We start from the raw sequence: 57,671 nt of genomic DNA on the forward strand, positions 1-57,671 counted from the left end.
GGGAGATGGGGAGATGGGGAGATGGGGAGATGGGGAGATGGGGAGATGGGGAGATGGGGAGATGGGGAGATGGGGAGGTGGGGAGATTTTGGATTTGTAGCGTGGGTTAGGCGGTCAGGGTTAGGGCGATCGCCAGGTCCCTTAAGCTTCGCCGTAACTCACGGGGGAGAGAGGGAGAGGTGGAAATGGCGTAGGGGCAGAAGATGGGGCCATAGGATTTCCTTGTCATGGCAAAACATTGGTGTGAAATTTTAATCAATTTAACTGAGTTAGCTGATCCTGATAATTGGGTCAGTAGGTTCAGGTAAAACGCCCACCACCTAGGGAATAATTCCTAAAGGTAGCGATCGCACGCCGCCGCCCCATTGTCGGAATCGCTTGTCATCAGGGCGATCCCCGGGTATAGGCAGGCTAGACAAAGATCGGCTAAAATGGCTGTCTGCCCACTGTGGTAGGTTTCCCTGTGCGATGACCTCTGTTTGTGCGATCACCCCCGTGTATGGTTCAACTCAATAACGGCATCACCCTTTTTCTCAGCCTGCTGGTTGAAGCCATGCCCTTTCTATTGCTGGGTGTGATTTTCTCCAGTGTGCTGCTGCTGTTTGTAGATGAGCGCAGACTGTTAAGTATACTGCCCCGCAACGTGGTGTTAGCGTCTCTGTCCGGCAGTATGATTGGGTTCATGTTTCCGGTTTGCGAGTGTGGTAATGTGCCTGTCGCTCGCCGCCTGTTGATGAAAGGGGCGCCGACGGCAGTGGCCATGGGATATTTGCTGGCTGCTCCCACTGTCAACCCGATTGTGTTCTGGGCCACCTGGATGGCCTTTCGCGACCAGCCTGAAATTGTCTTTCTTCGGGTCGGCTTTACGATGATTATCGCCACCATCATCAGCCTGATCTTCAGCCGACAGAAAGATATGCGCCCCTTTCTGCAGGACAACCTGACTCGGCTAATGGGGGAGCCGGTGGATACCTCCAGCAGGAACGGTAATGGTCAGAACGGTAATGGCCCTCAGGGCAACTCAGGGGTAACCTGCCCCGCCCCGGCTGCTAGTGCCGCCGCCACCTCCCCTCTATTACAGTCCGGGACGTTTCTCATGCAGGCTCCGGGGCAGGTACTGCAATTAAATGCTCCCCCAGCCCAGGTCATGGACCAGTTAGCGCCATCGCTGCCCCCCCTCAAGGATCGGCTGCGGATGATGGGGGACAATATGGTGCTGGAGCTGCGGGAACTGGGGTCAGTGCTGATTATCGGTAGTGCCATTGCCGCCTTTGTGCAGGTGGCCATTCCCCGAGAAGTCATTCTCAGTTTGGGACAGGGGCCAATTACGTCAATTCTGGCGATGATGACCCTGGCCTGGGTGGTCTCTATCTGCTCAACGGTTGACTCCTTCTTTGCCCTATCTTTTGCATCGGTGTTTACCAGCGGGTCGCTGCTGGCATTTCTCGTATTTGGCCCCATGGTTGATTTGAAAAATATCAGCCTGTTGCTGACGGTGTTTAAAGGACGCACTATTATTTATCTGTTTGTGCTGGTGGCCCAGCTCACCTTTTTGCTGACCTTGATCATGAATCTGTATGGCGGGTAATGACCCCATGGCCATCCCCCCCGAATGATCCACGTTTGCTGTATTGATCTGTCAGGCTAGGCGGTACCCATGACCTCTCCTTCTTTGCCCCGTCGCCGGCGGCGATTGCCCAAATCCCAACGGCTGCCCTGGCAGGCCATCGTCGATAGTTTGGTGATGCTGCTGTGGGGGCTGATGTTTCTCCGGTTTGCGGTGACGGGTCAGCTGTATTTGTTACTGCACCCCGACTTTATGTGGCTGGCGCACCTGGCCATGGTGATTCTGCTGGTTTTGGGCCTAGCCCGCTTGGTCCAGGTTTGGAACATGGTTCGCCAAACGCAACCGCAAGAGACCATCCGCAGTCAGGAGCACTTTGCCCTGTTACCCCGCCGACTCAGCTGTGGGTTGCTCCTGGCGGTGGCCATGTTTGGCATGGTGTATACTCCCCGGCCTTTCATGAGTGAAACAGCCTTTCAACGGGGGATTACTGATGTGCTCGGGCAAACGCGATCGCGTCCGGAACGGTTTGTGCTCAGTGGGTCTCCCGAAGATCGCTCCATCGTCGACTGGATTCGCACCCTCAATGTTTATCCAGAACCCGATGCCTATACTGGACAGGGGGTGAAGGTCAGCGGATTTGTCACCCACATGCCCGACTGGCCCAGCAATATGTTTATGATTACTCGGTTTGTGCTCACTTGTTGTGCCGCCGATGCTTATCCCGTGGGGTTACCGGTGGAACTGCCGGAGGGGACATCCCGTCCAGAACCTGACACCTGGTTAGAGGTGGAGGGAACCATGCAAACCGACACCCTGGATGACACTCGCCAATTGGTCATTGGCTCACCCACCCTGACTGAAATCTCTCAACCCCGTAACCCCTTCGAGTATTAGCTATGGTCCGTCGTTCCCGTCGTCGTTTGCAACGTTCGCCCGCCCAGCGCCAGCCGCTGGACCGGGTCGCCATCGTGGTCATAGCCGGGCTAGCCCTAGCCATTGGTTTACTGGTGTTTTCTGGGGATCATGCCATTGCCCGGGTGCGAGAGTTTACCTGGCAAGACCGCCAGGTGGGGGCTGAAGATCGAGCCTTTGTGATCACCTTTAGTCGACCAATGGATTCAGTCAGTGTGGAGGAAAACCTGACTATTGATCCCCCTTTGCCGGGCCGAGTAAGTTGGGCTGGTCGTCGGATGGCCTACACGTTTGACCACCCGATCCCCTACGGCCAGTCCTTTAAGGTCAGTCTGCAGGATGCCCGCGATCGCTTTTCCGCCGATCTTGAGCAACCCATCAGTCGTTTTGCCCCCTTCGAGGCCAACTTTCAAACCCGCGATCGCGCCTTTCTCTACATCGGGGTTGAAGGGGACGAAGCCAATCGCCTGGTGCTGGCCGACTTACAACGGCAAGAACGCACGATTCTCACCCCCCGCCATCTATCGGTCATCCACTTTATTCCCTATCCGCTGGGGGATAAGGTATTGTTTTCTGCCAGTGACACCAGCAATGGGGGCGGGCTGCTCAGCCAAAAGCTCTATACCGTCACGACGGGTATTCACCCCCACCCCCCCGACGACTTAATGACCGGTGGTCCCTCCCTGTGGGAGCGGCTCTGGTCTCGGCCCTCGGTTGCCGCTGAGTCAGGGGAATTGGAGTTGGTTCTAGATGACAAGGACTACCAAAACCTCAAGTTTGACCTGTCCCCCGACGGCCAAACCATCGTGGTCCAGCGGGTTAATCAACAAAATCCGGCTGACTTTGGCCCCTGGGTGATTCGCCAAGGGCAGGCTCCTCGGCCCCTGGACACCGACCCCGGCGGTGACTTTTTAATTGCGCCTGACAGTCAGTCTTTGGTACTGCTGCAAGGGGAGGGCACCGCCATCATCGACCTAGAGCAACAGACACAAACTGGCCCCAGTCAGCCCCTAGATTTTCTGCCCGACTATGGTCGGGTCTTTGACCTGGCCCCCGACGGCTCAGCGGCGGCGATGGTTAATTACAACCAAAACGATCCGGAACGCCGCTTTATGGAATCCCTCTTTTTGGTCACCAATGTGGGCCAAGAAGAAGAATTGCTGCAAGTCAGCGGCGCCATTCTCGATGCCCAGTTTGACAGCGCCAAACAGTTTCTCTATGTGCTGGCTAGCGAAGTCACGGTCGACACGGACAACCGGGATGCCATCGCCAGTGAGTCCTACACTGAGCAGCCGATGCTATTGGCGATTAACCTCGAAGCGATGGCCATGACAAAGTTACTGCTGTTGCCCCAACAACAGCGAATTCACATGAGCCTTGCTCCTGACGGGTTGTCGTTGCTGCTAGACCTGGACGGTCAGGTGCATGCTGATACCCTGGAGCCTTCAGAATCAGAAAATGGCGATCGCGCCTCCATCTGGCACATTCCCCTGTTTACTGATTCAGAGGAGCGGGACACCAGTACCCCTACTGTAATTGACCCAGAGCCGTTTCCCTTCCATGGTTTGCAGGCCAGTTGGTTGCCCTAACGGCTGACAATCCCCGACCACTGCACCTGTTTTTTCCCTGTGCGCCGGTACGAAAAGAAGCGCTCCGGTTCTTGAAAGGTGCAGTGGGGGGCGATCGCCACTTGATCGGCGCTAATCCCTAATTGCTGCAACTGCCACCAGTTGACCTGGCGGACATCCAGTCGGGCTTTACCAGGTTCAGGATCCGCCAAAATTGGGGTTCCCCCTAGGTCCTGAAGGCTGTCCACGACAGTTTGATCTGGAACCTCTTCATTGGCCTGAATGTCAGCCAACGCTGCGATTGTCCGCCCGACCTGGGCCGCAACGGCCACGGAAACTTGATACACGTCTCCCGCAATGGCTGGGCCAATGGCAATGACCAGGTCCTCTAAACGACTACCCTGGGCCTGCATCTGACGTACCGTTAGCGGCAGAATTCCCTGGGCGGTGCCCCGCCACCCCGCATGGATGGCCGCCGTTTTACCCGTGGCGCGATCGCCGATCAAGACCGGATTGCAGTCTGCCGTACAGACCCATAGGGCTTGACCTGGGGCATCGCTCGTTAAGCCATCGGCTTCTGGACGGGGGCCATGGGTCACCGTCTGGGCTTGGTTAGCCGTTAAGACCTGATGCCCATGTACCTGTTTAACCCGATGAACCGAGGCCTGGTCATCCAAAATATCCGTTAAGGACTCTGGAATCTGAGGCCACCCATGGCGGGTAAAAAAGCCATGGGGCCAGGGACGTAGCAGATCGCAGACCAACGTCGGTTGGTCTTGCACCACCTGCCACTGCCAAAGTTCCGTCACAGCACTGCCTCCTATACCTGATAACTTAGGCTTGATAGCTTAAGCCTAATAGTTTAAAGACTCGCAAGGTCATAAAATCCCAGCCTCAAATCCTAACCTCATTCCGGCGCAGGCGGAAATCGATCATGGGGTAACGGCTCTCGCAGGGACTGTATTGTGAGGCGTATCGCTTAGGTCATTATGGAGCAGAGGTTAAGACACCCTTGTTCTCTATCAAGTTCTCTTAGACTTCGCCCTTCAGAGGCGACTGTCCCAACTCAGGAATGATACGGTGGACTCACACATACATGATCTTATTGATTTAATCTCACCTACGCCCGCTTATCATTCGATTTAGTATTTCGGTAGCTGCGGCTACCGAAATACCTCGGGTAGGGCTTAGGCACTATCTAAACTCCTATATCTGGAATCGCTATCGGGTGAATTTAGAACAGCTGTACCATGAGCTTGCTCGACCACCCAAAACCTTAGGGGTTTTACCCCTGTTTTGGGCCGTACGTCCGCAGTTTAGGCTGCACTGGGTTGAACAGGTGGATTCCACCAACCGTGTCCTTGGCGACCTCATGGTCGCTGGGGCAACTGCCGGTACGGTGGTCTTAGCCAAAACCCAGCGGTTGGGGCGGGGGCAGTGGGGTCGCCAGTGGCAGTCTCCAGCTGGAGGGATCTACCTCTCCCTGGGGCTAAAGCCGGAGATTCCGGTGCAGCGAAGTCTTTACCTAACCCTGGCCAGTGCCTGGGGAGTGGCTACCAGCCTTAGCAATCTTGGTCTGCCCGTGCAGGTCAAATGGCCCAATGACCTAGTGGTCAGGGGTAAAAAGCTAGGAGGGGTACTGGCTGAAACCCGTGTAGTGGGCTCTCAGATCAATGATGTGGTGGTTGGACTGGGGCTAAATGGCTTTAATCCAGTTCCGGCAACTGGTGTAACGATTCAGCAGCTCATTCAACCGGAACACCATGCCACCCCGTTGAATAGCTTGGAGGGACTAGCCGCCGTTGCCCTCTATGGCCTGATGCAAGGGTATCTGTATTGGCAAAGTCAAGGGGATGAAGCCTTTTTAGAGGTCTATCAAACCCAGATGAGCCACCTAGGACAGAGGGTTACCGTTGGCAGCGATCCAGTCCAAGTAACGGGCATAGCCCCATCCGGCAACTTGCGGGTTTGCCCCGTTGATGCCAACGCTCTGGGGGATACTCCCCTAGAAATCGAACCAGGAAAAGTGACTTTAGGCTACAATGCGTAGCGATTGATATGGTGGATAACAACAACACGAAAAGTCAGCGACAAGAGCAGCACCGTCTAGCCAAAATGTCTATCCAATGGGCCAGATCAGTGGCTTTGCTGGGCAGTCTAGGGTTAACCAGTAGTGGGTTAGCCATTGCCGACACCCGTCGGCCTAACGAGGTTAATGAGCCCTTTGAAACCTCGGCAGACTATCTAGCCCCTACCGAAAGTAGGTCCCACCACCAGTCAAACCCTAGTGTGGTCCCTCACCTAGACCCGGCTAAAGCCTCCTCAAATCAGCCTAATTTTTCGCCGTTGAGATCGTCCCCGTCAGTCCCTCTGACGTCTCCTTCTGCAGAAAACAATCTGATGCAACCCCAGGTTCCCCCTCCGGCTTCTCCGCCAGCTATTGTGGCCCCTGCGCCAGCGTCGGCTCCTACCATGGCAGAAAGCTTGCTTAAGCCGACCCCCTCGCCCACTGCAGATGCCGCTGAATCATCTACGGAACGCACGGTGCCCGCCGAAATTGCCGCTGATGAGTCAGTGCCTCAAGGCTATAACAGCGTCTTTATTGATTCCACTGACTACAGTGTGGGGGCAACCCAAGTTCCTAACGTTGTCTTTTCAGATCGCTCCAGTGGCTGCGAAATTAAAGTATCTGGCGGCCAGGTTAACCCTGGTGCCTGCAACGGTAACGCCACCAATGCTACCCGGGAAACAGCCTCTGCGTCCCAGGGGGGAAATGGGGTGCAAGTAGGGCCTGTTACGGTTGATTCTAGAGGAGTCAGCCTGGGTAACACCACGATTGTTAGCCGCGAGGCCCTGAATGAGCGGTTGCGTCCGCTCAATATCCTGCGCCGGGGCAATGAAGAATATGTGTTTCCCCTATCAACCCCGGCCCCTATCAGCTCGCTGTTTGGCTGGCGCATGCACCCCATTCAACAAACCTGGCGGTTTCATGCTGGGGTTGATTTAGCTGCGCCCACTGGTACTCCCGTGTTAGCCACCCGGTCTGGGCGGGTCGCCGTATCAGACTATTTGGGGGGCTATGGCCTCACTGTTATTCTGCGCCATGGTGACGGCGATCTAGAGTCACGCTATGCCCACTTATCTCAGTTAGCGGTCAAGCCTGGGGAGTGGGTGGAACAGGGAGAAGTGATTGGCCTAGTAGGTAGTACTGGTAATTCCACGGGGCCGCACTTACACTTTGAAGTGCGCCAACTCACTAGCCAAGGCTGGGTTGCGGTTGATCCGATCGAAGTCGTAGAACATGGCTTAGCTAACTTGATCGAATTGCTCGACAATCCAAGGCTAGCGTTAGGTCGGTCTACCCCCAATGCCGAACCAGCCGACGATGCTCTGCCGGTAGATTACCCCTTCCGTCCGGCCCAGCCCAATGCCAGCTAGGCCTAACCATTTGTCCCCACTCCTCCAGTCGGAGGGTTAAGGGCCTATGGCGTTTGGCATAGACCACACAGTGCGCTTCCATGAAACTGATGGGGCTGGAGTTGTTTATTTCGCCAATGGCCTGGTGATGTGTCACATTGCCTACGAGGCGTCCCTAGAAGCGGCTGGAGTAGACCTGGGTGACTTTTTTAGGGCCACTACTGTGGCTTATCCAGTGGTGCATGCCCAGATGGATTACCGCCGCCCCATGTACTGCGGTGATCGGGTACATGTGAAATTGACCCCAACCCGCTTGGATCAGAAAACGTTTGAGGTCACCTATCAGCTGACGGCGATCGCCCAGCCGGAAACCCTCCTGGCCCAGGCCGTCACCCGCCATGTCTGTATTGATGTTCAGACCCGCCGCCCTTGCCCCTTGCCCTCGCCAATGGAGCACTGGATTCAGCAATGGGGAATCCATGGAAGATAGATGGCAAGAATGGTTGTTTGTCGCCACCTATGTGACGTTCCTGGCGGCGATCGCCTGGCTGGTCGTCAGGCCTGGCCGTAAGGACTAATGGTCTGTTTTTTTGGCTCAAGCCTTGACCCTGCGCTCTTGGTTCAAGTCTCTTCATCGGGTTGACCGTAGGCAGCAGGATCTAGCCACCCGGCTTGCCGCATCAGCCGGGGCCAGAGCACCAGAAAGAACCCCATCCATACCGTGATCGGCACAGCCACGATCGCCGTCAACCACCAGCGATGGCCCAAGAGCCAACTGGCGGCAATTAACCCTAGCCCTGTCAGGGCAATGGACCAGGGCTGACACCACCAGGGCTTGAGCTGCCAGGGGCTAGTCAGAGGGGAGGATTTTTCCATGGAGCGCTGGGGTGATAAGAAGCGTCAACGTCAAGAAAGTGGCCTTAGCAGCGATCGCACACTCCATGGACCGTCACTTCATAACCTTCAACTTTCCACTTTGTGCTCAGGCTATGGACGTCAACATCTGATAGGGCGTCCCAGGGAATATCTGCGATCGCGCCACAGCAGCGACAACGAAAATGATGGTGGGGCTCCACATTGGCATCGTAGCGGCAGACCCCCTCTTCCAATAGCACCTCGCGCACCAGGCTGACATCTCGCAGCGCCTGCAGAGAGCTATACACCGTCGCCTGGGATGAGGTAGGAGCCGTTTGATTTAAGTCCATCAAAATATCGTCAGCGGTGGGGTGATCAGAACGCTCCAGTAAGTTGGCATACACAGCAAACCGCTGGGGCGTCACCCGCAATCCCTTTGACTTTAGCGTCTGAACAATGTGATTAGCTTGCTGCTGCATCGTGACTGACTCCTGCTAGTCGGCTCAGAACTCCTTATAGTCCTAGTTTTCATAGCCCTAGTTCTTTAGCTCTGGCTTAGCCGTGGTGGCTGAGTAAACTGCTCATAACATGGTAACACTCTAACTTGAGGGTAAACATTATTTAAGATATGCTACGAAAGATAAGTAATTTTACTTATTGATTAATTCTTAACTCGGAATTATTCTGAGTTAAGTAGCAACTGAAACGCAGTTAAGTTGTTTAATTAATTCGAGAGGTAATCTATGGCTGTTATCAAGCGCGTTCCCGACGTCACCTTCAAAACTCGTGTGCGGGATGAGTCCATCGGTGGCCCCAACCCCTATCGTTGGGAAGATCAGACCACCCAGGACATTTTTGGTGGCAAGAAGGTTGTTGTGTTCTCTTTGCCGGGTGCTTTTACCCCTACCTGCTCTTCCAACCACCTGCCCCGCTACGAAGAGCTCTATGACGAGTTCAAGGCCCAAGGTGTTGACGAGATCATCTGTGTGTCTGTGAATGACGCCTTCGTGATGTTCCAATGGGGCAAGCAAATTGGCGCTAAGAACGTCTTCCTGCTGCCCGATGGCAACGGTGAATTCACTCGCAAGATGGGGATGCTGGTTGACAAGTCGAACCTGGGCTTTGGCATGCGCTCCTGGCGTTATTCCATGCTGGTGAATGACGGCGCCATCGAGAAAATCTTTGTCGAGCCCGACTACGCTGACAACTGCCCCACCGACCCCTTTGAGGTGTCTGACGCTGACACCATGCTGGCGTACTTGAAAGGGGCTGAGCCCGCTGGTGTCTCTGAGCCTCGTCTGGCTTTCGTCGGCTAAGGTTCCTAGCATCTCTATCTGAGCCGTTCTGGTTCACCTTGCCAGGGGCAGCTCAACGCTGCCCCTGGTGTGCTTGATAGGTGTCGCCGGGGTGTTGCCTTCATGATTATATGCCTATATAATTGTTTGGTGATTAAATGTGCTGGCGTTGAGAGCTGCCATGGTTAGAGTGCCAACGGTTTCTAGTGGTTTTGTTTCCTGGGGCGATCGCCGCCAACGCCTTTAGAGATCAGTTACTGCGGTCACTATTCGTCTTGTTACTTCACGCTGTCTTTATCTATGAAACTCTCCAGTAAAAACCTCGATACTCGTCTTGATCAGGTCTATGACGCCATTGTGGTTGGCGGCGGCATGGGTGGGTTGTCAGCCGCCATTTATCTGGCCCGCTATGGACTGAACTGTTTGGTGATTGAAAAGGGCAAAGGGCGATCGGTGTGGATGCAAGATTTACGAAACTTTGTAGGCTTTGACCCTGATACCCCTGGTCGCGACATCCTAAACCACGGCATGAAACAGGCGATTGCCTGGGGAGCTGACTATCTGCGGGGCTATGTAGAAAACGTTGTAGACGAAGGGGAGCACCTGGCCGTACAGGTTAAAGTGGGCAAGAAAGACAGTATTTACCCCGTCTTTCGCACCAAATATTTGGTGGCGGCCTCCGGGGTGATTGATCGGCTACCCCAGCTTGATGACATGCAAAACGTCTATGATTACGCCGGTTATACCCTACATGTTTGTATGATCTGCGACGGCTACGACATGTGGGATCAAAAAGCTGTCCTGATTGCTGGCTCAGAATCCCAAATCAACGCGGCATTTGTGCTCAATTGGTTTACCCCCTACATTTCAGTGTTAACCCACGGGCTCTTCGCCGTCGGCGACGACATGAAGGCGAAGTTAGCGGATCACGGCTACCCCCTGTACGAAGCCCCCATCGCCAAGTTTTTGGGCCAAGACCACCAGCTTAGGGGAGTAAAACTGACTGACGGCACCGTGGTCGAAGCCACTACCGGCCTGGTCAGTATGGGGTCTACCTATCACAACCACTACCTGAAGGGGGTCCAGGGCCTAGAGTGGAGTGGCGAAAACCTGGTCACCAATACCATGGCCCAAACGACCCACGATCGCATTTTTGCCCTGGGCGACCTGAAGCAGGGCCTCAACCAAGTGTCCATTGCCGTAGCCGATGGCACCCTGGCCGCCACCCAAATTTGGCGCAACACCCGCCGGGCCAGCCCGCCTCGTAAATGGGAAGAGAATTTGGCTCAGGCGCTGGTGTCTTAGCACGGTTAGCGGTACATGGTTAGCGGTACACGGTTCGTGGTACGCGGCATCCGTACAGTCTGGGGGTTACCGTGCGCCTGATACCTTGCACCATGAACCTGACACCGTATACCGTGAACCTGCTCCCTTGCACCGCACCCTAATCAAACCCCAAATCATCGCTGCGCCCAGCATGGGCTAACGCCAGCTGATGGTATTTTTGAGCGTGCTCCAATAATTCCAGGGTTTGGTGCTCAGATACCTGACGCACCACTTTGCCGGGCACCCCCATCACCAGCGACTGGGGCGGTACATCTTTGGTCACCACCGCCCCAGCTCCAATGATGCTGCCTCGGCCAACCCGCACCCCATCCAGTACGATCGCACCAATGCCAATCAGGCTTCCCCGCTCAATATGGGCACTGTGGATAACGGCTCGGTGCCCGACGGTGACATAGTCTTCTAGGATGGTCGGGCGACCCGGATCCCCATGCAGAATGGCCCCATCCTGTACATTGGTATAAGCACCAATGGCAATACTTTCAATGTCTCCTCGTAATATGGCTCCATACCAAATGCTGCAACCTGCCGCTAGGGTAACGTGGCCCATCAGCGTAGCATTTGGGGCGACGAAAGCCGCTTTTGTGTCATCGGGTTGGGGCCAAACCGATCGGGCAGAGTAAACCATGGTAACTAGGGTCTCAAAAAAATCTCAGGATTGGGCCAATGGTGTATGTTGACTACCAAGTCAGCTGGGTTCCCAACGTATAATACGGGTACAGGTAATACGGGTATAGGAACAAATTCATTGTCCCTGGTTTTCCCCCATAGTTCACTCACCTGCTTACGCACCTACTGAGGACGCAACTGGTTTCAGCCCAATGGTTAATTCCGCTTTGCAGTATCCCATCTACGGCCCAGAAATCCAATGTCCTCATTGTCGTCAGACCATTCCGGCCTTGACCTTGACGGATACTTATCTGTGTTCGCGCCACGGGGCTTTTGAAGCTGACCCCGAGTCTAAGGAACTCGTTCACCTACAGTCGGGTCGCCACTGGCGCCAATGGGATGGCGAATGGTATCGCCAGCATACCCATCCCGACGGCATTCGTTTTGAAATTCATGAGGCCCTCGACCGACTTTATACCCAAGGATATCGAGCCACCCGGGTGATTATTGCTGAGCGTTATCAAGAGCTGGTGAATGCTTACTTAGAACGCAATTCTCCCTGGCGGGGCTCAGGAGAAGGGACCTCCTCACCCAAGCTGTATGGGCTGCCGGTAGAATTTAGCCCTCCCCCCGAACAGGATCCCCAGTGGGCCGTAATTAACTTTAACCTGGAGAAAGAGCCCGGTGTTCCGGTACGCTATCCCTATTTTCGATTGTTCGAGTAGTTTGTCTGAATGCTCCATCACGCTTCCATTCGTACCCAGGATATTCACCGGGCCATTGACTTTTACGAACACCTTGGCTTTGTAGTACACGAGCGGTTTACCGCAGGCATTACCCTAGCGTGTTGGATGGAAGGACTGGGGGGACGCATCGAATTGATTCAGGTGCCAGAACCCCGCCCTGCTGCTGATGCCTTTGGGGATGAGCATTACAGCGGTTACTATCACCTATCTTTTGATTTGACTGAGCTCACCCCCAACCTGCCTGATTGGGTCAACCAGCTGCGATCCCAAATGGCGGGCATTAAGGTGCTGCTAGAGCCCCAACAGCAAATCATTGGCGATCGCGTCTACGAGGTCGCCTTTATCGCCGACGCCGATGGGTTGCCCCTGGAGTTTATTCGGGTGCTAGGCCATGTCCAACCCTAATGGAGTGGCCCCCTTTGCCGATAACTGGGCCTACCTAAAAACTGAGCTGTCTTGGTTGGATCGGCTGCTGATGGTGGCCGTCTCCCGGCAAAAGCGGGAGATTCAAGACTTAGACGACTTTGCCCTGTCTAGCGAAGATCGGGTCACCAGCCACTGGTGGAAAGGGATTATTTACCTGAGTGGCCAACCCGGCTACGATCATGCCCGCCCGCCTAAAGCCAGTCGCAAAACTGGCAGCGGCTATGTTCAACAGCTGGAAGCTCGGATTCAGGCTAGTCAGAGTCAAGGGATTGTGCTGGCTCTGCCTGCCCTGCGGGATCAGCTCAAACTTAGCCCCTTTGAAAAAAACGTTATCCTCCTGGCCCTGGCCCCAGAAATTAACCAGCGGTTTGGTCGCCTCTATAGTTATTTGCAGTACCAGCATGACGAGTCCGACTGGGACTTGCCCACGGTTGATCTCTGTCTGCGGTTGCTCTGCCGTAATGACCAAGAGTGGCGGCGATCGCGCCCTCAAATCGCCCCTGATAGCCGTCTGGTCCACCTAGGTCTGGTGGAATGGGTGAATGCCGATGACACCACCCTACTCAGCCGTCATCTGCGTCTTCACGAAGATCTCACCACCTACCTGCTGGCCGAGTCCCCCAATCTTGCCACCATTCAGACTTGGGCCACCCCGGCCGCCAGTGACCCGGAACCTCCCGCCATCCCCACTGACCCATGGGAAAGTCTGGTACTGCCAAATTCTTTGATCAGCCAGCTGAGAACTGTTATTGCAGCTGCCAAATTCCAGGAGACACCGAGTCCAATGGTGCTGCTAACTGGGGCCGAGGGAACCGGTAAAACCTTAGCGGCACGAGTACTAGCCGCAGATTTAGGCTGGCCCCTGATCACCATCGACTTAAGCACCCTAGGCCCGAATGATGACCGTGATCCACCCGACCTAGCGGATTGGGTGACCCTACCCCCCTGTGTCTTGCACCTGACATCAGCCCCCAGCTGGTTTGGTCGCTGCCCTACGCTTGATCCAGCCCTGGTGCAGTCGTGGGTGATCCGGCGGCGACGTCAACCCGGACTGACCCTACTCAGTAGCCCTTACCTGCAATCAGTGAAACCGTCCTGGCGACAAGCGATGACTGGTGTGCTGGAATTTCCCCGTCCCGATCGGGCCACCCGGGAGGTGCTATGGCAACGGGCTATGCCTGCTGCGATCGCCCTAGAACCAGCGCTCAGTTGGTCCCATTTGGCTCAGCATCTTGCCCTCACGGGGGGCGAAATCAATACCCTAGCTCAAACAGCCAGGGCTCTGCTTCAGCCCACGGACCCTCCTGTGCTTACCCTAGGGGTTCTCCGTCAGGCGCTGGCCCTACATCATCCTGAAATGAAGCTACCGAAGCCCAAAGCTCCCCGTGCCCAGTCATCAAAATCTAAGCCTACGTGAGCCCTAAGGAGACCACCATGGATCTGACGTCAGTGACCATTACCCTACCAGAGGGAAGTAACTTAATTTTGGGACAAGCTCATTTCATCAAGACCGTCGAAGACCTTTACGAGATTATGGTGGGTACCTCAGCCCAAGCCAAATTTGGTCTGGCCTTTTGCGAAGCCTCTGGCCCTTGCTTGATTCGGGCGGCAGGTAACGATGACACCCTAAAAGCGGCCGCCATCCAAAATGCCCAGGCCATTGGTGCCGGTCACAGCTTCCTGATTTTGATCCAAGCGGCCTATCCCATCAATGTGCTAAATGCCATTAAGCAATGCCCCGAAGTATGCCGCATCTACTGCGCCACAGCCAATCCTGTCGAGGCGATCGTGGTCGAAACCGATCAGGGCAGAGGTATTTTAGGCGTGGTGGATGGCTTTTCACCCAAGGGCGTAGAAACCGCCGAAGATGTTAAAGCCCGCCATGCCCTGTTGCGTACCATTGGTTATAAACAATGACAACCCATTACACCTAGTGGTCAGTCAATCTGACACTGATGGGATCTGCGGCCTGGGGTTCACGGTTTACGGTCTGCGGTTAAAGGGTAGCCGTAGCCCTGACACCGTAAACCCTGTCAGCCCGCCACTGTTAACTTGACAGGTCACTAGGTGGCCATGGCACTGGTTGACTTCGGATCTGGCAGTTGGGTGGTAATCAAGGCCGCCACCAACACAAACAAACTAGACACCCACAGGCAACCCACCAGGCCATACCATTGGTAAAACAACCCTGAGGTAATCGTCCCTAGCAGGCGCCCCCCAGAGTTAGCCATATAGTAGAACCCCACATTCAGAGCTACATCCTTGTCTTCGGTGTAAGCCAGCACCAAGTATGAATGCACCGCCGAGTTAAAGGCAAACACAATCCCAAATACCACTAGCCCCCCCGTCACCGCGATATCTCCTCGTACGCCTGACATCAGGGTAAGGGCAATCAAAGCCGGAATGGCCGTCAAAATCGAGGTCCAAAACAGAATGGTCTTGGCCCGGGGTACCACCCTGCCGCTGCTATCTTTACGCAGTAGCTGGGGGGCCAGAAACTGCACCATGCCATAGCCGATCACCCAGATGGCCATGTAAGAGCCCACCTGCATGAAAGTCCAACCCAGCACCTCGTACAGGAAAACTGGCAGGGCCACCACGAACCACACATCCCGAGAGCCAAACAAAAAGAAGCGGGCCGCCGAAAGAACATTGATTTCTTTGCTTTTAGAAAACAGCTGACGAAAGCGCACCTTTTCGCCAATCTTGCCCATATCGGCCGGCAAAAACCAGCCCGACAGCAAAATCACAAACAGCACCGCCGCCTGAATTAGCAGCGCCTGCCGGAAGCCAACCCCTTGTAGCAGGGCAGCACCGACAAAAAACCCCACCCCCTTCAAGGCATTCTTAGATCCTGTTAGGACCGCTACCCACTTAAATAATCGCGATGCGGCTTCCTTGGGCACCACCAGGCGAATGGCACTCTTGGAGCTCATCTTAGTCAAGTCTTTGGCAATGCCAGAAAAAGCCTGGGCCGCCATCACATAGCCCACCTGTACCGGCACGACCCAGTCAGGATTCAGAAAGGCCAGCATCACCAGGGCAAAGACCTGTAAGCCAATACCCCCATATAGCGTCAGCCGCAGCCCCACCTGAGAGCCAATCCAGCCACCCAGGAAATTGGTCACCACGCCAAAAATCTCATAAAAGAGAAACAGCATGGCAATTTCAAAGGGGGTGTAGCCCAACACATGGAAGTGCAACAGCACCATCATCCGTAGGGCGCCATCAGTGATGGTGAAGCCCCAGTAGGCAGCCGTGATGATGGCGTAGTTGCGCAGGCTGGCGGGTTTGAAGGTGGAGGAGGACATGGTGGGGAGTGATGGGGTGGTGGGGGAGTGGATGGGTGGATGGGCGCTGCCCTGAGCTTGCCGAAGGGTGGATGGGTGGATGGGGTGGCGTAGGGGCGGACCCGTGTGTCCGCCCTAGCGGGGGAATGGGGAAGGAGGGAGAATTTTGGATTTTGGATTTTGGATTTTGGATTCGTAGCGTGGGTTAGGCGGCCAGGGACAGGGCGATCGCAGGTCACCCAGATCACCGCCGTACCCCACGACTGGGGGATTTGAAGTTGGAGGGGAGTAGGGGCTAGCAGGTCAGAGGCTTTGGGCCACTTTGCGGGCCAGATCTGCCATCCGGCAAGAGTAGCCCCACTCGTTGTCGTACCAGGCCAGAATCTTCACTTGGGTGCCATCCACTACCATGGTGGATAGGGCATCAATGATCGACGATCGCGGGTCGTCTTTATAATCCACAGATACCAGCGGGCGCTCTTCATAGCCCAGGATGCCGTGCAGAGGTCCATCGGCGGCCTGCTTCAGCAATTGGTTGACCTCATCCACGGTGGTGGGGCGGTCCACTTCAAAGACGCAGTCTGTCAGCGAGGCGTTGAGCAAAGGCACCCGCACAGCCAGACCGTTGAGTTTGCCTTTCAACTCTGGGTAAATTAATGTAATTGCCGTCGCTGAGCCAGTGGTGGTGGGAATCAGCGACATACCCGTGGCCCGGGCGCGGCGCAGGTCTTTGTGGGGAGCATCCACAATAGTTTGGGTGTTGGTATGGTCATGGACTGTAGTGATCACCCCGTGACGAATCCCTAGACCTTCGTGAATCACCTTCACCACTGGGGCCAGACAATTTGTGGTGCAAGAGGCGGCTGTTAGCAGGTGGTGTTCGGCTGGGTCATAGAGGTGATCATTAATGCCGTAGACCACATTTAAGGCCCCCTCTTTCACTGGCGCGGCGACGATAACTTTTCGAACCCCCGCCTTGAAGTAAGGATCAAGCAGCGCTGAGGTGCGAAACTTCCCGGAGCACTCTAGCACCAGATCTACTCCAAAGTCTGACCAAGGAATGTCACCGGGGGAGGAGCCGTCACTAAAGCCTAGAGGGGTGCCATCGATGGTGATTTTTTCGTCCCCAACAGCAACTACATCCGGTTCCCAACGACCATGGACCGAGTCAAATTTCAGCAGGTGGGCGGCAGCGGCAGTCCCGCCTTTGACGTCATTAATGTGGACAAACTCCAACTCTGGATAGGCCCAACCTGCCCGCAACACTAACCGGCCAATGCGGCCAAAGCCATTGACAGCAACTCTCACCATAGCGATTGGATCCTACTGATTAATACAATGGCCGCCAAATCTCATTGGTTTAGCCCACTAAGCCGTTGTAGACTCATCATTTCAAGAAGAATTGATTTGTCTGTAGACTCATCATTTCAAAAAAAATTGATTTGTCAAGTTATCCAGATCACAAAGAAACCCCCAGGCCAGCAGAATGGCCTGGGGGTTTGGGGTATTGGGGGCAGGTGCTGGGTACGGGTATCGGGTGACGGGTATCGGGTGGCGGGTATCGGGTGGCGGGTATCGGATGCAGGCATCGATATCCCCTCCTGGGAGGCCTGTACTGAGTATGTCGAAGTAGGCAGGGGTGGGTAACACGGTTCACGGTTCACGGCTCACGACTTGCCGTACACCTTGTACCGTGAACCGCAAACCTAACACCTGATACCTCAATCTAATGTCCCGACGGGGGATCTCCACTAAACGGTTGCACCCCAGTGGCGGGATAGTCATCGTGGGTGGGACCAAATAGCTCCAGAATGGCTTCCACCAGATCGCCCAAAAAGCCTTTCTGTTCTTTGATCACTGGCAAAGCCTGGCGCACATGGTCGGGGGAAAAGTCGTAGCCTTTCGCTTCTCCTAAGTTAATTAACTCACGTTGATCGTCGATGGCCTGCACCTGACTCTTGAGATCAGGATCTTGAGCGGCCTGCTGTAGAAATGAGAGTGCATTTTCCTTAGACATGATTATGACTCCGAGTAACTGGGCCTGGGTGAGGTGGGATAGGCTGCGCATTGACCATTTCTTGCCAAGGTCAAATTTACCTCTAGTGCCACCCCTAGTGTCGCCCTAGAGATGCCGAACGGGGATCAGACTCAACAGAACCTTGCATTTCTTGAAACATCGCAACTCCACTGTGGCTTTAGATCCCCGTTTTTACTCCCCCCGAGCGTCTCAGATGGCTAGAGGGTGGCCTAGCATTTGCCGCAAAGCAGGATAGCAAGATAGAATAGGTTAAGGAATGTTAATACTTTTCTGAGAAAAAATTAACATTCTATCTTCTTTGACGCCTACCTCAAGCTAGGGTTTTAGTCTCAACCGATTAAACCGTAGTGGGGGGTGAGGTTCTCCCCACTGCTGAGTACAAGTGTTTCCTCGTAAAGTATTAATAAGCTGATTGTTGTTCTAACCCTATTTTTCTTCATTAACCACTTTTTTCTCCTCAGCCCACTAGCGGATCACTAACTACCATGTTTGAACATTTCACCAACACGGCGATCGCGGTCATTATGAAGGCCCAAGAAGAAGCCCGGCGCTTACGTCACAACTTTGTAGGCACTGAGCAGCTGCTGCTGGGCTTGATTAAGGAAGAGTCCACCGTATCTGCCAAGGTGTTAGGGGAATTTGGCATCAATCTAAATGATGCTCGCGCCGAAGTAGAAGCCATCATTGGTCGGGGTAGCGGTAGTGTACCCCCCGAAATTCCGTTTACGCCGAAGGTGAAGCAAGTTTTTGAGCAGGCTTTTCAAGAGGCGCGGCGCATGGATGCTGCCTACATTGAGCCTGAGCACCTATTGCTGAGCCTGACCCAAAGCACCGAGAGTGTGGCCTATCGGGTGATGACCAACCTGGGGGTTGAGCCCGCCAAGGTTCGTACCCGAATTATTCAAGACATGGGCGAAGCGGCGGCGGTACCAGCTGGTGGCCGTGAAAGTCGCGAGGGGGGCCGCAAGACGGGCAAAATTTTGTCTGAGTTTGGCACTGACCTGACCGCCCTGGCTGCCACAGGCAAGATCGACCCAGTCATTGGTCGAGCTCAGGAAATTGAGCGGGTGGTGCAAATTTTGGGTCGCCGCACTAAGAATAACCCCATTTTGGTAGGGGAACCTGGGGTGGGTAAGACCGCGATCGCTGAAGGACTAGCCCAACGGATTGCTAACCAAGATGTCCCTGAAGCTTTAATCACCAAGCGGGTAATTAGTCTGGATATGGGGTCTTTGGTCTCGGGCACCCGGTTTCGGGGTGACTTCGAAGAACGCTTAACCCAGCTAGTACAAGAAGTGCGGGAAGATCCCGATGTAGTGTTGGTGATCGATGAAATTCACACCTTGATTGGGGCTGGCTCCTTAGAGGGGGGCATGGACGCCGCCAATATGTTGAAACCAGCCCTGGCCCGGGGAGAAATGCAGTGTATCGGGGCCACGACCCTGGATGAATTTCGTAAGTACATCGAGCGGGATGCTGCGCTAGAACGGCGCTTTCAGCCGGTAACCATCAATCCCCCCTCGGTGCAGGAAACCATCGAAATTTTGCAAGGGGTGCGCAGCCGCTACGAGCAATTCCACCAGGTCACCTTTACCGATGAAGCTTTAGAGGCCGCCGCTAAGCTGTCCGATCGCTACATCAGCGATCGCTACTTGCCCGACAAAGCAATCGATTTAATTGATGAATCCGGTTCCCAGGTAAAACTGCGGTTTATGCCCAAGTACCCCTCCAAGGAACTGAAGCAGCAACTGCGTCAGGTCAATAAAGACACCGATGAAGCGATTCAAATGCAGGACTTTGGCCGCGCCAAAACTCTGAAGGATGAGCGTCAGGCTCTCCTACAACAGCTACAAGCGGATATTCCTGAGTATGGGGAAGCGGCCGCAGGTACCCTGCCCCCTCAACCCGTGGTTGACGAAGAGAATATCGCTGATATCGTTGCCAGTTGGACCGGTATTCCCGTCAACCGGATGACGGAAACCGAAGCCGCTCGTCTGATGCACTTAGAAGATATTCTGCACGAGCGAGTGATTGGTCAGCACGAGGCTGTAATGGCCGCCTCAAAGGCTATCCGTCGAGCCAGATCGGGGATTTCCAGTGCCGATCGCCCCATCGCTAGCCTAGTATTTTCTGGCCCCACTGGGGTGGGTAAAACTGAGTTATCCAAGGCGTTAGCGATGGCTTTGTTTGGCTCAGAAGACGCGATGATTCGGTTGGACATGTCTGAATTCATGGAAGGCCATACCGTATCCAAGCTGATTGGTTCCCCGCCAGGGTTCGTGGGCTATGACGAAGGGGGCCAACTAACTGAGGCCGTGCGTCGCAAGCCCTATGCCGTCATTTTGATGGATGAGATTGAGAAGGCCCACCCCGAGGTGTTTAACCTGCTGCTGCAAGTGTTAGAAGATGGCCGATTAACCGATGCCAAAGGGCGTGTGGTCAGCTTTAAAAATGTGCTGATTATCATGACCTCGAACATTGGTTCCCAGGTGATTGAGAAAGGCGGCAACGGTCTAGGCTTTGATCTGGCCACCACTGACGCTGCCACCAGCCAGTACAACAACATCCGTAACCTGGTAAATGAAGAGATGAAGCAGTATTTCCGCCCAGAACTGCTGAATCGCCTGGATGAAATCATTGTTTTCCGTCAGCTGACCCAGGCTGAGGTAAATCAGGTGGCTGACCTGATGCTGGATCAGGTTAACCAGCGCCTGGTTGATCGCCAGATCCAAGTCACCCTATCGGATGCGTTTCGGGCCAAGCTTGCTACTGAGGGGTACGACCAACGCTATGGGGCTCGTCCCATGCGGCGGGCGATCGCCCGATTGGTCGAAGATTCCCTGGCTGAAGCCATCTTGGCCGGAGACCTGGAATCCGGCGATCGCGCCCTGTTGGATATCAATGAGGCTGGAGAGCCGATCGTCAAGCCCGAGCGTCAGCCTGCCATGGCTAGCATGGGTTAGGCCGCCCCGACGATGATGCTAGTGAACTGGCTCTACTGAAATCGGCTGAGATCTGAATATTGACGGTGGGTAACTGAGTTACCCACCGTTTTTTGATCGTGTCAACCCTTTGAAACCGCTGAGGTTAACGGTAGGATAGCCCTGAAACCCTCAGCCCCTCTCCCGTAATACCATGGTGAATCTTCCCCCTGAATTCCCCGACTCTTCTGACCCCAACCAGCCACGTCCAGCCACTGACAATGTTCCCAGGAGTGATCGCCGCATCCTCGACTTTGATGAGCTGCTGGCTTTGGTGCTGGCTTTGTTAGGCGTAGGGGCGATTTTTTGGTGGGGGCTAAGTCGAAATGACACCTTCGCGGCCCAGACTGGACTACTACGACGTCAAGTTGACGAGGCCGTTCCCCGCCTGTTTGGGACTACAGAGGAAACAACTCCTGAGCGATTTCAGCCCCGTAGCTTAGAACCAGGCCAACGGCGACCGACCGCAGCATCGCAAGACAACAATTCCCAAACCCAAACAGGGGGGCTACCGAGCCTCGGCCGTCGCTCTGATCAGCCTAGGCGAGCGGTATCGCGAGGGGTGGCTGAACCGGAGGCAACCCCAATCGCCCCAGCGACTGTACCAGCAGATCAGCCTGCCACTGACCCGGCGGCTAACTCTGCGGCGGCCCCTCCACCCCTGGATATTTCGGATGTGCCGGAAAGTCACTGGGCTTACCCCTTCATTGTGGCTATGTATGAGGCTGGCTATTTACCTGCCTTTGCCTCGGGGCAATTTGAACCAGACCGAGCCTTGAACCGTGGGGATCTAGCCCTGCTGATCGATCAGGCGTTTGGCGATCAACCGGATCCGGCTGCTGCTGAGTTCAGCGACGTATCGAGTGCCGACCAAGTGGCCCCCGCTGTCGACCAAGCCGTTGCCAAAGGGTTCATGAGTGGCTATCCAGAAGGAGATTTTCGCCCTAACCAACTTGTCCCCCGCTATGAAGTGTTAGTTAGTCTAGGGGCAGGGCTGGATCTGCCTAATGCCTCTAACCCAGACCAGACCCTACAAGCGTTTGTCGATGCTGAGGCCATGCCCGAGTGGGCCAGGAACCCGGTGGCCGCAGCGGCGGAGAATGCCCTGATTGTCAATTACCCCAACCGCGACCAACTAAGGCCCACCGCCACCGCCACCCGGGCTGAAATCGTGGCTATGATCCACCAAGCTCTGGTCAACCAAGGGGAGCTGCCGCCAGTGGCGTCGGACTATGCTGTGCCGGCCCTTTAGGGCGGGGATAGGAAATAGGTGTTAGGTGAGAGGTGTTAGGTGTCGAGTGAGAGGTGTCAGGTGTCGGGTTGGCGGTTCACGGTACAAGGTGTACGGCAGACCGTGAACCCGATTCCCGTGTAACCCACCCCTGCCTACTTCGACATACTCAGTACAGGCCTCGCAGGAGGGGATGCCGATACCCAATACCCGAAACCCAAACCCAATACCCTATTTCTTGATCCCACCGTCTGATAGACTGGGAAGTTGAGATTGGGAACGCGGAACCCATTAAATATAGGCAGTTTGGAGGATTTATCCCGTGGAAAGTACCCTCGGACTTGAGATTATTGAGGTGGTCGAACAGGCGGCGATCGCATCATCCCGATGGATGGGCAAGGGCGAAAAAAACATCGCTGACCAGGTAGCGGTGGAGGCCATGCGGGAGCGCATGAACAAAATTCATATGCGCGGTCGTATCGTCATCGGCGAGGGGGAACGGGACGATGCACCGATGCTCTACATCGGCGAAGAAGTCGGCATCTGCACCCAGACAAACGCTTCCGATGTCTGCAACCCTGACGAATTGCTAGAAATCGACATCGCCGTTGACCCCTGTGAAGGCACTAATTTGGTGGCCTACGGCCAAAATGGCTCCATGGCCGTGTTGGCCATCTCTGAAAAGGGGGGGCTATTTGCGGCCCCCGACTTTTACATGAAAAAGTTGGCAGCGCCTCCCCAGGCCAAGGGCAAGGTTGACATCAATAAGTCAGCCACCGAAAACCTGAAGATTCTGTCCGAGTGTTTAGATCGCTCCATCGACGAGCTGGTGGTGGTGGTGATGAAGCGCGATCGCCACAACGACCTGATCAAAGAAATTCGTGATGCAGGTGCCCGGGTTAAGCTGATCGGCGATGGGGACGTGGGGGCGGCCCTCTCCTGTGCCTTTTCTGGCACCAACACCCATGCCCTGATGGGGATTGGTGCGGCCCCCGAAGGGGTGATCAGCGCGGCCGCTATGCGGTGTCTGGGGGGGCACTTCCAGGGCCAGCTGATTTACGACCCGGCGGTGGTAAAAACTGGCTTGATTGGCGAAAGCAAAGAAGCCAACATCGCTCGGCTACAAGAAATGGGCATCACTGACATTGATAAGGTCTACGACACCGATGAACTGGCCTCTGGGGAGACCGTACTGTTTGCGGCTACCGGCATTACCTCCGGTGAATTGATGAATGGGGTCCGCTTCTTCCATGGTGGGGCTCGTACTCAATCTCTAGTAATCTCTAGCCAATCCCAAACCGCTCGTTTTGTGGACACCATCCACATGTTCGATCAGCCCAAGACCCTACAAATTCGCTAGGTTCTCCCGTGGGCTTGTTACCCTAGAGATGCGGTGCTACCGCATCTCTTTTTTTTGCCTATCGTTTGATGGACTTTTGTTGAGTTTCCTTGAGTCGGGTCCAATTTATCTCTAAGTTCAAACATATTGGCTTTTGTGTCCGGGGTAACGTTGATATCGTCTATGTCTTAGCGGTTTTACCGAATCAAGCACCCTACCCCCCGGTACGCCATAAATAGGTGAATCACTAAACGCGTGGAGGAAGAATGAATATCGCCGTAATTGGCCTGAGCCACAAAACCGCCCCAGTTCATATTCGCGAAAAACTTAGTATTCCGACGGCTCAGACAGGAGACGCGATCGCCCATCTCACCCATTGCCCCCACCTGGACGAAGTATCCATCCTCAGCACCTGTAACCGTCTCGAAATTCACATCGTTACCGAAGACACCGAGCAAGGGGTGCGGGAGGTGACTCAGTTCTTAGCTGATCACAGCGGCCTGCCCCTGCCAGAATTGCGTCAGCATCTGTTTATTCTGCTCCACCAAGATGCGGTCACTCACCTGATGCGGGTGGCAGCTGGGCTCGATAGTCTGGTGCTGGGGGAAGGCCAAATCCTCTCCCAGGTGAAACATGCCCACCAGCTGGCCCAGCAACACAAAAGCAGTGGCCGCATCCTCAACCGTTTACTTAAGCAGGCGATTACCGCTGGTAAACGGGTGCGTACCGAAACCAGCATTGGTACCGGGGCCGTATCCATTAGCTCGGCGGCCGTGGAGCTAGCTCGGCTAAAAGTGCCCCACCTGAGTCAGTGCCATGTCAGCATTCTGGGAGCCGGTAAAATGGCGCGCCTGCTGGTGCAGCATCTGCTGGCTAAAGACACCTGTACCATCACCATCCTCAACCGCACCGTCGATCGGGCTAACGAATTAGCCAAGCAATTCAGCGACAGCGACATTCGCACTGGCACCTTAGACACCATGATGGAGACCGTACAGTGCTCTGATGTGGTGTTTACCTGTACCTCCGCCACCGAACCGCTGCTGCACCGCGACAACCTGGCACCCGTTCTGGATGCCGGTCGCAACCTGATGGTGTTCGACATTTCAGTTCCCCTGAATGTCCACGCCAACGTCAATGAGCTAGAGCGGGTGTTTGCCTTTAATGTGGATGACCTGAAGGCGGTAGTGGCCCAAAACCAGGCCAGTCGTCGCCGCATGGCTATGGAAGCCCAGTTACTGCTGGATGAAGAGGTGGACAGCTTCATGGACTGGTGGCGTTCCTTGGATACCGTAGTCACCATCAGCAGCCTGCGCAACAAGGTTGAATCTATCCGCGAGCAGGAATTGGAAAAAGCCCTATCTCGCCTGGGCAGCGAGTTTGCCGACAAGCACCAGGAGGTGATTGAAGCTCTGACCCGGGGCATCGTCAACAAAATCCTCCACGACCCCATGGTGCAACTGCGGGCCCAGCGGGATATTGAAGCCCGCAAGCGGGCGATGCAAACCCTACATGTGCTGTTTGACCTGGAGACCGCTTCCAACGAGAAGTACAGCTAACCCCCCTATGCCCCGCTGGTTTAATACTGCTGGTCCCTGCAACCCGGCTATCCACTACATGTTGCCTGCCACCGAACGGTTGCCCAATGTAGAGCGACTGGTGGCCCAGCAGGGGTATTTTGTTATCCACGCTCCCCGCCAAACGGGCAAAACGACAGCCATGCTGGAGATGGGGAAACAATTGACCGCCAGCGGTCAATACACAGCGGTGATGCTGTCGGTAGAAGTGGGAGCCGCCTTTAGTCAGGATCCTGATCGGGCCGAAGGGGCTATTTTAGATGCCTGGCGGGGGGCAGCTAATGTGCGGCTGCCCCCAGACTTGCAGCCCCCCCTCTGGCCTGCAGCTGATCCCGGTCGGCGAATTGGATCGGCCCTAGCGGCTTGGAGCCAGGCATCCCCTCGCCCCTTAGTGATTTTTATCGATGAAATTGATGCCCTGCAAAATCAGGCCTTAATCTCTGTATTGCGACAGCTGCGGGATGGCTACCCGAATCGTCCCCAGGCCTTTCCCCAGTCCCTGGCCCTGATTGGCCTGCGGGATGTGCGAGATTATAAGGTGGCGTCTGGGGGCAGCGATCGCCTGAATACGGCCAGTCCTTTCAATATCAAGGTCAGATCCTTTACCTTGCAAAACTTCAGCCGGGAAGATGTGATCGCGCTCTACCAGCAACATACCCACGACACTGGCCAACGCTTTACCCCTGCCGCCCTAGAGCATGCCGTTTACTTGACCGATGGTCAGCCCTGGCTAGTGAATGCCCTGGCTAAAGAGGTGGTGGAAGAACTGGTGCCCGATCCTGAGTTTCCGATTACAGACGCTCACATTGATCGAGCCAAAGAAATTCTGATTCAGCGCCAGGATACCCACTTAGATAGTCTGGCAGAACGGTTACGAGAGCCTAGAGTCAAAGCGATCATCGAGCCGATGCTGGCTGGCCAGGCGTTGGCAGACACCCCCCTGGATGATCGTCGCTTTCTGCTGGATCTAGGTCTACTGAAGCATGATCCCATGGGGGGCCTGACGATGGCCAACCCCATCTATCGAGAAGTCATTCCCCGGGTACTCGCCAGTGGCTCCGAAGATTCCTTGCCACGCATTTCGCCGAGTTGGCTGATGCCAAACGGAGGGTTAGATACCAACCAGTTATTAACAGCTTTTTTAACCTTTTGGCGGCAACATGGAGAGCCTCTGCTTAAAAGCGCGCCTTACCACGAAATTGCCCCGCACCTGGTGCTGATGGCTTTTCTGCATCGGGTAGTCAATGGCGGCGGCACCCTAGAGCGAGAGTATGCCATTGGCACCGACCGGATGGATCTCTGTCTGCGCTATGGCGATGTGGTTTTGGCCATTGAGCTCAAGGTTTGGCGTCAAGGGCGGACTGACCCCCTGCCGACTGGGCTAGAGCAACTGGATCGCTATCTAAGTGGCCTGGGCCAGGATACCGGTTGGCTGGTCATTTTCGATCGCAGAGAAGGCCTGGGTCCGATCAGCGATCGCACCACTGTAGAGCCAGCCACCAGCCCAGCCGGGCGACAGATCACCGTGATCCGAGGCTAAGTGCCCTAGCGGTGTAAGATACCAAGCATCCAAACGCTGAGGATCTGCCACTAATGACGACACCCTTTCGTGTGGGGGTAGCGGGGCCAGTGGGATCGGGCAAGACCGCCCTGGTGGATTGCCTGTGCAAGGCGCTGCGCGATCGCTATTCCATTGCCGTTGTCACCAATGATATCTATACCCAGGAAGATGCCCAGTTTCTAGTACGCAGCCAGGCCCTCAATCCCGATCGCATCGTGGGAGTGGAAACTGGCGGCTGCCCACACACCGCCATTCGCGAAGATGCCTCCATGAACCTGGTGGCGATCGAAGACCTGGAAGCGCGGTTTCAACCCCTAGACTTTGTGTTCGTAGAAAGCGGCGGCGACAACCTGGCCTCTACCTTTAGCCCAGAACTGGTGGACTTAACCCTGTATGTGATTGACGTGGCCGCTGGGGACAAGATTCCCCGTAAGGGGGGGCCGGGGATTACCAAGTCAGACTTTTTGGTGATCAACAAAATTGACCTGGCACCCATGGTCGGTGCCAGCCTGGCGGTGATGGAGCGCGACGCGAAGAAAATGCGGGGCGATCGCCCCTTTGCCTTTACGAATCTTAAGACTCAGGAAGGTCTGCCCAAAGTGATTGAGTTTATTCAGTATCATGGCGTAACTAGCCCAGCCATACCCTAAACCCTACCCTAGGGGTTAGACACCCCCGAGCTGTTGTGCTAAAAAGTCTGATTTATTACGGGGAAGTTGAGGTTTTTCGTATCACAGACTACACTTGCCTCTATTCACTACCCCTAATATCCACTCTGAAGGTCTAAGCGCACTATTTGGGTAGCGAAAATCCTTTTTTAATTGAGTCAGGAGCGAGATTGAATGGTACCTCGATTTAACCGACGTAAGTTTTTGGTGTATGGGTCGGCCACCCTAGGCACCTCGATGCTGTTGAAAGCCTGTGGAACTCCCACCGATACAGCGACAGATACTGATGCCGACGGTGATGCCCCTGCTGCCGATGGTAATGGTGACACCATCAAAGTAGGTATTCTCCACTCGTTGAGTGGCACTATGGCTATCAGTGAGACCACGGTAGTTGACGCAGAACAACTGGCCATCAAAGAAATTAACGAGGCTGGGGGTGTCCTGGGTCGGCAAATCGAGGCGGTGGTTGAAGACGGCGCTTCTGATTGGCCCACCTTTGCTGAAAGGGCCGAAAAGCTGATCGACCAAGACCAGGTGGCCGTGGTATTTGGCTGCTGGACATCCGCTAGCCGCAAAGCGGTACTCCCTGTTTTTGAATCTAAAAACCACATGTTGTGGTATCCGGTGCAGTATGAAGGTCAAGAGTGCTCCCAGAATATCTTCTACACTGGGGCCGCCCCTAACCAGCAAATCGAGCCCGCTGTAGACTGGCTACTGGAAAATAAAGGTGATGAGTTCTTCCTGGTCGGGTCTGACTACGTCTTTCCCCGCACCGCCAATACCATCATCAAAGAGCAACTTGAGGCTCGGGGTGGCACCACCGTGGGTGAAGACTACCTGCCCCTGGGGAATACCGAAGTCACCCCAATCATCACCCGCATTCGTGCTGCCTTGCCCGACGGCGGCGTCATCTTTAACAGCCTCAACGGCGATAGCAACGTCGCTTTCTTTAAGCAGTTGCAAGGGGCTGGTATGGACCCTGATATGTATCCTGTGATGTCGGTGAGTCTGGCGGAAGAAGAAGTGCGCCAGATTGGTAGTGAGTTCTTGGTGGGACACCTGGCTTCTTGGAACTACTTCCAGACCGTGGATACCCCTGAAAACGAGCGCTGGGTGGCAGCCTTTAAGGAAGAATACGGTGACGATCGCGTTACCAATGACCCGATGGAAGCTGCTTACATCATGGTCTATCTCTGGAAGCAGGCGGTAGAAGCCGCTGGCACCTTTGATATTCCTGAGGTGCGAGCTGCGGCCTACGGGCAAACCCTGGATGCTCCCGAAGGTCCGGTGACCATGAATCCCAACCACCACCTATCTAAGACCGTGCGCATCGGCGAGGTGATGGAAGATGGCATGTTTGACATTCTCTGGGAAACTGACGGCCCCATTGAGCCTGAGCCCTGGAACCAGTTTGTGCCTGAAACCACTGGTTTTGCCTGTGACTGGTCTGACCCTGACAAAGGGGAGCGGTTTGAAATCTAGATCGCTCTTGGCTTTAGCCTAGCGTGATGGCGCTAGCTAATGGCGAGGGCGCAGTTATCTGAGTCCTCGCCATTACATTTTCAAGGCTAGGCCCCACAGCCCTGAGGGTGATCATTGGGTGGTCTTGGCTGGATGCACTGCGTTGGGTAGAACGTTTTCAGTCTGTTGTCTTTAAAGCGGTAAAAGCGGTGTTAGAAGGCTTGATTGGTGGCCTGTTCAACGGCGTCAGCATTGGTGCGGTGCTGTTGATTGTGGCCTTGGGGTTGGCTATTGTATTTGGACTAATGGGAGTAATCAACTTAGCCCACGGCGAGTTGATGATGTTTGGAGCGTACACCACTTATATCGTGCAAAATGCTGCCCAAGAAATTGGCGGCATTGCTCCTGATATTTTTATTTTTGTGGCCCTGCCCATGGCCTTCTTAGTGTCTGCGGCGTTGGGGCTATTGCTTGAGCGCAGTGTGATTCGCTATCTCTACGGTCGACCGCTGGAGACCCTGCTGGCCACCTGGGGGGTGAGCCTGATTTTGCGGCAGTTTGTCCGTAGCGTCAATTGGCCGATCGCGATTGGCTTAGTCATTTTTGCTGTACTGTTTGGCGTAGGACGTTGGTTGCTCAACCGCTACACCGACTGGGATCGAATCAGCCAGTGGGCTAATCCGATCTTTGTGGGGCTGTCAGCCGCGATCGCCCTGGTGGCGGGCATTCTGATTCAAAACGCTGGCAGCAACCAGTTTACCCGGGCTTGGTTCAGCACTCGCAACGTGGATGTGGCCACCCCAAACTGGCTGCGGGGCGGTGTCACCGTAGGCACGTCCCTGCAATTTCCCTACGCCCGTCTATTTATCATTGCTCTGACGATTCTATGTGTGGTTGCCGTGTATTGGTTTCTCAACGGCACGGCCTGGGGCCTGCGGATTCGATCCGTCACCCAGAATCGAGGTATGAGCGCCTGCCTGGGGATTCCCACCGATCGGGTCGACGCCTTGACCTTTGCCCTTGGGTCTGGCCTGGCTGGTATTGCCGGGGTCGCCGTCACCCTATTGGGGTCTGTGGGACCCAACTTGGGGGTGAACTACATCGTTGATGCCTTCATGGTGGTGGTGGTAGGCGGCGTGGGTAAGTTGGTGGGCAGCATTGTGGCGGCCTTGATTATCGGCATCGCCGTTTATCTGGTCGGCTCGGGTACCCTGGCTTTGCTGTTCCCGCCCACAGAAGCGTTCCAGCCCTTTATCGACTTCTTTAACTTCTTTGCCACCACCAGCATGGCCAAGGTGATGGTATTTGCCCTGATTATTTTGTTCTTGCAGGTGCGGCCCGCTGGGCTGTTTCCCCCCAAAGGTCGTTCGGTGGAGCTATAGCTAATGGCAACAGATGCAACTATTCAGCCCCGCCGCGTTGTCAAGGCCAGCCAAAAGCGTAAGCTGGTCATCGAAGCCCTTGTTGTCATTGCGATCGCCCTGATTTTGGCCTTCGTGGTGCCGATGTTTTTGTCTGGCTTTCGGCAGAACTTGCTAGGACGGTTTTTGGCTTTAGCCATTGTGGCCCTGGGGATTGATCTGATCTGGGGGTTTACCGGGCTACTCAGCCTGGGGCATGGTATCTTTTTTGCCCTCGGGGGCTATGCCTTTGCCATGTTTCTGCAGCTTAACTCGCTGCCAGACGGGCAAATCCCTAACTTCTTTAGCCTCTATGGGGTAAGCCAACTGCCCTGGTTTTGGGAACCGTTTTATTCGTTGCCGTTTACCTTGGTCGCTATTTTCATGATTCCGGCGATCGTGGCTGGGCTACTGGGCTACATGGTCTTTCGAAACCGGATTCGCGGCGTCTATTTTTCGATTTTGACCCAAGCGGCCTTAGTGGTGTTTTTTAACTTCTTTAATGGTCAGCAACAGTTGATCAATGGCACCAATGGCCTCAGTACCACTACCACTATCTTTATGGGGCAGCAGGTGGGTGGTGCTGACATGCGCAGCTTTTTCTACATCCTCACCGTCGTCTTTTTGGTGTTGATGTATGTCCTCTGTCGCTGGCTGACCAGTGGTCGGTTTGGGCGGCTGCTGGTAGCCATCCGTGATGATGAAAACCGAGTACGGTTTTCAGGTTACGACCCCACCGCCTTTAAGGTGCTGGTGTTTGCGGTCTCCGGGGCGATCGCCGGGATCGCTGGAGCGCTCTATACGGTGCAGTCAGGAATTATTTCGCCCCAGGCTATGGATATTGCCTTTTCCATTGAAATGGTGATTTGGGTGGCCGTAGGGGGACGGGGCACCCTCGTGGGAGCCATTTTGGGGGCTGTGCTGGTGAACATGGCCCGCAGCCTACTGGGCGAACGCTTTCCTGAGGTTTGGATGTTCTTTCAAGGGGCGCTGTTTTTAATTGTGGTGACCACGTTGCCGAATGGCATTATTGGCTGGGCTCGTCGCCAGTTCGGTTCCAAGGTCAGCCAAGCCCTTGGCATTGCCCCCACCAACTTGCCTTATCTGGATGACACCCCTGAACTTGAACCCCTGACCGACACCCCCGAATTCGTCGAAAAGTAGGGCATCGTAGGGTGTTTAACGCCAAAGGCGCGGCTAAAGACAACGCGCAGCAACGTGCCTCAGTCTAGGCTTCCACCCAGCGCAATAGACCCTGTCAGTCCCCTCGGCCAATGGTGGGCATTGCCCACCCTACGCATTCACCCATCCACCCTGTCACCCCTCCCCCCCTCATGAGCACCAAAGTCCTCGATATTCAAAACGTTACCGTCAGCTTTGATGGCTTCAAAGCCCTTAGTAACCTCAACTTCTCCATGGACGAGGGAGAGCTACGGGTGATCATTGGTCCCAATGGGGCCGGTAAAACCACCTTTCTCGATGTGATTACCGGCAAAACCAAGCCAACGGAAGGGGTCACGTACTTTAAAGGCCAAGACCTACGGAAATATAAAGAGCACGAAATTGCCCGTCTTGGTATTGGTCGCAAGTTCCAAACCCCTCGGGTATACCTCAACCTCACGCCTCGAGAAAATTTAGATTTGTCGTGTAACCGGACAAAAACGATTTTTCCCACCCTGTTCAAAAAGCCTCCCACCGCCGAGAAGCGCACCGTCGGTGGCCTATTAGAAACCATCGGTCTCGATCACAAGGCTGACATCCCTGCCGCCCTACTCTCCCATGGGGAAAAACAGTGGCTGGAAATTGGCATGTTAGTGGCCCAATCCCCCGACCTGCTGCTGGTGGATGAGCCCGTGGCAGGGCTGACAGACGAAGAAACTGAGCAAACCGGTAACCTGCTAATGTCCCTGGCCGAAAGCCACTCCATTGTGGTGATCGAGCACGATATGGAGTTTGTGCGCCAGATCGCTCGCCAGGTGACGGTGCTGCACCAGGGTACCGTGCTTTGTGAAGGTACCATGGACCAGATCCAAAACGATCCTAAGGTGATCGAAGTTTACCTAGGCAAAGAAACCAGCCTCACCCCCGAGCAAATGCTGCTACTGCGCATTGCCGCCACCATGGCCTGGGCCGATGATAACTTTGCCGATGTCCAGCAGCAGGTGATTCTCGATCGCCTGAGCCGCAAATTTGCCCACGCCCCAGAGGAGCAGGCAAGCTTGCGGGAAGATCTGAAAGATCTACTGGCCAAAGACATCCCCCTAGAAGAGTTGGTCCCCCAGTTGACGACTCCCGCCCAGCGGGAACAAGCCCTAATGCTGAGTTACGAGGTGATTAGTTCCAATCAAATCAACGAAACCGAAGCCATCATTTACCAGACCCTGCTGAATTTGTTGGATCTACCCCCAGACACCGTTCGCCGCCTGGAGGCCGCCGCCCTGGAGGAATTGGCCGTACGGGGGGATTAGGGGAAATTTTGGATTTTGGATTTTGAATTCGATACCCCATCCCCCCCGTTCCCCATCCACCCATCCACCCCTACCCTGTGGGAAGCCGTTCCGCGTCTACACCCCATCACCCCCACCCTCTCCACCTCTCTCATCCACCCATCCACCCCGTTACTCATCCACCCATCCACCCCCATGACCACCACCCTCCCCACCCCCACCCACCAAGATCCCCTCACCGCTCCCATGGTGGAAATCTCTGGGCTCAACTTCTACTACGGCGAAAGCCACATTCTACGGGACGTCAACTTGACAGTTCCCAGAGGGCAAATGGTCTGTCTGATTGGCCGCAACGGGGTGGGCAAGACCACACTGCTGAAAAATATTATGGGAGTACTACGTTCTCGTACTGGAACGATTCGGTTTGAAGGGCAGGTAATCAATAGTTTTCCTCCTGATCGCCGGGCTCGGTTAGGGATTGGCTATGTGCCCCAGGGGCGAGAGGTGATTCCTCGTCTGACGGTGCGGGAGAATTTGCTGATTGGCCAAGAAGCGTTGGGTAGTCGTGGCAAAGCTCGAAAAGAAGTGCCGGAATCTATCTATGAACTATTTCCAGTGCTCAGGGATATGCTGGATCGGATGGGGGGCGACCTGAGTGGCGGGCAACAGCAGCAACTGGCGATCGCGCGCGCGATCATGGGCCAACCCAAACTGTTGGTGCTGGACGAGCCCACAGAAGGGATTCAGCCCTCGATTATTCTGGACATTGAGGCAGCAGTCAAAAAAATTGTCAAGACCACTGGCATTTCGGTGCTGTTGGTCGAACAGCACCTACATTTTGTGCGCCAGGCTGACTATTACTACGCTATGCAGCGGGGCAGTATTGTGGCTAACGGTCCCACCCGCGAACTGACAAACGACATTGTTCAAGAGTTTCTGGCGGTATAACGCCAATATTGTCTACAGATCACCAGCAATCTGCGGTATAGGTCAGCTAACCATTCCTGATACCTGACACCTATAACCTGACACCCTCAGCAACGGTGATCATATGTCTGCCAGGCAAGTACAAGTACTGGTCAGGGGGCGCGATCGTCTCGGTTATTCAGTCACATTTCTTTCTCAGGATCAATAGTCAGGGGGCTGGCCATCTGCAACAGTAAAAGTGGATAGAACATGAAGTTAACCCTATGGCTACCTACCTAGTAACTGGCGCTAATCGCGGCATTGGCTACGAATATTGTCGGCAGCTGAAACAGCGGGGTGATACTGTGATTGCAGTTTGTCGCCAGCCCTCCGACCCCCTCAAAGCGTTAGGGGTAACGGTGATCACAGGGATCGACATCACTGACGCTAGCGCTGTGGCCGATCTGACTGAAAAGCTGCAGGACACCCAACTGGATGGGTTGATCAACAATGCCGGTATTCTAGAGCGCATTACCCTAGAGAATCTAGACTTTGACAGCATTCGCCGCCAATTTGAAGTGAATGCCCTCGCCCCCTTGCGCCTGACGGCGGCTCTCCTGCCAAATCTGGCTGAGGGGTCAAAAGTGGTACTCATGACCAGTCGGATGGGCTCCATTGGCGACAATACCTCCGGTAGTTCCTATGGCTACCGCATGTCAAAGGTGGCTCTCTCGATGGCGGGCAAGTCGTTGTCCCATGACCTCAAGCCTAAGGGTATTGCGGTGGCGATTCTACATCCAGGCTTAGTGCAAACCCGGATGACAGGGTTTACCGATAGCGGCATTACGCCTGCAGAGTCGGTAAAGGGGCTGCTGGCCCGAATTGACGAGCTCACCCTAGATAACTCTGGAACCTTCTGGCACGCCAATGGAGAAGTGCTACCCTGGTGAGCCTTCTAAGCGCTAAAACCCATGGGCTGATACGCTGGCGAGCTTTTCAAAAGTGGGTTTAGCAAAGTAATAGCCCTGAAACAGCTCAATGCCAAAAGACTGCAAGACACTCAATTCTTCGTAGGTTTCAATTCCCTCGGCGATCACCGTGGTGGACAGCTCTTCGCACACTTGCAAAATGCCTTTGATAATGGCCTGGCGAATTTTATCCTGCTCGATATTGCGAATCAGCGCCATGTCAAGTTTGATCATATCCGTGCGAATTTCAGCTAGAAAGTTTAACCCTGCATAGCCAGCCCCAAAGTCGTCAATGGCGGTTTTAAAGCCCCGGCTTTTGTAGTGGGCCACGATTTCCCGCAGATGGGCATGGTCGGTGACTTTCTCCCCCTCGGTAATTTCAAAGATAATGCGGTTGATTGGGAAGTTATACCGCTCAGCCGCTTCGAGGGTGGTTCGAATGCAAAGTTCTGGGCGGTAGACCGCATTGGGCATAAAGTTGATGCTAAGAAAGGAGGGGATTTCCAGCTTGGCGGCTAGCTTAACGGCTTTGACCCGACAGGATTGATCAAAGCGGTAGCGGTTTGTGTCGTTTACTTGTTGAAAGACTTGCTCGGCAGGTTCATTATTCAACCCTCGGACCAAAGCTTCTTGGGCGAAAATTTGCCGTGCCGTGGTGTTCACAATGGGTTGAAATGCCATTGTGAAATCAAATGCGAGTCCTTCTCCCCTGCAACATTCTTGGCAACCCGCCGGGCGATCGCCGATTTTAACTGTCATAGATCTCACTGTCTCCGTTAAGCAAGCTGTAGCCTAAAGTATTGATCAGTTAGGCTACGTAGGTTAGGGCAATCTGAGCTGTCAGACTCTTCATAACGTTCTAGCATTCCAGTTTTAACATTTGTCGTTTGCTAGCCCCTTAAAGATGGCCCTAAAGGCCTAAAGCCGGGGATGATTTAAATCCTCTACTTTCAAAAAATTGGTAATTAAAAATATCTTAAAGATTCTATTCTCAGTGCAGGTGCCGAGACCTGGGTTCAACGGCCTAGTTGTTGGTTAATAGAGTCACGGTGACGACTGCAAGCAATCAGCAGATTGACAGTCACTATGGCTTCACCCCAATCCTGGAGCAGGTTCTCGCTGAAAAAATAGTTCCAGCGAGAACCTGATAGTTCGACCCAAGATAGGCGTTAATAGCCAAACATGACCCTAGGGTGTCTTTAGTTTACCCAATTCTGTTCAGCTGATTAACCCTTGAACGTCTTAGTCACCCGCTGCATTGCAGCGTTGACATTTTCCCGGCTATTGAAGGCGGAAATGCGGAAGTAGCCTTCCCCAGCGGCCCCAAAGCCAGAGCCTGGGGTACCTACCACATGGCAGGTGTGCAACAGCTTATCGAAAAAGTCCCAACTGGTGAGATCGTTAGGGGTTTTGACCCACACATAGGGGGCATTGACCCCGCCATAGACGCTGATGCCAGCCGCCGTTAGCTGTTCCCGAATGATGCGGGCATTTTCGAGATAAAAGTCCACCAGAGCTTTGATTTGCGCTTGTCCTTCAGGGGAATAAACCGCCTCGGCCCCCCGCTGCACAATGTAAGACACGCCATTGAACTTAGTGGACTGCCGCCGGTTCCACAGGGTGTGTAGCGCCACATCGCTGCCATCAGCGGCTTTCCCTGTGAGGGATTTAGGTACCACGGTCAGGGCACAGCGGGTGCCGGTAAAACCAGCGTTTTTGGAGAAGGAGCGAAACTCGATAGCACAGTCCTGAGCGCCTTCAATTTCGTAGATGGAGTGGGGAATAGCCGGATCGGTGATGAACGCTTCGTAGGCGGCGTCAAACAGAATAATGGACCCATGGGCCTTGGCATAGTTAACCCAGGCTTGCAGGTGTTCTTTGGTGGCGACGGCACCCGTGGGGTTGTTGGGGAAACACAGGTAGATTAGATCTACCTTTTCGTCAGGGATGCGGGCGGTAAAGGCATTTTCTGCATTAATCGGCAGATAGACTAACCCTTCGTACTCGCCAGCCTCGTTGGCTGGACCGGTGTGGCCCGCCATCACGTTGGTGTCTACATAGACTGGGTAGACCGGGTCAGTTACGGCAATGGAGTTATCACGGCCAAAGATGTCCAAAATGTTGCCGCAGTCGCACTTGGACCCATCGGAGATGAAAATTTCGCTGGGGTCAATGTCACACCCCCGGGCTTGGAAGTCGTGCTGGGCAATTTTTTCCCGCAGCCATAGATAACCCTGCTCGGGGCCATAGCCTTTGAAGGAGTCGCGATCGCCCATGTCTTCTACGGCTTTAACCATGGCGGTGCGACAAGCCTCTGGCAGGGGTTCGGTGACATCACCAATCCCCAGCTTAATGATGGCCGCATCAGGGTTAGCATCGGCAAAGGCATTCACCCGACGGGCAATTTCAGGAAACAGGTAACCCGCTTTAAGCTTGAGATAGTTGCTGTTGATAGTAGCCATGGGGCGTTTACACAATCGTTACAGTTGCTTACACCAGAGTACCGCCCCATGGAGGGATTTGAGGTGCTTTCCTTAGTCGTCAAAGTCGCTAAAATCGCTGGAGTCAGAATTAAAAAACGCTCCAGAGACTGTGTGCTCTAACTCCATGCGCTGTTCCATCTGGCGTAGAAAGTAGCCGGTCATCATGGCGGAAGCCAACAGCCCAGCTAGGTTTTCGCGATCGGTGGTGACTTGCACGTTAAAACCTTCTGTGGGGAGTACCCCAACCAACCCTTGTACATTATGGGCAATAATCTGTTTGATTTCCCCGCTGACGGACTGGGCTACTCGACTAAGCACCTCTGGCGACTGGTGCTGGAGATATTTAAGCAACTCGTTGGGGTGGTCGCTATTGGTGGACATTCCGACGAATTCAGCGTCTTCGGGATTAAACACCATGAAAATCAGAGACCTCTGGTCACAACGTCAGCGATGATGGAAAAGCTGTATTGGTCAGCAACAGTCGAAACTATGCCCTGGAACAGCCCCACATCAAGCTAATACCTATCAGTATTTCCGATAATAGCGTAACAAATCATGAAAATACCGTCAGGATGCTTCATCCACCGGATCATCAGATTCGGGGTCTGACGCCAGTGAATCGGGGCTATCCCCATCCTTAGGGGGCTTGGCCGCTTTGGGTTTGAGTTCGGGCAATTGATCAATTTCAAAGTGTTGATAAAACTTATCGGTCACCTGCACCAGCGACGATCGATTATCCGCCTGGCGGCGCTTGCGCACAAAGCCTTGGCTATGGAGTTCTTGCACATGCTGATAAGCCCCGGAACCGCGTAAATCAACTAACTCAGTCTGGCTCAGGGGTCCACGCAGGGCAATCACCGCCAGGGTGCGCAGGGCCCCTACCCCCAGGTCCAAAGGAATGAGTAGGTCTACCAAAAACCGATAGCGTTCCTTGAGTTGGAGGCAGTACCCATCCACGGTTTCCACAATCTCCAGGGCCCCATCCCGGTGGGCGTAGTCATTCATCAACTCGATCAGGCCTTCTTCAATGTCTTCGCGATCGCAGCGGGCAATCTCCGCCAGCTTGCCGATGGATAGGGGCTGACCTTTGAGGTAAAGGATAGCTTCGATGCTGGTGGCCAGGGAGGGCATGGGGGAAGGTGGGGTGGGGGGGAGGTGGGGGAGGTGGGGGAGGTGGCGTAGGGGCGGACCTGTGTGTCCGCCCTGGGGGGGAATGGGAAAATGGGTGGATGGGTGGATTGGGAAGGAGGGGAATTTTGGATTTTGGATTCTTCACTTTTCGTTCTTCCCTTTTCGTTCTGCTGCGCAAGGGCTACGCCCTACGTTCTTCGGTCTTCGGTCTTCGGTCTTCAAATGCGTCGGGCCGGGCCGGGGGTGTCTGCTGCCGGGGAGGGTGGGTGCCATTCCTCAATCTAAATTGCGGCCAGTGAGTTCGACAAAAATATCTTCCAGGTTAGAGGGGCGGGTCATCATGCCGGTTTTATCGGGTTGCTGATCCAAATGGGCGTTGGCCGCCTCTAGGGTGGGAAAGAAGCTGTAATCCCAGCGATCGCCCCGTTGGGTCATGACAATCCCTTCCCCATGGCGCTGACGCAGTTGGTCTAGGGTGCCCAGTTCGATCAGTTTGCCCTGGTCTAAAATGCCAATGCGATCGCACAGGTATTCCACTTCTTCCATGTAATGGGTGGTCAGGAGCATAGTCATCCCCTGTTGGTTCAGCCCCTGGATAATTTCCCACAGGCGGCGGCGGGTTTGGGGGTCTAGACCCACCGTTGGTTCGTCCAGGAACAGGATTTTGGGGTTATGCAGCAAGGCCCGGGCAATCTGCAACCGCCGCTTCATCCCGCCGGATAATGTTTTCACCTTATCATCCCGGCGATCGGCCAGTTCCACATAGTCTAGCCAACGGTCGATAGCTTGGCGGCGCTGGGGGTTAGGGATGTGGTGCATGCGGCCATGGAATTCCATGTTTTCCCACACTGACAGGTCGCCATCGACACTGGTTTGTTGGAGGACCACCCCAATTTGACGGCGCACGGCTAACTGCTGGCGGCAAACGTCATAACCGGCTACCACCAGATGGCCATCGGTGGGCTGGGTGAGGGTGGTCACCATCCGAATAGTGGTGGACTTGCCTGCGCCATTGGGGCCGAGTAAACCAAACACTTCCCCAGATTTAATCTGTAGGGAGAGATCGTTGACCACAGACATACCGTTGTAAACCTTGTGAACGTTTTGCAGGCTAACCGCAGCATCCATAAGTTAGTAACACTTTGTTAATAATTCCGATTCCCTTTAGAGTATCTCTCAGCCGATTCCGTTTAAACCATGCGAGCTCGAATTCATCAGCAAATTCTGTACATTCACCAGGACGATGTGCCCGCCTACAAAAAGTCGGGTTCTGTGGTGCGCAACAGCTATTTCTGGGCGCTGCGATCGATTGCTGACCGGGCCATGTTCAATAAAGATTGGGAATTTGCCGATGTGGTCTGGCCTGCCCTCAGCCGCATGTTAACTAGCTTTATGGAGTCAGGGTACTTAGGTTATGGAGAAACCATCCTAGAGTTTGACCACGATGATGTGATTCCAGAGGATCTACGCCCGGTAGGTACCTGGGTCGATTGAGTCCTGCATCCCACGGAAGACTGTTGCTAGGACTGCAACCTCGGTAGATGCAAAGCTCTCCAATTGTTGCTCCCCCATAGGGCTTAGCCCACGGAAGATAGGGGGCAGATGCTTTTTGCCTTTTGCTACACCACGTCTGGTAAAGGACGTTTAAGTCGATACAGCCACAGTAGGCCCCCGATTCCCAGAGCAATCCCCCCTAGGCTGACCACCTGGGCGATGCGCAATGGCCCTAGCATCAAGCTATCTAAACGCAACCCCTCAATCCACAGGCGGCCTAAGCTGTAGGCGGCAAAGTAAACCAGAAAAACAGTACCGGGCTTGAGCCGATCGGGATGGCGCAGACCCCAAAAAAACAGCCAGAGCACTAGCCCCAAGACCCCCAAATTCCAGAGAGATTCGTAGAGGAAGGTGGGATGGTAATACTCAACGGCTTCTAGCCCTGGCGGGCGTTGGGCCGGGGGTATGTAGAGCCGCCAGGGAAGATTCGTGGGGGCACCAAAGGCCTCGGAATTAAAGAAATTGCCCCAGCGGCCAATCGCCTGGCCCAACACCAACGATGGGGCGACAATATCGGCCAGTTGCCAAAAGGAGAGTTTGTAACGTCGGGCAAACAGCACCGTGGCGATCGCCCCGCCTAGAATCGCCCCATGAATGGCGATTCCTCCCTGCCAAATGGCCAGGGCGTCTAGGGGCCGGTTGGCATAGCGATCCCACTCAAACAGTACATAGTAGAGCCTGGCCCCTGGTAACGCCCCCACCACCAGCCAAATGAGCAGGGTCTCGATCCGCTCGGGGGCGATGTTCCGCCGTTGCCCTAACCGCTGGGCCAAGAACAAACCAATCACCACGGCTGAGGCGATCAGCAGCCCGTACCAGCGGATGACGATGGGCCCTAACTGAAAGGCCACAGGCCCCGGAGAAGCAAACTGCCCCAGCACAACGGCCATGTCTGGAACCATAGAAGTTAAAAACGACAGCATCGGCAACGACTCTTTCCCAAAACGATCAAACCAGGTTTAGGGGATTCTAGCGACTATGTTATATAGTCTGTTGACTGATCCAGGCTGTTGGCTAGCCCCCCTATCGAGCTAAGTTCAGCCTCTGTACTGTGAGTAGTGTCTGCGCTGGAATCCGCTTAGGCGGTCAGCCAAGTGATTAGCCAAGTGGGCATCACCTGATCCAGGGTGGCTAGTAAATCCCCCTGAAGCAGGTCTGGCATTGCAATCACATGCAGTTGAAGCAAGACCACAATGGCCACGGTATAGAGGGTTGAGGTGATCAGACCATTACGCAGTGACTGACCGCCAGAAGGACTCTGCTGATGGCGCAGGGCCGTCACTGCCCCCTGTTGTATCAGCACAAAACCCACGACATTGGTCAACCAATAGCCTACCCCAGTGAGGGGAACTAACGCATCGGGGTAAGGGCGGCTGACGAGATAGCCAAAGCCTAAGGCCAGGGGCAAGTTGATCACCAAGTCATTCCACCAACAGAGGGGCGAAAGCAGATAGCCAACCGCCACTAGGGTGCCCCCCCAGCATCGACGTAACCAAGTATTGGTAGCCTGGGGAACGGTGTCTTCAGACTTTTTTGTCATCGCAAAAGCCTCAAAGCCAGGGCAACGACAATGATGACATAGATGATGTTATGTCGGCACTGGGAGTCATTTTCTGGAGGGTTTTGCCTTATCCTTTGTAAGGAAGACGATAATATGCGATCGCACCTTTCCTGCCCCCAGTTTGTGGCTCGCTAATGCCTTCAGTTCCCCTACCTGACAACGAAGCGAGACGGTTAGAAGCCCTGCGGCGATACAACATTCTAGACACGCCCCCCGAAGCTGGGTTTGATCGAATTACAGCTCTGGCGGCCCGTTTACTGGATATGCCCATTGCCATCGTCTCATTGGTGGACGAATCGAGAGCCTGGTTCAAGTCTTGCTATGGCGTATCGACTCAGGCGGTGCAGCGGTACAGTTCCTTGTGCAGCCATGCCATTCTGTCTGATCAGGTCCTAGTGGTGCCCGATGTGCGGCAAGATCCGCGATTTGCCCATCATCCACTGGTCCAGGAGGTGTTAGGCTGCCGCTTTTATGCGGGTGCACCGCTACAAACCCAAGACGGCTTTGTCTTGGGCACCCTATGTGTGCTAGATACCCAACCCCATGAGCGACCTAGCACCGAGCAACAGGCGTTGCTGGCGGATCTGGCCGCCATGGTCATGGATGAACTGGAACTGCGGTTAGCGGCCCAGCGGGTGAGTGAAATTGATACAGCCCTGCTGGCGGTCACCCAAGGGGTAGCCACTGAAACCGGTGAGGCCTTTTTTGTGGCTCTAGTCCAGCACCTGACTGTGGCGCTGGGGGTTGACTACGCTTACATTGGTTTAGCGAAGGGCGATCGCCAGGAGCAGATCCAAACCGTAGCTGCCTTTGCCCGGGGTCAAATTCTGGACAATTTTGACTATTTACTGAACCACACCCCTTGTCAAGAGGTGTTACGCCAGCGCCAGCTGTGTTGTTACCCCAGCGGGGTTAAGGCCCAATTTCCGGGGGCAAAGCTGCTGACTCCGTTGGGTATTGATAGCTACGCGGCCATTCCCTTCTTTGATGCTCAAGGAGAGCCTTTGGGTCTGCTGGGGGTGATGGACACCAAGCCCCTAACCAATGTGAAACTAACCGAGGTACTACTGCCCATTTTTGGCCTTCGGATTGCGACGGAATTTGAACGCTTAACCACCGATGCGGCCCGGCAGCAGGTGCAGCAAAATCTTGAGCTCCTAGTGGCTGAACGCACATCAGAACTCTCCCAGGCCAACGTCCAGCTGCAGCGGGAAATTGCTGAGCGCCAGCACACAGAAGCGGCCCTTAAAAAAGAGCGAGAAATGCTGCGGGTGCTGCTGGAAAACGTACAAGCGGGGATTGTGGCCTGTGATGAAACCGGGCTCTTAACCCTGTTTAACCAGGCGGCCCGTGACTTTCATGGTTTATTGGAACAATCCCTGCCGCCGGATCAGTGGACTGAATACTACGACCTCTATCAGCCCGACGGCAAAACGCCTCTGACGAAAAGCGCAGTTCCCTTATTTAGGGCGTTGCGCGGAGAGCGGGTGGATAGCGCCGAGATGGTGATTGCCCCCAAGGGGAAACCGACTCGTACCGTGCTGGCCAGTGGTCAGGCGATCGCCACCAGCGATGGTCCTTGCCATGGGGCTGTGGTGGTCATGCACGACATCACTGAGCGCAAGCAGATGGAGAATGCTCTGCGGGCCAGTGAAGCCAGGCTGTCTAGAATTTTTGAAACGATCCCCGACGGCATTTTGATGTTTGACCAGCGGGGCAAGATTGTCACGGCTAACTCGGCGGCGGAGGACATTTTGAGGCTCTGCCGCGCAGATCTCACTGGCCGTACTTACGATCAAGTCAATTGGGTGATGATCACCCCAGACGGCGAGCCCCTGGTTGATGCAGAGTTAGCCTTTGGTCAGGTAATGCGCACTAAACAGTCGGTGCATGGGGTAGAACTGGCCATGACCCACGCCGATGGCACAACCGTAACCCTATGTGTCAATGCCTCTCCCTTGCTGGATGCCGACGACCAAATCACCCATATGCTGGCATCTATTAGTGACATTACCGAGCGCAAGCAGGCCGAACTAACCCTGCAAGCCTCAGAAGAGCGCTATCGATCAGTGATTGAAACGGTGGCGGAGGGGATTGTGCTGCAACATGCTGACGGCACCATCTTTACCTGTAATGCCAGTGCAGAACATATCCTGGGGCTCACCGCCGATCAGATGATGGGACGTACCTCCCTGGATCCTCGTTGGGCTTCCATTCACGAAGATGGATCGCCCTTTCCGGGGGATCAGCACCCAGCCATGGTCACCCTGCGCACAGGCGAGCCCCAGTCTAATGTGGTGATGGGGGTCCATAAACCAGACAACACCCTCACCTGGATTTCAATCAACACCCGTCCTTTGTTTAATCCAGATGAGCCGGTACCCTTTGCGGTGGTGGCCTCGTTTTTTGACATTACCGATCGCAAACTGGCCGAAGCCGAGCGGGCTCAACTGATTCGTGAACAGGCGGCCCGCCTAGACGCTGAGGCAGCTCAGTTCCGGGCGGCTCTATTGGTGGATATCAGTACTCTGTTGGCCTCGTTGCTTAACCATACCGAAACCCTGCAACAGGTGGCCGATCGCATCGTCCCGTTCTTTGCGGATTGGTGCATGATTGACTTGCTACACCCCACCCATGGCCTAGAGCGAGTGGCGATCGCCCATTCGGACCCGGCCAAGGTAGACCTGGGCTGGCAGATACATCGCCAGTATCCCCAATACCTTGAGGATGGAGAAGGGGTACCAAAGCTTCTGCGGACGGGCCAAACCAGGCTGTTGCCCACCATTGAAGCAGCGGTCCTACAAGTGGTGGCCCAAGATCAAGGGCACTTACGCAAGCTGCAAGCCTTAGGGCTTAAGTCCTGTATTGTGGCCCCCCTGATTGCCCGAGGACAAGCGCTGGGGGTCATCTACTTTATGACCGCCGAGTCAGATCGCACCTATGTAGCAGCCGATTTGGCCCTAGCCGAAAACGTTGCCCATCAGATCGCGATCGCCGTCGACAACAACCGCCTCTACCAGGCCGAACAAACAGCCCGTAGCGAAGCGGAGGCGGCCAATCGGATCAAAGATGAGTTTTTGGCGGTGCTGTCCCATGAATTGCGATCGCCCCTCAACCCGATCTTGGGATGGTCTCAACTACTGCAAAGGCGGCAGCCCGACGCTGCTACCCTAGCCCGTGGCCTAGAAACCATTGAACGCAACGCTAAGCTGCAAACTCAACTGATTGCCGATCTGCTGGATGTATCGCGAATTTTGCAGGGTAAGCTCAGCTTGGAGGTGGCGGCGGTCAATGTCCAAACCACCATCGAGGCGGCGATGGAGACCGTGCGCCTGGCGGCAGAGGCCAAGGGGATCGAGTTGCGGCCTCAGTTTGCCCCATCTGTGCCCCCTGTGCTGGGGGACGCTGGTCGCCTCCAGCAGGTGATGTGGAACCTGTTATCCAATGCCATTAAGTTCACCCCAGAGGGGGGCCTTGTGACCATTCGCTTGGGGCTGATCTGCTCGGACAATGGGGTTGACCAGGCCAAGATTACGGTCACCGATACCGGCAAAGGCATCGATCCTGCCTTCATTCCTTATATTTTTGAACGGTTTCGCCAAGCCGATAGCAAAACCACCCGTAAGTTTGGTGGTTTAGGTCTGGGGTTGGCGATCGCCCGGCAATTGGTCGAATTACATGGGGGTACCATTGCTGCCACCAGTGCTGGTGATGACCAGGGATCTACCTTCACCGTACATCTGCCCATCGCCCGTAGCCCTAACCCCGCCCAAGCTAGGGATAGCTGCATCTCTCAGGCGCATGGGTCGCACCAGGCTGCCACCTTAGCGGGCATTCGCATTTTAGTAGTTGAAGACGAGGCAGATGCCCGCCACTTACTGGTGGTTGTGCTTCAGCAAGCAGGGGCCGAGGTAACGGGCGTGTCCTCTGGCCAACGGGCCTTGCTTACGTTGGCCAATCTAAGTGTCGATGTTTTGATTAGTGATATCGCTATGCCCGACATGGATGGCTACACCTTAATCGCTCAGGTACGCAGTCAACTGGCCATCCAAGGGCTGCAACCCACCATCAAAGCCATAGCCCTAACAGCCTATGCTGGAGACATTAATCAACAAAAAGCGATCGCCGCCGGGTTTGACCATCACTTGAGTAAACCATATGAGCCCGCTGACTTGATCGCCGCGATCGCCAGATTAGTGGGTTGACGTCATACAGCGTATTCCTTAAGGTGGGCGCCTGTGCCCGTAATAAACGAAACTTTTCTAGTCTCGATGGTCCGCTTTAGCCTCTAATAAGGTAGCTACCTTAGATAGCAACTGATCACATTCAACCGGCTTACGAATAAAATTGCCAGGCTCTAATGCTAACTGCTGGTCGGTATGGATATTGTCATGGGCCGTCACCATCAAGATGGGAATAAAAGGCAAATCTGGATTTTGACGAATCTTACGAGTCACCTCGTAGCCATTCATACCAGGCATCATGATATCCATCAAAATCAGGTCAGGCAGAAAATCTTTTACCTTAGTTAAGGCTGTACCACCATCAGTCGCAGTTTCCACCTGATATCCTTCCGTTTCTAAAATAGTTTGGAGGAAAAAGATATTATCATCGATGTCATCGACGACCAAAATTTGAAAGTCAGAGGGAACGCACACGATAAAAAACTTGTAGAAATCTTTGATTTTTTACAGTTTAATCGATGAGCGTTTATACCCACCTCACACTTCAGACACAGATTGATTCCAGTATACGTTCCACAATAAAGATGGACCGGACCATTTTGACCAAGAACCAAAGCATCTGCCGTCAGAGAAAGGCAAAGGAATAATCGACCTAAGCGTGTGTCAATTAAACACTTATCCGAAGTCTGATCGCGACCAGCCCAACAGACCAGGTTCGCGTCCTGGAAATGGATGCTTCTTTAGTTGGGATACTCTAAAGCAAGGATAGTTCCACCACGCCAGCGATCGCGCTAGCCAAGGCTGCAACCATAACATAACGGGGCGGCGTAAACGGCTTGCGACGCTGGGCCCGACGCTTTAAGGCCCCGTAAATGTGGGGCGCACCCAACAGAAAGAAGAGAATGCCTAAGATGCTGGTACTGGCAGGCGACCGACCCAAATAAGAACTGCTTTGATTGGCTAACATTAGCAAAAATCCAAATTCGTCAAAGACAACTGGTCAGCGAGGCTCCAAGGGTTAGCAGAACTGCACAGAATGCCGTTATCCAACAAGGGGCTTAACTATTCGTTACATTAGCTCGACCCGTTTCACTCCGACAAGAGTATTTATGCCCAGGCGCTGGTGATCGCTGTAACAGTCCCCTACGGAGGCGAATGCTTGAGGCTAGTAAGGAAGGCAGAAATATGACCACCTAGGCTGAGGGTGTCAGGTGTCGGGTGTCAGGTGTCAGGTGTCGGGTGTCAGGTGTCAGGAATGGTGGGCCGACTTATGCTTCAGAGTACTAGCCATTGGTTCTTCTTTTTTTAGAGTGGTGCATTGCTCCGCGAATGCACCCTACGGTACTTTTTCGTTTTTTGTTCTTCCTTCTTCCCTCTTCCCTATGTGGCCAAATACTGGGTAATCTGACGCAAGGCCTCAACCCCTTGAACGTCTTTGGCAAAGAAAGGCACCTGAAAGTGCGGTAACTGGCGAAAGTCCCGCTGTATCTGGCGCAAGTAGGCTGCTTCCTGGTGCCGCCGGGTCTCAAAAAAGTCCCCTGAGGCCGTTTCAGGTAAGACACGGTTAATCACCAGCGCGGCCACGGGAATCTGCCCCTGGCGCAGGGCGGCCAGGGCTTTTTGGCTTTCCAGAATCGGTAACTTTTCTGGAATCAGCACCAGCAAAAAAGCGGTCATGGTGGGGTCCAGCAGGAGACGTCTGGCTCGATAAAATCGCCGCTGGCGCTCGGTGAGGATCTGCCGGATTTGCTCGGTTCGCCAATCCTGAGGGGGCGGCTCGGGTAGCAACGCCTGGCTGTCCCCTACCTGGCGGAACATGCGCCCCAGATCTGCCGATCGCTGCCGACGGCTAAGTAATCCATCGGTCCAGGCGGCCATCAATTGGGGCAGGGACAGCAGCCGCAGAGTGTGTCCGGTGGGGGCGGTGTCAAAAATAATCCGGTCGTACCGCTGTAGCCCGTCATCCATCAGCTGGCTCAGGCGCTCTAGCAGGGCTGCCTCCAGAGTGCCTGGAGCCAGGCGAGTCAGGTCCATCTGTCGATCAACCTCGCTGTAAAGATGGGGTTTCACCCAATTCCGCAGGTTTTGTTTGACCGTACCAATGTAGCGGTCTGCCTCCGCCTCAGGATCAATTTCTAACCCCCAAAGGTGGGGCAGCAGTTGCCGATCGCGATCGCCCAGCGACTGCCCAAAAATATCCCCCAGGGAATGGGCCGGATCGGTGGAAACCACCAGACAGTTACAGCCCTGGTCTGCCGCCATCAGCCCCAGGGTGGCGGCGGTGGTGGTTTTGCCCACGCCCCCCTTGCCCCCCACAAAAATCAGTTGCTGCCGGCCTAAGCCTAAAGCCGCCCATGGTTGAGGCTCGATGATATCACCTGTAGTAGCCATAGCTGTTGCCGTTAACAGCAGCGGATATTATCCAGGGGTGATTGATCCATGCCCTGACGCTGGTGCCACTGGTGGAAATCATCGTAAAGCAAGGGTAGCAATTCTAAGGTGTAGAAACTCACTGGGTTGGGCACCCCCAACATTTCTGAGAATACCAACAGCATAAACAGATCATCGCGATCCCGCTGTTCTCGGGCCAGCTGCTGACGGTAGGGAGCCTGGTAAAACTCCTCCAGCCAGTAACGTAGATGCTGATAGATATGTTGCCAGCGCATTGATTTCATCGGCTAACGCCCATCGCTACCCTATGAGGTTACTCTACGACCTGCTCAGCCCTGGCTTCTAATCGGGCTCGGTTGAAGACCACCGCCGATTCTAGAACCACCCACACCGCTGCAACCAAGATCAACACATCAAGCAACAGCAAGAAGTAGTTGCCCTGGTTCCAAAAGTCTCCTAATTGAATCAGCAGGGCTAAAACGGTCATCAACAGCACAAACACCAGCGGCACCAGGGTATACCAGTAGGGGCGGGCCAGCTTCACCAGCAGCACACTGATCACCAGCAGGGTTAGCGCCGCCAGCAACTGATTGGTGGTACCAAACAGCGGCCAAATGGTCATGCCGCCGGTACCAGCGGTGCCCCCCGCCCCAAAGGCGAGAATTAAACAGGTGATTACCGCCAGAGAGGTTGACACATATCGATTGGTCAGGGCTGGCAGTTGGTAAATCTGCCCCCATTCTTGGATAATGTAGCGCTGCAAGCGCACCCCAGTGTCCATGGTGGTGCCAGCAAACAACACTGCAATCACCGCCAATAGGGTGGTCGCAAACCCCACCGGCAGACCCAAGCCATTGTGCATAATGTTAGCTCCCCCCTGCACAAAAGCACCGACACCCCCAGCCGCAAAGGACTGGTAGAACTCCTGCCAATCGCCCAGGGTGGCAAAACCGGCGGTGGTGGCCAGAATGGTAGCTAGGGCTAGGGATCCTTCACCGACGGCCCCTAAGTAACCCACAGGCCGAGCATCGGTTTCCTTGTCAAGCTGTTTCGAGGATGTCCCAGAGGATACCAGGCCATGGAAACCCGAAATTGCCCCACAGGCAATGGTGACAAAGAGTAAGGGAACTAAAGCCGGGGCATCCGCAGGTACCGCTGGATTCAAAGCTGGCGCTACCACGGTAGGGTTTGAGATCAAAACTGCCAGGTAAAGAATGCCCAGGCCCAAAAACAACTGCAAGGAGTTGATGTAGTCACGGGGTTGAAGTAGCAACCAAACTGGCAACAATGAGGCGATAAAGGCGTAGGCAAAGAGTAACAGAATCCAGGTGGTTGCTCCTAGTTCGGGGGCTGGTAATACATCCCCCAGGTAAACCATAAAGTACAGAATGGCGAGGCCGCCCAGAGAAGGCCAAAGTAATCCCATCCCCCGGCGATATAGCAAGTAGCCAATGGCCAAAGCCACCACAATGGCACTCCAGGCAGGTAAAACACTGCTGCCGAAATTGACAAATAGGTTGGCAATAACCACGGCAAAAACCGCATTGACCATCAATAAGACGAGGAAAATCACAATCATAAACAGGCTGCGAGCCCGCCTACCTACCACATCCTCTGTTAGGGCACCAATGGAGCGGCCCTGGTTGCGCACACTGGCCCAAAGGGCTCCAAAGTCATGTACTCCACCAATGAAGACGGTACCAAAAACCACCCAGAGAAACGCGGGTAGCCACCCCCAAATCACAGCGATGGCTGGCCCCACAATTGGGGCTGCCCCAGCCACAGAGGTAAAATGATGCCCCCAAAGAACCAAAGGCTTGGTCGGTACATAGTCAACGCCATCTTCATAGGCGTGGGCCGGGGTCACAGCCTCGGGGCGGAGGCGATAGACCCGCTTAGCAATCCATCGTGAGTAAAACCGATAGCCCAGAAAAAATCCAAGCCATCCTAAGATCGCCAGGAGTGCGGCACTCATTGCTTGTGATCTCCTCAAACAGTGTAGGGGGACGTTAGCCCTAAAAGATATCATCGAGAGGACCCTGGTCTATAGGTCACTTAAACAATCGATTCACATTTGCAACATTCTGGTAACAGTTCTAGGTTGAACAGCTGGCTTTACCTGAACTGCGCCGACACCAATGGAGGCCGTCAGCCTGTGGATGTCAGCTGGAAGCGGCCAGGTCTATCTGTTGAATTGGCAACGTTTCTAAGCTCCTAACTCTTCAAACAGAGCATATTGGATCCGTACGTTTTAATAAAAATCCTTGCAGGATCTACCAAACTGTGGGAGTTTTTTGTAACCTTAAAAACCCCTGTATCTTGATCGGGTTTTCGGGGTTTAGCCCCCTACTTCCCCCTATGGTTAGTGCTGGCCAAGGGTTGAAAGACAGGATGCGGGCTGTCTAGGCTTTGCTGGTCAAGCACTTTAGCGTTTATGGCAGAGAGACTTGTACTTAGAGGTTTGTGATGAGGCGTCAACTTGTTCTGGCTGGGACCATTGGGTTTACCTTAGGCCTGGCCGCGTGCAGTATTCCTGAGTCGATGAGCTATGGAACTCCAGCCCAGGCTGAGACCACAACTGCGGCCCCAGGACCACCTGGATCTAACTATGAGGTGTGGGCCTTAGACCAGGCCGATACCCATGCTGATGGCGGTGGTCTGCTGTATATCTGGAGTGGGCCAGCTTTGAGAGCCCCGGCGGGAGCCCAGCAAGCGGCAGATCCAGCGGCTGTTGCCCCAGAGGTGTATGACCTGGCTGACGCCGCGATCGCCGCAGGGTGCCCGGTGGCCAAGCGTCCTCACATGTCGCTGGTCAACCACGGTCAGCCCTACCCGACCCATGTGATTGTCGCTAACGTCGCTTCCGGCGATATCCACTTCTTTGACGTGGAGACTCGCGACATCGTCGGCTGTGTGAATGTGGTCGATGCTGGTGGCATCGGCACTGTACAGGCCCATGCTGCCTTTGCCACCCCCGACAACAGTATGGTGATTGTGGCGGACATGGCTGGCAATGCCCTGCACAAGATTGCCACCGACTACGACAACAACCAGTTCGAGTTGGTTGAAACCTTAAACCTGCGTCCCTACGCCGATCAGGTGGGCACTGAAAGTGTCGTCCCCATTTGCCACAACTTTACGGCTGATAGCCAGCACGCCTATGTCACCCTGGCTGGAGGGGGGGTCGCGGTGGTCGGCACAGGCTCTGGGGATGGGTCTACCCCGATGACCGTGGACCACATTTACCCGGCGGATCAAGTCCCTGGTATTGGTTGTGGGGCGTTCCCGCTGGATGACGAAGACATCATGCTGACCAATGGAGAAAGTGGCGCCCAGGGGGGAGATGACTTCCTGTTTGTGTTCGATACCAGCCAGCGCCCTACCTTCCCCGACCCAGTCACCATCGAGCTGCCTGGGGATGACACCCATGGCTCCGAAATTTGTCGCGACCAGGATGGCAAACCCTGGGTTTGGACCTTTATGCGGGTCAGCAACGATGTCAATATCATTGACTTAGAGACCAATGAAGTGGTCTCGACCCTGCCCATGGGCCGTCCCTTTAGCCCAGACCCCAAACCTGATTTAGCCTGGGCCGCCAACAACAAGATGTATGTCAGCTTGCGGGGGCCAAAGCCACTAACCGCCATTGGCAGCCTGCAGAATCCCGAGCGCACCCCTGGGGTGGCCATCCTGGATATGGCGGCTGACTGTCAGTCTTTTGAATGGCCGGAACGCAATCTACTGCCCATGGAAGACAACCCGAATCGGGTCACCCTCGACGACGGCAGAGAGGTCTCTGCCTCTGATCCCCATGGCTTAGAAATTGTCTGGCGTCCCGCCCGTTAACGAGAGGCTAATACCAAGGTGATCTCTAGGAAAGATTTTCCCTATGTGTAGGATGGACAAAGGGCCTTGCCCGTGCCCATAAGCTATCGAGCGATGGGCACGCAAACGTTGCTTATCCTAAGAGGGTATTTTGTGATCCAGAGATTGCCCAGGTCCAGCTTGGGATCTGGAGTTTTTCCACAGGCAGAACGCCAGGTCTGGACTGGACTTTGGTTGAGAACTCGTTAGTGCCGACGGCAAAGGCGCCCGATTTGGCCACTGGTAGCGGTCAAGTAGTCTTGGGGGGCCAGCCATAGCATCAGCCCGCGCTTGCCTGCTGATACGGCAATGGTGTCAAAGGTGAGGATGGACTCATCCACGTACACAGGGTAGGGCTTTTTAGTGCCCAGGGCGGTGACGCCGCCGCGAATGTAGCCGGTGAGGGGCTGTACGGCTTTGAGTGGGACGGTTTCAATTTTGCGATCGCCGGTCAGCGCCGCAAATGCCTTTAAATCTAACTGGGTGTCACCGGGAATGACCGCCAGGCAAATCCCCTGGCGATCGCCCTGAGCCACCAGGGTTTTAAACACCTGGGCTGGGGGCAACCCTAGCTTACTAGCGGTGCTGTCCGCTGCCAGGTCATCGGCATCGACCTCATAGTGGAGTAGCTGGTATGGCAGTTGCAGGCGATCGAGGATACGGGCTGCGTTGGTTTTCATGGACTGAGCTAGATTTGAAGACAAAAGCCGCTGCACATCGCTGTGCAGCGGCCTAATAAATGAGATGGAGGTTGAATGTCATACGGTCTCAGCGAGTAGACCAAGAAATTCTCTAGCCGAGACTCCCTGCACGACTAAGATGCCTAGGCCACAAAGATGTAGCGCAGGATAAAGATAGCCGCCAAAATCCACATGCCGATGCTGGTTTCATTCAGCTTGCCCTGAAAGGCCTTGATCACTGGGTAGGCAATCAGACCCATGGCCAGTCCTTCTGCAATGGAGAAGGATAACGGCATCATGATAATGGTCAAAAACGCCGCGATCGCCGCTGCCGGATCTTCCCAATCGATAAACTTAGCCGCCGACATCATCAGCACCCCGACAATCACCAGAGCTGGGGCCGTTGCGAAGGGGGGAATTCCCTGCAAGAAGGGAATGAAAAAGATAGAGGCGAAAAACAGCGCCGCCGCCACTACAGCGGTAAAGCCACTGCGGCCCCCTTCTGAAATCCCCGAAGCCGACTCGATGTAGGTGGTCACCGTAGAGGTGCCCAACACGGCTCCGGCGGTGGTACCCACAGCGTCAGCCATAAACGCCTTTTCTGCCCCAGGGAAACTGCCATCTTCTTTGATGTAGCCAGCCTTGGCCCCTAACCCAGTCAGGGTACCAATGGTGTCAAACAAATCCACAAACAGGAACACAAATACGATGCTGATCATCTCCCAGAAATTGGTGGCAATCAGCTCCCCCAGGCCCACAAAGGCTTGGCCAAACAAATCAGTGGGGGGCTGAGGTATCCCCATCAACCCACTAGGCCAGGCGGCCACGCCAAAAATCCAAGACAGAATGGCCGTACCCAAGATGCCCCACAGCAGCGCCCCCGTCACTCGCCGAGCAAACAGGGCCGAGGTAATCGCCAACCCCAACAGGGCCATGGCAGCAGAGGGAGCCCGCAGGTCCCCTAGGGTGGTGAAGGTGGCCTCCGAGGGAGCAATGATACCGGCACCCTTTAGGGCAATGTAGGCAATAAACAAACCAATACCCGCTGTGGTAGCGTGCTTCACCGCATCGGGAATGGCCGCCACAATTTTACTGCGCAGGTTGGTCACCGTCATCAAAATGAAGATAATCCCTTCGATGAAGACAGCGGCCAGGGCCACCCGCCAATCAATGCCCAGGCCCAGTACCACCGTAAAAGCAAAGTAGGCGTTAATGCCCATCCCCGGGGCCAGGGCAAAGGGCAGCTTCGCGTACAGCCCCATAATCAGTGTTGCCAGGGCGGCCGATACCCCGGTTGCCACCACCAACTCCCCAAACAGATCCCCTGACTCGGTGAGAAACACCGCCTCCGACAAAATGCCAGGATTCACGATCAAAATGTAGGCCATGGTGACAAACGTGGTCACCCCGGCCAGGGTCTCAGTGCGGAAACTAGTCTTCAGGCCATCGAAATCAAAAAAATCAGCAACCTTGCCCCCAAAACCTTGCTCAGGCGGTGACTGGGGCATTTGTTCAGTCTGTTGGGTCACGGGAGCTCCTGGTAAACGACGCACAAACAACACAGAGCTTAGTTCACGCGATCCCACCGGTTTGGTCTGTTGTAAACGATACAAATGCCCTGATCTTGAAGCACTCTGTTACATCCTTGGGCATTCTAGAGCAATCATCTATAGGTGGAATTGGAGTCGGCCAATGGCAGAACCCATGACCAAAGGAGAGTTGGGTACCAGCGGAGAGGACCTGGTAGCCCAGTGGCTGCTGGCGCAAGGTTGGCAGCCACTGGCGCGACAGTGGCACTGCCGTTGGGGAGAGTTAGACCTGGTGATGGCCTGCGGCCCCGCTGGTAGCAGCGGCCACCTGACCTTTGTGGAGGTGAAAACTCGCAGTCAGGGTAACTGGGATGCCGATGGTCTGATGGCCATTACCCGCAGCAAGCAGGCCAAGCTGTGGAAAGCCGCCCAACTCTACCTGCTAAAGCAACCCCAGTGGGCCGACGCCACCTGTCGCTTCGATGTGGCCCTGGTGGCCTGCCGCCGAGGTGCAATCCCCACCAGCGGCGACCCCAACCGCTACCTAGATTTGGCCGATGGTCGTTACCTGGTGTTGCAGGACTATATTGACTGTGCCTTTGATGTGCCGGGGCGGTAGGGGAGGTGAAGAGGTGAAAAGGTGGGGAGGATGGGGACGGTGGGGAGGTGTCGGGTATCAGGTGTCAGGCATTGGTGACAGGTTAAGGAAAAGAGGCAGAAGTCAAGCCCTTATGGAAAGGCGGTCGAGGGCTTCATCACTCGAAGGTGTTCAGAAAGTCGTGCTCAATCAGGCTAGAACCCTTGATTTCTCGTTCCCAGAACTGGAACTTACACAAAAATCAGATCACTCTCCTGCTTCAGCCACTTCTGGCTGATGGCCTGAATCGTGTAGGTAAGTACATTGCGGCCTTTCTCCTTGTCCTTGTACCGGGGCAGCTTAGGACGACCCAGAAACTTTTCTGGGTGGATGCTCCATTCCTTGATGGCCGCAAAGAATGACCGCCACGACTCATCTAGGCGCATCAAGATTTGCTGGCTCACCTTAGCGGGCAGCGCCTTGTAGTCGGGCGAATCTTTCAGCGCTGCTGCCATGTAGTTGTAGTTCAGGTACTCACGCTGAAAGATGAATCGCTGACGAATCTGGTAGTTGGCGTAATTGAATAGATTCTTGGACCGGAAAGCCAGATCATCGATCTCTGCCCAAAACGGGCTGGTCTTGCGGATAACATGACGGTCAACTAGCTGCATCTTGAAGCTCCTTCACAATCGCTTCTGTTTTGCGTTTTGCCCTGCGCTGACCGTATAGTCGAGCCGCAAAACTGGTCACGATAGCAACCAGGTCTTGCATCAATTCGTCTCGCTGATTGTCGGCTGTATTAACAACTTCTAGCTTCAAACCATTGCGCTCTAACAGTGCTGCAATATAGCGAACCCCAAACCGGGCTAGCCGGTCTGAGTGCTCAACAATTAAGATGTCGTAGCCATCTCGCCTCAGCAATGCGTCTAGCTTTCTGCGCTGGTCATTCAGCCCACTCCCCACCTCCTTCACAACGACAACCGTCTGGTAGCCCTTCGCCGTGGCGTACTGAACCAACCTTTCAGCCTGCGCCTCAAGGTTCTTTTTGTTCTCCGCCGACGAAACCCGCGCATAGATTGCCGCTCGCACACCAGAGTCGGACTCGCCTTCCCTGAGGTGGACGATGATGGTACCCGTACTCAACTGCTCAACACGGTGCGGAATCGCGTTGCGATTCCACACCGTGTTGAGCAGTTTTGTAAGACACCCCAAGATGAGCGGCGTAATCAGAAAGTTTTATGGCACAAGTGTACCATGCTGTCTATATTTGTCTAGGAAATGAATGAAGTTTTGCGATACCCAAAATGCTATCAGGGTTATCAGGTGATAAATGCCCACAAACCTGACAGATGAATGCTCCCAATGCAATAACCGCATTCAGGTGGGTTGTCTCACTTGGTCATATACAATCATGTGTTCAACCTGAACGAACTACTCTTCTACGAGCGCGGCTGAAGTAATATCAACGTCTTTGCCAATGCCCCAGGCCTCTTTCAGAATTTCACGGAAAGTGGTGGTCTGATACAACATGGCCTCTCGCAGCTGAACAAGAAGCGCCTGAGCGTCTGCCTGGGAGAGGTTTTGAACCTGGGTTTCAAAGACCTGAAGCTCAAACTGCTGTTCTAAAGGCAGTTGGTTGCGAATATCCATATGGGGTATTTCCTTTAGCTATCGTAACGTCATACTAATTTAGTGTAACGTTTTATTGAATATATGACATCGAGACCCTTATTTTGTGGTAGCACCTCTGAAGTGTGTTGCTCTAGTCTGGCCTGCTCTGCCGTTCTTCAGCCTTTCACTAGATCTTTAGGCGCTCAAAAGCCTCTCAACCGGGTAGCTTGCATTTTGGTAGCGTTGTAGGCTATTGAGTGACGGGCAGAAAGAGGCTGGCTCACTGGCCCAGGGGAGGGGCTAAATGAACACCTATTCTGTGTTGCCCAAACGAAAGATGACCCTGACCTTGGCCGACCAGGAGCAGGGGGCGATCGCGCTAGATGCCGACGTTTACTATCCCGATGGGGATGGCCCTTTTCCAGTATTACTAATGCGGCAGCCTTATGGGCGGGCGATCGCCTCCACCGTGGTCTATGCCCACCCCAGTTGGTATGCCAGCCATGGGTACATCGTCGCGATTCAGGACGTGCGGGGCCGGGGCACGTCCGGTGGAGAGTTTGATCTGTTTCGCCACGAGGCAGACGACGGCTATGCCACGGTCCTGTGGGCCGCTGACCTGCCCCAGAGCAACGGCCAGGTGGGCATGTACGGCTTTTCTTACCAGGGGATGACCCAGTTATTTGCGGCGGCCAAGCGCCCAGCCCCCCTCAAAACCGTGGCTCCAGCTATGGTGGGCTACGACCTCTACCACGATTGGGCCTACGAAAATGGGGCGCTACTGTTGCAAGCGGGTCTGGGTTGGGCGTTTCAACTGGCGGCAGAAACCGCCCGCCGACAGGGAGACCGTTCGGCCTATCAAGCCCTGTACAACGCTGGCCATACCTTGCCCCTGACTGGGGCGATGCCAGCTCGGCCCCAGGTGCTACAAGAGTTGGCCCCCGACTCTTTTTTCCATGACTGGTTGGAGCACCCCCCGGGAGATGTCTACTGGCGATCGCGCACCCCCGACCTTTCCACCGTGGACCTGCCCATGCTACACATCGGTGGCTGGTTCGATCCTTACCTGCGGGGAGACCTGCGCCTGTACCAGCAGATGGTCCGCCAAACCACGACCCCTCAACACCTATGGATTGGTCCCTGGGGTCACATTCCCTGGAGTCGGCGACTGGGGGCGCTGGACTTTGGCCTCGAAGCCGAGAGCCCGATTGATCGGCTGCAAATTCGCTGGTTTGATCAGGTTCTACAAGAGCGAGATACCGGGCTATTGGCTGAACCACCAGTGCACCTGTTTGTGATCGGCGATAACCAGTGGCAGGCCTTTGAGCGATGGCCCGAAGTGCCCCCCACATCTCTATTTCTGAGCAGTACTGGCCTGGCGGGGATGCACCAGGATGATGGTTGCCTAACCACCGAACCCAATGCTGCAGTCGGCCAGGACGTGATTGTCCACGATCCCTGGCGACCGGTGCCTTCATTGGGGGGCCATAGCGGCCTGCC

At 54.7% G+C, this 57,671-nt stretch carries 53 protein-coding genes and 1 pseudogene (1 of these 54 running past the window's edge); 29 read left to right on the forward strand and 25 right to left on the reverse strand.

Translation table 11 applies throughout. The annotated features are described in order from the left end of the window. Positions 1-106: 106 nt before the first annotated feature. Positions 107-229, reverse strand: a complete 123-nt coding sequence (locus E1H13_RS27670; RefSeq protein WP_256378516.1) for a hypothetical protein — start codon at positions 227-229, stop codon at positions 107-109. Between the two features lie 270 nt (positions 230-499). Between E1H13_RS27670 and E1H13_RS11845 the strand changes: the two genes are divergently transcribed. The 3 genes from E1H13_RS11845 to E1H13_RS11855 all read left to right on the forward strand — a co-directional run bounded on the left by E1H13_RS11845 (position 500) and on the right by E1H13_RS11855 (position 4,068). Next, a complete protein-coding gene (locus E1H13_RS11845) occupies positions 500-1,588 on the forward strand; it encodes a permease (protein WP_169613627.1) in 1,089 nt (362 codons plus the stop codon). A 69-nt stretch (positions 1,589-1,657) separates the two neighbouring features. After that, a complete protein-coding gene (locus E1H13_RS11850; RefSeq protein WP_206070382.1) occupies positions 1,658-2,461 on the forward strand; it encodes a TIGR03943 family protein in 804 nt (267 codons plus the stop codon). A gap of 2 nt (positions 2,462-2,463) precedes the next feature. Further along, on the forward strand, positions 2,464-4,068 hold the full coding sequence (locus tag E1H13_RS11855; protein ID WP_169613628.1) for a hypothetical protein: 1,605 nt from the start codon (positions 2,464-2,466) through the stop codon (positions 4,066-4,068). On the opposite strand, the gene pgeF is transcribed toward E1H13_RS11855, so the two are convergent. Continuing rightward, positions 4,065-4,856 (reverse strand): peptidoglycan editing factor PgeF, encoded by a 792-nt coding sequence (gene pgeF / locus E1H13_RS11860; protein WP_169613629.1) that lies wholly within the window; start codon positions 4,854-4,856, stop codon positions 4,065-4,067. The two genes, E1H13_RS11855 and pgeF, sit on opposite strands and share 4 nt — an antisense overlap. Before the next feature lie 419 nt (positions 4,857-5,275). On the opposite strand from pgeF, the gene E1H13_RS11865 reads away from it, so the two are divergent. Genes E1H13_RS11865 through E1H13_RS11875 form a run of 3 tightly spaced genes read left to right on the forward strand, consistent with a single transcriptional unit; the run spans position 5,276 to position 7,954 of the window. After that, positions 5,276-6,097 (forward strand): biotin--[acetyl-CoA-carboxylase] ligase, encoded by an 822-nt coding sequence (locus tag E1H13_RS11865; protein WP_169613630.1) that lies wholly within the window; start codon positions 5,276-5,278, stop codon positions 6,095-6,097. Between the two features lie 8 nt (positions 6,098-6,105). Then, on the forward strand, positions 6,106-7,485 hold the full coding sequence (locus E1H13_RS11870; RefSeq protein ID WP_169613631.1) for a M23 family metallopeptidase: 1,380 nt from the start codon (positions 6,106-6,108) through the stop codon (positions 7,483-7,485). A 46-nt stretch (positions 7,486-7,531) separates the two neighbouring features. Then, a complete protein-coding gene (locus E1H13_RS11875) occupies positions 7,532-7,954 on the forward strand; it encodes a thioesterase family protein (protein ID WP_169613632.1) in 423 nt (140 codons plus the stop codon). Between the two features lie 131 nt (positions 7,955-8,085). Here the strand turns inward: E1H13_RS11875 and E1H13_RS11880 are convergent, their stop codons facing one another. After that, the gene (locus E1H13_RS11880) at positions 8,086-8,340 is read right to left on the reverse strand and encodes a DUF6737 family protein (protein ID WP_169613633.1); all 255 of its coding nucleotides are present in this window, start codon (positions 8,338-8,340) and stop codon (positions 8,086-8,088) included. 44 nt (positions 8,341-8,384) lie between these two features. After that, on the reverse strand, positions 8,385-8,798 hold the full coding sequence (locus E1H13_RS11885) for a Fur family transcriptional regulator (protein ID WP_169613634.1): 414 nt from the start codon (positions 8,796-8,798) through the stop codon (positions 8,385-8,387). A gap of 264 nt (positions 8,799-9,062) precedes the next feature. On the opposite strand from E1H13_RS11885, the gene E1H13_RS11890 reads away from it, so the two are divergent. Together E1H13_RS11890 and E1H13_RS11895 are read left to right on the forward strand one after the other, a co-directional pair. After that, complete coding sequence (locus E1H13_RS11890; RefSeq protein WP_169613635.1) at positions 9,063-9,635, forward strand: peroxiredoxin; 573 nt, start codon at positions 9,063-9,065, stop codon at positions 9,633-9,635. A 279-nt stretch (positions 9,636-9,914) separates the two neighbouring features. Then, a complete protein-coding gene (locus E1H13_RS11895; RefSeq protein ID WP_169613636.1) occupies positions 9,915-10,919 on the forward strand; it encodes an NAD(P)/FAD-dependent oxidoreductase in 1,005 nt (334 codons plus the stop codon). A gap of 139 nt (positions 10,920-11,058) precedes the next feature. Here the strand turns inward: E1H13_RS11895 and E1H13_RS11900 are convergent, their stop codons facing one another. After that, positions 11,059-11,586: a gamma carbonic anhydrase family protein gene (locus E1H13_RS11900; RefSeq protein ID WP_169613637.1), complete on the reverse strand. Its 528-nt coding sequence runs from the start codon at positions 11,584-11,586 to the stop codon at positions 11,059-11,061. A gap of 193 nt (positions 11,587-11,779) precedes the next feature. Between E1H13_RS11900 and E1H13_RS11905 the strand changes: the two genes are divergently transcribed. Genes E1H13_RS11905 through E1H13_RS11920 form a run of 4 tightly spaced genes read left to right on the forward strand, consistent with a single transcriptional unit; the run spans position 11,780 to position 14,656 of the window. Then, positions 11,780-12,292, forward strand: coding sequence for a TIGR02652 family protein (locus tag E1H13_RS11905; RefSeq protein ID WP_169613638.1), 513 nt, complete (start codon positions 11,780-11,782; stop codon positions 12,290-12,292). Positions 12,293-12,301: 9 nt separating this feature from the next. Beyond that, positions 12,302-12,718: a VOC family protein gene (locus E1H13_RS11910; RefSeq protein ID WP_169613639.1), complete on the forward strand. Its 417-nt coding sequence runs from the start codon at positions 12,302-12,304 to the stop codon at positions 12,716-12,718. Next, entirely contained in the window at positions 12,705-14,156 is a 1,452-nt protein-coding gene (locus E1H13_RS11915; protein ID WP_169613640.1) for an AAA family ATPase, read from the forward strand. The genes E1H13_RS11910 and E1H13_RS11915 overlap by 14 nt, the downstream gene beginning before the upstream one ends. A gap of 17 nt (positions 14,157-14,173) precedes the next feature. Continuing rightward, on the forward strand, positions 14,174-14,656 hold the full coding sequence (locus tag E1H13_RS11920) for an adenosine-specific kinase (RefSeq protein WP_169613641.1): 483 nt from the start codon (positions 14,174-14,176) through the stop codon (positions 14,654-14,656). Between the two features lie 146 nt (positions 14,657-14,802). On the opposite strand, the gene arsJ is transcribed toward E1H13_RS11920, so the two are convergent. From arsJ to E1H13_RS11935, 3 genes are all read right to left on the reverse strand, one after another. Further along, entirely contained in the window at positions 14,803-16,050 is a 1,248-nt protein-coding gene (gene arsJ, locus E1H13_RS11925; RefSeq protein ID WP_169613642.1) for an organoarsenical effux MFS transporter ArsJ, read from the reverse strand. A 282-nt stretch (positions 16,051-16,332) separates the two neighbouring features. After that, positions 16,333-17,340 (reverse strand): ArsJ-associated glyceraldehyde-3-phosphate dehydrogenase, encoded by a 1,008-nt coding sequence (locus E1H13_RS11930; RefSeq protein WP_169613643.1) that lies wholly within the window; start codon positions 17,338-17,340, stop codon positions 16,333-16,335. 415 nt (positions 17,341-17,755) lie between these two features. Continuing rightward, a complete protein-coding gene (locus E1H13_RS11935; RefSeq protein ID WP_169613644.1) occupies positions 17,756-18,046 on the reverse strand; it encodes a Nif11-like leader peptide family natural product precursor in 291 nt (96 codons plus the stop codon). A 506-nt stretch (positions 18,047-18,552) separates the two neighbouring features. On the opposite strand from E1H13_RS11935, the gene E1H13_RS11940 reads away from it, so the two are divergent. The 12 genes from E1H13_RS11940 to E1H13_RS11995 all read left to right on the forward strand — a co-directional run bounded on the left by E1H13_RS11940 (position 18,553) and on the right by E1H13_RS11995 (position 34,588). Further along, positions 18,553-21,030: an ATP-dependent Clp protease ATP-binding subunit gene (locus E1H13_RS11940; RefSeq protein ID WP_169613645.1), complete on the forward strand. Its 2,478-nt coding sequence runs from the start codon at positions 18,553-18,555 to the stop codon at positions 21,028-21,030. Between the two features lie 172 nt (positions 21,031-21,202). Further along, positions 21,203-22,300: an S-layer homology domain-containing protein gene (locus E1H13_RS11945; protein ID WP_169613646.1), complete on the forward strand. Its 1,098-nt coding sequence runs from the start codon at positions 21,203-21,205 to the stop codon at positions 22,298-22,300. Between the two features lie 301 nt (positions 22,301-22,601). Further along, positions 22,602-23,639 (forward strand): class II fructose-bisphosphatase, encoded by a 1,038-nt coding sequence (gene glpX / locus E1H13_RS11950; protein WP_169613647.1) that lies wholly within the window; start codon positions 22,602-22,604, stop codon positions 23,637-23,639. 245 nt (positions 23,640-23,884) lie between these two features. Further along, on the forward strand, positions 23,885-25,177 hold the full coding sequence (locus tag E1H13_RS11955) for a glutamyl-tRNA reductase (RefSeq protein WP_169613648.1): 1,293 nt from the start codon (positions 23,885-23,887) through the stop codon (positions 25,175-25,177). A gap of 7 nt (positions 25,178-25,184) precedes the next feature. Further along, a complete protein-coding gene (locus E1H13_RS11960; protein WP_169613649.1) occupies positions 25,185-26,735 on the forward strand; it encodes an ATP-binding protein in 1,551 nt (516 codons plus the stop codon). A gap of 53 nt (positions 26,736-26,788) precedes the next feature. Further along, positions 26,789-27,406 carry an urease accessory protein UreG gene (gene ureG, locus E1H13_RS11965; protein WP_169613650.1) on the forward strand — a complete coding sequence of 206 codons (618 nt, stop codon included), beginning with the start codon at positions 26,789-26,791 and terminating at the stop codon, positions 27,404-27,406. Between the two features lie 192 nt (positions 27,407-27,598). After that, a complete protein-coding gene (urtA, locus tag E1H13_RS11970) occupies positions 27,599-28,906 on the forward strand; it encodes an urea ABC transporter substrate-binding protein (protein WP_169613651.1) in 1,308 nt (435 codons plus the stop codon). A 188-nt stretch (positions 28,907-29,094) separates the two neighbouring features. After that, positions 29,095-30,267, forward strand: a complete 1,173-nt coding sequence (locus E1H13_RS11975) for a branched-chain amino acid ABC transporter permease (protein WP_169613687.1) — start codon at positions 29,095-29,097, stop codon at positions 30,265-30,267. A gap of 3 nt (positions 30,268-30,270) precedes the next feature. Further along, positions 30,271-31,449, forward strand: a complete 1,179-nt coding sequence (gene urtC / locus E1H13_RS11980) for an urea ABC transporter permease subunit UrtC (RefSeq protein WP_169613652.1) — start codon at positions 30,271-30,273, stop codon at positions 31,447-31,449. Positions 31,450-31,619: 170 nt separating this feature from the next. Further along, a complete protein-coding gene (urtD, locus tag E1H13_RS11985) occupies positions 31,620-32,753 on the forward strand; it encodes an urea ABC transporter ATP-binding protein UrtD (protein WP_169613653.1) in 1,134 nt (377 codons plus the stop codon). Between the two features lie 174 nt (positions 32,754-32,927). Beyond that, positions 32,928-33,680: an urea ABC transporter ATP-binding subunit UrtE gene (urtE, locus tag E1H13_RS11990; RefSeq protein ID WP_206070384.1), complete on the forward strand. Its 753-nt coding sequence runs from the start codon at positions 32,928-32,930 to the stop codon at positions 33,678-33,680. A gap of 242 nt (positions 33,681-33,922) precedes the next feature. Beyond that, a complete protein-coding gene (locus E1H13_RS11995) occupies positions 33,923-34,588 on the forward strand; it encodes an SDR family oxidoreductase (protein WP_169613654.1) in 666 nt (221 codons plus the stop codon). Between the two features lie 12 nt (positions 34,589-34,600). Here E1H13_RS11995 and E1H13_RS12000 read toward each other — a convergent pair whose 3' ends face one another. From E1H13_RS12000 to E1H13_RS12020, 5 genes are all read right to left on the reverse strand, one after another. Then, on the reverse strand, positions 34,601-35,365 hold the full coding sequence (locus E1H13_RS12000) for an EAL domain-containing protein (RefSeq protein WP_169613655.1): 765 nt from the start codon (positions 35,363-35,365) through the stop codon (positions 34,601-34,603). A 467-nt stretch (positions 35,366-35,832) separates the two neighbouring features. Then, positions 35,833-37,068, reverse strand: coding sequence for an LL-diaminopimelate aminotransferase (locus E1H13_RS12005; RefSeq protein ID WP_169613656.1), 1,236 nt, complete (start codon positions 37,066-37,068; stop codon positions 35,833-35,835). 72 nt (positions 37,069-37,140) lie between these two features. Continuing rightward, positions 37,141-37,506, reverse strand: coding sequence for a DUF760 domain-containing protein (locus E1H13_RS12010; RefSeq protein WP_169613657.1), 366 nt, complete (start codon positions 37,504-37,506; stop codon positions 37,141-37,143). A gap of 150 nt (positions 37,507-37,656) precedes the next feature. Continuing rightward, positions 37,657-38,220, reverse strand: a complete 564-nt coding sequence (gene scpB / locus E1H13_RS12015) for an SMC-Scp complex subunit ScpB (protein ID WP_169613658.1) — start codon at positions 38,218-38,220, stop codon at positions 37,657-37,659. 276 nt (positions 38,221-38,496) lie between these two features. Beyond that, positions 38,497-39,348, reverse strand: coding sequence for an ABC transporter ATP-binding protein (locus E1H13_RS12020; protein WP_169613659.1), 852 nt, complete (start codon positions 39,346-39,348; stop codon positions 38,497-38,499). Positions 39,349-39,417: 69 nt separating this feature from the next. Between E1H13_RS12020 and E1H13_RS12025 the strand changes: the two genes are divergently transcribed. Next, the gene (locus E1H13_RS12025) at positions 39,418-39,714 is read left to right on the forward strand and encodes a hypothetical protein (RefSeq protein ID WP_169613660.1); all 297 of its coding nucleotides are present in this window, start codon (positions 39,418-39,420) and stop codon (positions 39,712-39,714) included. 125 nt (positions 39,715-39,839) lie between these two features. Here the strand turns inward: E1H13_RS12025 and lgt are convergent, their stop codons facing one another. Together lgt and E1H13_RS12035 are read right to left on the reverse strand one after the other, a co-directional pair. Further along, the gene (gene lgt / locus E1H13_RS12030) at positions 39,840-40,676 is read right to left on the reverse strand and encodes a prolipoprotein diacylglyceryl transferase (protein WP_169613661.1); all 837 of its coding nucleotides are present in this window, start codon (positions 40,674-40,676) and stop codon (positions 39,840-39,842) included. Positions 40,677-40,852: 176 nt separating this feature from the next. Then, entirely contained in the window at positions 40,853-41,314 is a 462-nt protein-coding gene (locus E1H13_RS12035; protein ID WP_206070388.1) for a hypothetical protein, read from the reverse strand. Positions 41,315-41,469: 155 nt separating this feature from the next. Here E1H13_RS12035 and E1H13_RS27250 point away from each other — a divergent pair, with 155 nt between their 5' ends. Beyond that, entirely contained in the window at positions 41,470-45,540 is a 4,071-nt protein-coding gene (locus E1H13_RS27250) for a PAS domain S-box protein (protein ID WP_169613662.1), read from the forward strand. 57 nt (positions 45,541-45,597) lie between these two features. Here the strand turns inward: E1H13_RS27250 and E1H13_RS12045 are convergent, their stop codons facing one another. From E1H13_RS12045 to E1H13_RS12065, 5 genes are all read right to left on the reverse strand, one after another. After that, positions 45,598-45,993 carry a response regulator gene (locus E1H13_RS12045; RefSeq protein ID WP_169613663.1) on the reverse strand — a complete coding sequence of 132 codons (396 nt, stop codon included), beginning with the start codon at positions 45,991-45,993 and terminating at the stop codon, positions 45,598-45,600. Between the two features lie 280 nt (positions 45,994-46,273). Beyond that, positions 46,274-46,486: a hypothetical protein gene (locus E1H13_RS12050; protein ID WP_169613664.1), complete on the reverse strand. Its 213-nt coding sequence runs from the start codon at positions 46,484-46,486 to the stop codon at positions 46,274-46,276. A 413-nt stretch (positions 46,487-46,899) separates the two neighbouring features. After that, positions 46,900-47,910, reverse strand: a complete 1,011-nt coding sequence (locus E1H13_RS12055) for an ArsA family ATPase (RefSeq protein ID WP_169613665.1) — start codon at positions 47,908-47,910, stop codon at positions 46,900-46,902. Between the two features lie 11 nt (positions 47,911-47,921). Further along, on the reverse strand, positions 47,922-48,194 hold the full coding sequence (locus tag E1H13_RS12060; RefSeq protein ID WP_169613666.1) for a cory-CC-star protein: 273 nt from the start codon (positions 48,192-48,194) through the stop codon (positions 47,922-47,924). A gap of 29 nt (positions 48,195-48,223) precedes the next feature. Then, positions 48,224-49,885, reverse strand: coding sequence for a carbon starvation protein A (locus E1H13_RS12065; RefSeq protein WP_169613667.1), 1,662 nt, complete (start codon positions 49,883-49,885; stop codon positions 48,224-48,226). 491 nt (positions 49,886-50,376) lie between these two features. Here E1H13_RS12065 and E1H13_RS12070 point away from each other — a divergent pair, with 491 nt between their 5' ends. After that, positions 50,377-51,756, forward strand: coding sequence for a hypothetical protein (locus E1H13_RS12070; protein WP_169613668.1), 1,380 nt, complete (start codon positions 50,377-50,379; stop codon positions 51,754-51,756). A gap of 224 nt (positions 51,757-51,980) precedes the next feature. On the opposite strand, the gene ybaK is transcribed toward E1H13_RS12070, so the two are convergent. Both ybaK and E1H13_RS12080 read right to left on the reverse strand, forming a co-directional pair. Then, positions 51,981-52,454, reverse strand: a complete 474-nt coding sequence (gene ybaK / locus E1H13_RS12075; protein ID WP_169613669.1) for a Cys-tRNA(Pro) deacylase — start codon at positions 52,452-52,454, stop codon at positions 51,981-51,983. 143 nt (positions 52,455-52,597) lie between these two features. Then, positions 52,598-53,962 carry an NCS2 family permease gene (locus E1H13_RS12080; protein WP_169613689.1) on the reverse strand — a complete coding sequence of 455 codons (1,365 nt, stop codon included), beginning with the start codon at positions 53,960-53,962 and terminating at the stop codon, positions 52,598-52,600. A gap of 184 nt (positions 53,963-54,146) precedes the next feature. On the opposite strand from E1H13_RS12080, the gene E1H13_RS12085 reads away from it, so the two are divergent. Next, entirely contained in the window at positions 54,147-54,602 is a 456-nt protein-coding gene (locus E1H13_RS12085; RefSeq protein WP_240966600.1) for a YraN family protein, read from the forward strand. A 209-nt stretch (positions 54,603-54,811) separates the two neighbouring features. Here the strand turns inward: E1H13_RS12085 and E1H13_RS12090 are convergent, their stop codons facing one another. The 3 genes and pseudogenes from E1H13_RS12090 to E1H13_RS12100 all read right to left on the reverse strand — a co-directional run bounded on the left by E1H13_RS12090 (position 54,812) and on the right by E1H13_RS12100 (position 56,210). Beyond that, on the reverse strand, positions 54,812-55,231 hold the full coding sequence (locus E1H13_RS12090) for a transposase (RefSeq protein ID WP_169613670.1): 420 nt from the start codon (positions 55,229-55,231) through the stop codon (positions 54,812-54,814). Beyond that, positions 55,218-55,800 (reverse strand): annotated as a pseudogene (locus tag E1H13_RS12095) (IS607 family transposase). The gene E1H13_RS12090 and the pseudogene E1H13_RS12095 overlap by 14 nt, the downstream one beginning before the upstream one ends. 191 nt (positions 55,801-55,991) lie before the next feature. Next, on the reverse strand, positions 55,992-56,210 hold the full coding sequence (locus tag E1H13_RS12100; RefSeq protein WP_169613671.1) for an NblA/ycf18 family protein: 219 nt from the start codon (positions 56,208-56,210) through the stop codon (positions 55,992-55,994). A 298-nt stretch (positions 56,211-56,508) separates the two neighbouring features. Here E1H13_RS12100 and E1H13_RS12105 point away from each other — a divergent pair, with 298 nt between their 5' ends. Beyond that, on the forward strand, positions 56,509-57,671 hold the 5' portion of the coding sequence (locus E1H13_RS12105; RefSeq protein ID WP_278002510.1) for a CocE/NonD family hydrolase. Its footprint extends 466 nt past the window's final position; only the first 1,163 of its 1,629 coding nucleotides appear in the window; it begins with the start codon at positions 56,509-56,511; its stop codon lies off the right edge, out of view.

This window comes from Nodosilinea sp. P-1105 (genome assembly GCF_012911975.1).
GTDB lineage: Bacteria > Cyanobacteriota > Cyanobacteriia > Phormidesmidales > Phormidesmidaceae > Nodosilinea.

Bases quoted from the DNA above. Each gene is read 5' to 3' on its own strand.
- E1H13_RS27670 (WP_256378516.1), bottom strand. From the start codon at position 229: ATGACAAGGAAATCCTATGGCCCCATCTTCTGCCCCTACGCCATTTCC.
- E1H13_RS11845 (WP_169613627.1), top strand. From the start codon at position 500: ATGGTTCAACTCAATAACGGCATCACCCTTTTTCTCAGCCTGCTGGTT.
- E1H13_RS11850 (WP_206070382.1), top strand. From the start codon at position 1,658: ATGACCTCTCCTTCTTTGCCCCGTCGCCGGCGGCGATTGCCCAAATCC.
- E1H13_RS11855 (WP_169613628.1), top strand. From the start codon at position 2,464: ATGGTCCGTCGTTCCCGTCGTCGTTTGCAACGTTCGCCCGCCCAGCGC.
- E1H13_RS11870 (WP_169613631.1), top strand. From the start codon at position 6,106: ATGGTGGATAACAACAACACGAAAAGTCAGCGACAAGAGCAGCACCGT.
- E1H13_RS11875 (WP_169613632.1), top strand. From the start codon at position 7,532: ATGGCGTTTGGCATAGACCACACAGTGCGCTTCCATGAAACTGATGGG.
- E1H13_RS11880 (WP_169613633.1), bottom strand. From the start codon at position 8,340: ATGGAAAAATCCTCCCCTCTGACTAGCCCCTGGCAGCTCAAGCCCTGG.
- E1H13_RS11885 (WP_169613634.1), bottom strand. From the start codon at position 8,798: ATGCAGCAGCAAGCTAATCACATTGTTCAGACGCTAAAGTCAAAGGGA.
- E1H13_RS11890 (WP_169613635.1), top strand. From the start codon at position 9,063: ATGGCTGTTATCAAGCGCGTTCCCGACGTCACCTTCAAAACTCGTGTG.
- E1H13_RS11895 (WP_169613636.1), top strand. From the start codon at position 9,915: ATGAAACTCTCCAGTAAAAACCTCGATACTCGTCTTGATCAGGTCTAT.
- E1H13_RS11900 (WP_169613637.1), bottom strand. From the start codon at position 11,586: ATGGTTTACTCTGCCCGATCGGTTTGGCCCCAACCCGATGACACAAAA.
- E1H13_RS11905 (WP_169613638.1), top strand. From the start codon at position 11,780: ATGGTTAATTCCGCTTTGCAGTATCCCATCTACGGCCCAGAAATCCAA.
- E1H13_RS11910 (WP_169613639.1), top strand. From the start codon at position 12,302: ATGCTCCATCACGCTTCCATTCGTACCCAGGATATTCACCGGGCCATT.
- E1H13_RS11915 (WP_169613640.1), top strand. From the start codon at position 12,705: ATGTCCAACCCTAATGGAGTGGCCCCCTTTGCCGATAACTGGGCCTAC.
- E1H13_RS11920 (WP_169613641.1), top strand. From the start codon at position 14,174: ATGGATCTGACGTCAGTGACCATTACCCTACCAGAGGGAAGTAACTTA.
- arsJ (WP_169613642.1), bottom strand. From the start codon at position 16,050: ATGTCCTCCTCCACCTTCAAACCCGCCAGCCTGCGCAACTACGCCATC.
- E1H13_RS11930 (WP_169613643.1), bottom strand. From the start codon at position 17,340: ATGGTGAGAGTTGCTGTCAATGGCTTTGGCCGCATTGGCCGGTTAGTG.
- E1H13_RS11935 (WP_169613644.1), bottom strand. From the start codon at position 18,046: ATGTCTAAGGAAAATGCACTCTCATTTCTACAGCAGGCCGCTCAAGAT.
- E1H13_RS11940 (WP_169613645.1), top strand. From the start codon at position 18,553: ATGTTTGAACATTTCACCAACACGGCGATCGCGGTCATTATGAAGGCC.
- E1H13_RS11945 (WP_169613646.1), top strand. From the start codon at position 21,203: ATGGTGAATCTTCCCCCTGAATTCCCCGACTCTTCTGACCCCAACCAG.
- E1H13_RS11955 (WP_169613648.1), top strand. From the start codon at position 23,885: ATGAATATCGCCGTAATTGGCCTGAGCCACAAAACCGCCCCAGTTCAT.
- E1H13_RS11960 (WP_169613649.1), top strand. From the start codon at position 25,185: ATGCCCCGCTGGTTTAATACTGCTGGTCCCTGCAACCCGGCTATCCAC.
- ureG (WP_169613650.1), top strand. From the start codon at position 26,789: ATGACGACACCCTTTCGTGTGGGGGTAGCGGGGCCAGTGGGATCGGGC.
- urtA (WP_169613651.1), top strand. From the start codon at position 27,599: ATGGTACCTCGATTTAACCGACGTAAGTTTTTGGTGTATGGGTCGGCC.
- urtC (WP_169613652.1), top strand. From the start codon at position 30,271: ATGGCAACAGATGCAACTATTCAGCCCCGCCGCGTTGTCAAGGCCAGC.
- urtD (WP_169613653.1), top strand. From the start codon at position 31,620: ATGAGCACCAAAGTCCTCGATATTCAAAACGTTACCGTCAGCTTTGAT.
- urtE (WP_206070384.1), top strand. From the start codon at position 32,928: ATGACCACCACCCTCCCCACCCCCACCCACCAAGATCCCCTCACCGCT.
- E1H13_RS11995 (WP_169613654.1), top strand. From the start codon at position 33,923: ATGGCTACCTACCTAGTAACTGGCGCTAATCGCGGCATTGGCTACGAA.
- E1H13_RS12000 (WP_169613655.1), bottom strand. From the start codon at position 35,365: ATGACAGTTAAAATCGGCGATCGCCCGGCGGGTTGCCAAGAATGTTGC.
- E1H13_RS12005 (WP_169613656.1), bottom strand. From the start codon at position 37,068: ATGGCTACTATCAACAGCAACTATCTCAAGCTTAAAGCGGGTTACCTG.
- E1H13_RS12010 (WP_169613657.1), bottom strand. From the start codon at position 37,506: ATGGTGTTTAATCCCGAAGACGCTGAATTCGTCGGAATGTCCACCAAT.
- scpB (WP_169613658.1), bottom strand. From the start codon at position 38,220: ATGCCCTCCCTGGCCACCAGCATCGAAGCTATCCTTTACCTCAAAGGT.
- E1H13_RS12020 (WP_169613659.1), bottom strand. From the start codon at position 39,348: ATGGATGCTGCGGTTAGCCTGCAAAACGTTCACAAGGTTTACAACGGT.
- E1H13_RS12025 (WP_169613660.1), top strand. From the start codon at position 39,418: ATGCGAGCTCGAATTCATCAGCAAATTCTGTACATTCACCAGGACGAT.
- lgt (WP_169613661.1), bottom strand. From the start codon at position 40,676: ATGGTTCCAGACATGGCCGTTGTGCTGGGGCAGTTTGCTTCTCCGGGG.
- E1H13_RS12035 (WP_206070388.1), bottom strand. From the start codon at position 41,314: ATGACAAAAAAGTCTGAAGACACCGTTCCCCAGGCTACCAATACTTGG.
- E1H13_RS27250 (WP_169613662.1), top strand. From the start codon at position 41,470: ATGCCTTCAGTTCCCCTACCTGACAACGAAGCGAGACGGTTAGAAGCC.
- E1H13_RS12050 (WP_169613664.1), bottom strand. From the start codon at position 46,486: ATGTTAGCCAATCAAAGCAGTTCTTATTTGGGTCGGTCGCCTGCCAGT.
- E1H13_RS12055 (WP_169613665.1), bottom strand. From the start codon at position 47,910: ATGGCTACTACAGGTGATATCATCGAGCCTCAACCATGGGCGGCTTTA.
- E1H13_RS12060 (WP_169613666.1), bottom strand. From the start codon at position 48,194: ATGAAATCAATGCGCTGGCAACATATCTATCAGCATCTACGTTACTGG.
- E1H13_RS12065 (WP_169613667.1), bottom strand. From the start codon at position 49,885: ATGAGTGCCGCACTCCTGGCGATCTTAGGATGGCTTGGATTTTTTCTG.
- E1H13_RS12070 (WP_169613668.1), top strand. From the start codon at position 50,377: ATGAGGCGTCAACTTGTTCTGGCTGGGACCATTGGGTTTACCTTAGGC.
- ybaK (WP_169613669.1), bottom strand. From the start codon at position 52,454: ATGAAAACCAACGCAGCCCGTATCCTCGATCGCCTGCAACTGCCATAC.
- E1H13_RS12080 (WP_169613689.1), bottom strand. From the start codon at position 53,962: ATGCCCCAGTCACCGCCTGAGCAAGGTTTTGGGGGCAAGGTTGCTGAT.
- E1H13_RS12085 (WP_240966600.1), top strand. From the start codon at position 54,147: ATGGCAGAACCCATGACCAAAGGAGAGTTGGGTACCAGCGGAGAGGAC.
- E1H13_RS12090 (WP_169613670.1), bottom strand. From the start codon at position 55,231: ATGCAGCTAGTTGACCGTCATGTTATCCGCAAGACCAGCCCGTTTTGG.
- E1H13_RS12100 (WP_169613671.1), bottom strand. From the start codon at position 56,210: ATGGATATTCGCAACCAACTGCCTTTAGAACAGCAGTTTGAGCTTCAG.